Below are 49,688 nucleotides of genomic sequence, written 5' to 3'. Positions count from 1 at the left end.
GCGTCCCGAGCTGCGCGCTTTCGTGACCTACGGCAAATGGAACGATGCGGCCACCGCCTCGGTCAATGCGTCGAACAACGGCGGCCCGATCTACAACAACAATACCAGCGGCACCTCCTACGGCTTCCAGGTAGAAACCTGGTTCTAAACACCGAACCAAACCTGCTGCGCGGCGCGCTTTGCGGCCTGCGATGCTCACCGTGCTCTAGCACGGTTGCGCTTCTTAGCCACAAATCACTGCCGCTCGCGACGGTTTTGTCCGGCGTTTTACTACACAGAAAGCTGCATAAAAAAGGGCGGAACCTCGGTTCCGCCCTTTTACTTTACGGCATCAACAACTTACGGCAGGGCCACCGGCAGTTCCGGATATTCCTGCGTCAAGGCGTACTTGGTGCCGCCCACGGTGACCGTGTAGTTGGCCGGTCCCGAGATCGGCAGGCGGTAGTTCAGGGTCAGCGCCACGGAGCCGCCCGGCGCCAGCGATTGCCAGGCGGGAATCGCGAAGCGGGCCCGGTTGTAGTTCTTCGTGAAGCCGCCGATATTGTTCGGCCCCGTGTAGCCGGCATTGACCACCGTCAAGCCGAAGCCGGACTGGTCGCTCATGTCCGACGGCGCCGAGACGGGATAATCGAACTCCACCACGGTGCCGCCCGGCAGGGTCTACGCCGTGTTGTTCTTCACCGTCATCACCGGATTGATGGGGAAGTTGTTGTCGCCCAGCTTCCAGCCGCCCAGGGTGATGCTGACGTTGGCCGCCGTGCCCGGCATGGCGATTTCGGCGCGCTTGTTGCCGTACACGCCAGCCGTGCGGAAGGCCTGGTACAGCACGTCCGTCAGGGTGGTGCCCATGAAATACTCGCCCTTGCCGCCATTGCGCGTGGCATCCCAGGCATAGTCGCCCGCCATTTCCCAGATCATCACGCCGCCGATATTGTTGTTGACGATGTACTGGGCCTTGGCCGCGATCGACTGCGTGGTTTCCGTGGAAATAAAGACTTTCTTGGTCGCATTCCACAGCCACGGCGCCACCATGGTGCTGCTGTAGTACGGCACATAGGTGCCCACCAGCGCCTTGTCCGTGACTTTATACGCGTCCAGGTAGCTCGGCACGATGCCGTTTTGCAAGTTCAGCGCATGCCAGATGGGATTGCCGCCGCCTGGCGTCGGTTTGCCCTGCGAATCGAGGTCGTACCACACGTTATCGATGCCCGTGGCGCCCATGCCGCAGGTTTTTACGCCAGCGCAGGTGACCGTGGAATTGGTCAGCGCCGTCGTGCCCCACAGGCCGTTGGTGCCGCCCGTCACATCCTTCCAGCCCCGCGTATAGAACGGCACGCCGATATTGATGCGGCCCGCCTGCATGGCGCCCCGGTAGTAGCGGTACGCCCAGTCCGTGTTCAGGTAGCCGATGTTCTGGTACTGATAGGCGTTCCCGGCCCGCAACTCACCATCGTTGCCGTCGTCAAACAGCGCCGCGTTCGGTCCCACATACTGGTTCCACGCGCCGTGCAAGTCGTAAGTCATCAGGCTGGCGTAATCGAGATATTTCAATCCCGACATATTTTCCTCGCCACGCAAGACCCAGCCCGAGGCGGAACCGGCGATGGTGAGCAGATAGTATTTATTGTCCTGCACGGCCGCTTCGTCGAGCTTCTGGCGCAGCACTTTCAGCAGCACGTTGTAGCTCGTCATCAGCCCGGCCAGCCGCGGTTTCGAGACGGCGAAGTCGTTCGGATTGCCCGCTTCATTGTTGGTGGTCGGGTGTTCGTAATCGACATCGACGCCATCGAAGAAATTATATTGGCGCACGAAGGCCACCATCGAGTCGGCCAGGGTGTTGATGCCGGCCGTGTTGATGCTGCCGTCCGCATTCGTCGTGGCCGTGTAGAAGCCGCCGCTGCCGGCCCAGCCGCCCACGGAAATCATCAGTTTCACGCCCGGATACTTCTTCTTGTATTGCGCCAGCAAGTTGAAGTGGCCCTTGTACGGCAGGGACGGGTCCATGGCCGCGGCCGGCACGTTCGGCCAGGTCAGGCCCGTATCGGGATTGGCCGCGCCGCTGCCGATGGCGATCTTCGACGTGGCCGGATCGACGGAAGCGAACGCATAGTTCAGGTGGGTGATCTTGTCCCACGGCAGGTTATTCACCAGGTAAGTCGGGCTGCCATCGACACCCGTGCGCCAGCTGGCGAAATAGCCGACGATGCGCCGGTTCAAGCCATTGCCCAGCACTTCGCGCCCATTCGCGTCATATACCTTGCAATACGGCACATTCGGCACGGCCGAAATCAGGCCGTCGGGACGGCAAGCCGTGGGGGTCGGCGTTGGCGTTGGCGTTGGCGTCGGAGTTGGCGTCGGAGTCGGCGTCGGAGTCGGCGTTGGTGTCGGAGTCGGAGTCGGCGTTGGCGTTGGCGTTGGCGTTGGCGTTGGCGTTGGCGTTGGCGTCGGCGTCGGTGTCGGCGTTGGGGTTGGCGTATCCGTCACGGCCCATGGGCCCCACTGGTCGGCCGCGCTGGGGACATTGCCTTGCGTCCACCATTTGGCCTTGTAGGTGACGCCCTGGTACGTCACGCACTGGCCGCCCGTGTAGACGGTGGCGGCATCCCAGACGGCGCACGCTTCCACGGCGGCGAGCAAGGTGTTCGGGGTGGCGGTCGTGCCTTCCTGGCCCCCGCCGCAAGCGACGAGCACGCCGCTTAGCAGGGCCATCAATAATGCATTCGATTTCATGTGGTGTCTGTCTCCGTTATGGTTATACATCGAGGGCTTGTTGCAGGCCTTTTGAAGGCTCTTGTCAACTGTTATCCCTGGCCGGCTTTCCTGCATAGACTGCTACTGCAACTTCACATTCCAGTTTGCTTCCACGCATTTCACGTAGTTCCCGGCCAGCAAGGCGCTGTACGGGGTTTGATAGCTGACCAGCTGGCATTGGTTCTCGCCACCGGCGCTCCAGTTCTTTTCCCAATAGATGTTGTAGGAAGCGGAACTGGCCGGGGTGAAGCGTTGCATGTTGGCGCACGACAATTGTTCGCCGGAATAATCCCAGCCCATGTCGGCGGCAAACTGCTTGTAGTAATCGATGCGGTTTTGCGCGGCCTGCTTTTCCGTGCCCTGCCCGCATTCGGCATTGATGATCATGATGGTGGTGGCAAAGTTATTGCCGGCCCCGGCTGTCGTATCGGCCGCGTTCGGCACCCAGGTGCCGTCGAGCACATGCAGCATCGATGGCTTCGGCGGTTGCGGATAGACAAAGAAGAACGTGGCCGACGCCAGGTTCAGCCAGGTCGAGGCGACGAGGTCCGGATTCTTCAGCAGCACGGACTGGTCGCCGTCATGCATGGCTTGCGAAAACGGACCGTAGTTGTAGTTATAGGACAGCTGCTTGGCGCCGCGGCCAAAATACTTCTTGAAGCTGCCGTCGGCATTCTTGCCGCAAGTCCACACCTTGTTGAAGACGGGATCGGCGCACTCGATGTTGTAGCCGCAGCCGGCGCCCGTTTCGTCGCAGCCCAGCTCGCGCAAATATTTCAAGCCCTGGCGCCATTGCGGCAGCGGGCTGCTGGCGTTATGGTCGCCCGTTTCCTGCCCGAAATGGGCGAACATGGTGGCCAGACTGTGGCGGCAGATGGCGTCCGCGTTGCGCCCGTCGCTGTAGTCGTCGCATACGGCGGGGAACTTGGCCACGGCTTGCAGGAAGCGCTGATAGGTGTAGCTGGCGTCGCGCGCGGCAAAATAATAATCCCACTTCGCCGCCGGCAGCAGGCGTTCGACGCGCTTGACGTTGAGCGGATTGCTGGCCAGGCCAGGCTGGACGGCCTCGACGGCCACATTGCCCAGGGTGCGGATCGACGCCTTGACCTTGCGGAAGAAATCGTTGTTCGTCAGCGCCGCCTCGTTCGCCTCGGCCTGGGCCTTGGTGGGCACGCCTGGCGTGGGAGTAGGCGTGGGCGTCGGTGTCGGGGTGGGCGTCGGGGTGGGCGTTGGTGTCGGCGTCGGGGTGGGCGTCGGGGTGGGCGTTGGTGTCGGCGTCGGCGTCGGCGTCGGGGTGGTGGCGTCAAGGCTCCACGGTCCCCACTGGTCGTTGCTCGGCGCCGTGCCCTGCACCCACCATTTGGCACGATACACCTTGCCGTCATAGACGGCGCACTGGCCCGCCGTGTAGACGGCGGCGGCGCTCCAGGCCGCGCAATTGTCGCTGGCGGCCGTGGCGGCTAACAGGGTCGATGGGGGTTCGGTGGTGGAATTGCCGCCGCAAGCGAGCAGCGCGCTGCCCAGCAAGCCAGCCATCAAGGGCGAGGCCAGCCGGCTAATTTGCCGTGTCTTCACAATGTCTCCTGAACGTTATACGAAAACTATCGAAGTAGCTTTTTATGTTGTACGTAAAGAAAGCACAGCGAAGCGTCGGCTTTCTGCACAGAGAATGCGACGCCCCAAATTGGTAGTCAAGTGGTTTTATACAACGGTGTTTTTTACAATACCAGTGACTTCGGGCGGTCCGGCTATGGCATGGGAAGCAAAGAATGAGGCGTGGAAAAAAAGCAGAGTTTGCAGCAACTGCCGGCAATACCGCGCCGGCAGCTGTGCGGCAAGTGGTATTAGCACTGCCGCAAGTGTTTTCAGGCCGATGGCGTCGCCGCGCGTTGGTGTTGCGGATAATACAGCTCATAAAACCAGCCATACGCATCTTCGATTTGCGCCTGGATGCGCGGCGATATCGCATGCGGCCTGGGCGCGCTGATGGTCGCTTGCTGGCGGTGCGTGTACTTCATGCGGTAATGGCTGTCGCTTTCCTGGATGCCCACGGCCAGATCGTGCGGGTCGATCTGGAATGGCGCCAGGCCCAGCCATGCGTACAGGTGCGACATGCATTCCACCGGCCGCGCCATCAAGTCTTCGAAGCGCACGAAGTACAGCTTCTGCTGCACTTCGGCAGGCAGGTCCAGCACGGCATGCAGGGAACTCAGGGGAGCGCCGATGGTGCGGTCCTTGGCAAACAGCATGTCGGCACGGCCCAGGCGGTCGAAATCGGCCAGGTGATCGACGAAGTCGAGCAGGATGGTGCGCTGGTGCTGCGCTTCGATGGAGCCGTAGACTTGCCCCAGCTCGCGCACGCAGACGATGATTTTCGCTTCCGGCGCCAGCTGCAGCAACATCTCCACGCAATGCAGCCAGGCGCGGTTCTTGTCGACCACGCCCTGCTTGCCGCAATCCTGATACCAGCCGCGCAGGAAACCCTGCATGGCCGTTTTCAGATGGCCATAACTGGCATCGAAGGTGCTGTCGAGCTGCGACAGGAAAAAGGCGTCGTCGCTGACCATGCGCCGCATACCCAGCAAGGCGTTGCACAGCGGGGAGCTATTGCCTTCGCAATGCAGGTCGGGATGCTGCGCCAGCAACTGGCACAGCAAGGTGGAACCGGCGCGTGGCAAGCCGGCCACGCCGATGAAATTGGATGTCATGCGATTGTACTTTCTGTTCAGCGCTGCTCTTCTGACGGAAATCAAGGATGGTGCAGCAATTATAAGAGCGCGGAGGCAATGCACCGGTAAAAAAAATGCCGCTTCGGAACACGAAGCGGCATCTCCGGCGCCACCAGACGGTGACGCCGCGTGCTTTACTGGCTGTCCTGGCGCGTGCCGACGGAAACTTCGACCGGCAGGCGCAAGCCGCTGTCGACCACGCTCAGGCGCAGCCCCGGAAGGACATTGCTGACGACATTGCCGGCCAGCTGCACCACCGGCGCGCTGCCTGCGCCCCCCTTCTCTTTCTCCGGCGCGGCGGCGGGCTTGCCTGGCGCCGTCTCGCCGCTGACGATCATGTCGGCCTGCACCATATTGCCCTGCGATGGCGCCACGGCGACAGCCGCGATCACGTTCGCGACGGCGCTTTGCAGCGCTTCCGTCGGATTGACTTTCAGCACGCCGTCAACATAGTTCAGGGCGTAGTTGTTCGACGCCTGGCCCGATGCCGATACCAGATAGTTGCCAGCCGCAGAAGCCGTCGTCGCCGGCGTGCTGAACGCCAGGTTGCCGCTCACTTCAGCCGCCACCGTGTCGCCACCAAGCAAGCCGCTGTAGCTGGCGCGGAAATCGGGATTGGCGCGTCCCTGGTCTTTTTCAGCGTTGTCGACTTTCACCGTCAGCGCCGCCTGCGAGATCGTGGCCGTGGTGCTGGCAGTGCTGTTGACCACGTAATTGCCCGCATCCGCGCCGCTCAGGCGTATGCCGGCCACCGTCACCGTCTTGCCCACGCCCGCATTCTTGTCGCTGAAGCTGGCGCCATTGCTGGCAATGCTCAGCTGATCGTTGCCGATACGGTTGTCGCGCAAGGAAACGGCGGCATTCGTGGTGGCGTCATACACCTTGTTGACGCCGCTGGCGCTGACCGTCAGGGCAGCTGGGGTAATGGTGGCCGTGGTGCTGGCCTGGTTGCTGGCCAGCACATAGTTGCCCGCATCGGCACCGGCCAGGCCCAGGCCGCTGATGGTCACGGTCTTGCCGATCGCCGCATTCTTGTCGCTGAACGTGCCAATCACTGGACCGGCGGCCAGGCTCAAGGCGTCGCCGGCCACCATGCCATTGAAGCTGGCGCCGGCCAGGTTCAGGCTGGCCGCCGTGCCGCCGTCATACACCTTGTTCGCGGCCACGATACCGGCAATGGCGCTGATGGACGCCCGCGTGATGCTGGCCGTCAAGCCGGTCGGGTTGCTGACCGTGTAGTTGCTGGCTGAGCCAGTGCCGTCGAGCAAGGTCGTGCCGCTGACCGTCACGGTTTTGGCATTGCCCGCATTCTTGTCGGCAAACGCCGCCGTCTGCCCGCCGATGGCCAGGGTTTCGTCGCCCACCAGGCCGCTCAGGCTGCCGCCGCTCAGCTGCGCCACCGCATTGCCGTCGTAGACCTTGTTGCCTGCTACCTGGCCCGTCACCGTCAGGGCTTTCGGCGTGATGCTGGCCGTCAAGCCGGTCGGATTGCTGACCGTATAATTGCTGGCCGAGCCGGAACCGTCGAGCAAGGTCGTGCCGCTAACCGTCACGGCCTTCGCATTGCCCGCGTTCTTGTCGGCAAACGCCGCCGTCTGCCCGCCGATGGCCAGGGTTTCGTCGCCCACCAGGCCAGCCAGGCTGCCGCCGCTCAGCTGCGCCACCGCATTGCCGTCGTAGACCTTGTTGCCTGCTACCTGGCCCGTCACCGTCAGGGCTTTCGGCGTGATGCTGGCCGTCAAGCCCGTCGGGTTGCTCACCGTGTAGTTGCTGGCCGAGCCGGAACCGTCGAGCAAGGTCGTGCCGCTGACCGTCACGGCCTTCGCATTGCCCGCGTTCTTGTCGGCAAACGCCGCCGTCTGGCCGGCGAAGGCCAGGGTTTCGCTGCCCACCAGGCCGACGAGGCTGCCGCCGATCAGCTGCGCTACCGCATTGCCGTCGTAGACCTTGTTACTTGCCACCTGGCCCGTCACCGTCAGGGCTTTCGGCGTGATGCTGGCCGTCAAGCCGGTCGGGTTGCTGACCGTGTAGTTGCTGGCCGAACCGGAACCGTCGAGCAAGGTCGTACCGCTGACCGTCACGGTTTTGGCATTGCCGGCATTCTTGTCGGCAAACGCCGCCGTCTGGCCGCCGATGGCCAGCGTTTCGCTGCCCACCAGGCCGACGAGGCTGCCGCCGATCAGCTGCGCTACCGCATTGCCGTCGTAGACCTTGTTACTTGCCATCTGGCCCGTCACCGTCAGGGCTTTCGGCGTGATGCTGGCCGTCAAGCCGGTCGGGTTGCTGACCGTGTAGTTGCTGGCCGAGCCGGAACCGTCCAGCAAGGTCGTGCCGCTGACCGTCACGGCCTTCGCATTGCCCGCGTTCTTGTCGGCAAACGCCGCCGTCTGGCCGCCGATGGCCAGCGTTTCGTCGCCAACCAGGCCGGCCAGGCTGCCGCCGATCAGTTGCGCCACCGCATTGCCGTCGTAGACCTTGTTGCCCGCCACCTGGCCCGTCACCGTCAGGGCTTTCGGCGTGATGCTGGCCGTCAAGCCCGTCGGATTGCTGACCGTATAGTTGCTGGCCGAACCGGAACCGTCCAGCAAGGTCGTGCCGCTGACCGTCACGGTTTTGGCATTGCCCGCGTTCTTGTCGGCAAACGCCGCCGTCTGGCCGCCGATGGCCAGCGTTTCGTCGCCCACCAGGCCGGCCAGGCTGCCGCCGCTCAGCTGCGCCACCGCATTGCCGTCGTAGACCTTGTTGCCCGCCACCTGGCCCGTCACCGTCAGGGCTTTCGGCGTGATGCTGGCCACGCCGCTGGAGGTCGTGCCGACCAGAATGTAGTTACCCGCGTCCGCGCCGCCCAGGGTGATGCCGCTGACATCGACGGTCTTGCCCGTGCCCGCATTCTTGTCGCTGAAGACACCGCTGCCGGCCACCGCCAGGCTGTCGCCGTTCACCATGCCGGTGAAGGTCGCCGCGCCATTCAGGGTGGCCGTTCTTTGGCCATCATAGGTCTTGTTGTTGACGCCCACGTCCGACACGCTGCTGATGCTGGCCTTGGCGATGTCGGCCATGCCGCTGGACGTCGCGCTGCCCAGAATGTAGTTGCCTGCGTCCGCGCCACCCAGGGTGATGCCGCTGACGTTGACGGTCTTGCCCGTGCCCGCATTCTTGTCGCTGAAGACACCGCTGCCGGCCACCGTCAGGCTGTCGCCGTTCACCATGCCGGTGAAGGTCGCCGTGCCATTCAAGGTAGCCGTTTTCTGGCCATCATAGATCTTGTTGTTGACGCCCACGTTCGACACGCTGTTGATGGTTGCCTTGAAAATAGCGGCCGTCACCCCGCTGGCGTTGCTCAACGCATAATTGCTGGCCAGGCCCGTGGTGCCATCCGAGATGGTCGCGCCCGTCACGCTGACGACCTTGCCGCCGCCCGCGTTCTTGTCGGCGAAAACGCCGGTCTGGTTCGTCAAGTCCAGGTTCAGCGTCTCGCCGCTGACCAGGCCGCTCAATGCGCCGCCCGACAGCGCGGCATTCCGCGTGCCGTCATAGTCGCGGCTTGCCGCCGTCACGCCCGTCACCGTCAGGGCTTTCGGCGTGATATTGGCCGTCACCCCGCTCGCATTGCTGAAGGCGTAGTTGCTGGCCAGGCCGGTGCCATCCGAGATGGTCGCGCCCGTCACGCTGACGACCTTGTTATTGCCCGCATTCCTGTCGGCGAAAACGCCGGCCTGGTTCGTCAGGTCCAGGGTCAGCGTCTCGCCAGCGACCAGGCCGCTCAATGCGCCGCCCGACAGCGCGGCATTCCAGGTGCCGTCGTAATCGCGGCTTGCCGCCGTCACGCCCGTCACCGTCAGGGCTTTCGGCGTGATATTGGCCGTCACCCCGCTCGCATTGCTGAAGGCGTAGTTGCTGGCCAGGCCGGTGCCATCCGAGATCGTCGCGCCCGTCACGCTGACGACCTTGTTGTTGCCCGCATTCCTGTCGGCGAAAACGCCGGCTTGGTTCGTCAAGTCCAGGGTCAGCGTCTCGCCAGCGACCAGGCCGGTCAATGCGCCGCCCGACAGCGCGGCATCCCGCGTGCCGTCGTAGTCGCGGCTTGCCGCCGTCACGCCTGTCACCGTCAGGGCTTTCGGCGTGATGGCGGCCACGCCGCTGGACGTCGTGCCGAGCAGATTGTAGTTGCCGGCATCCACGCCAGCCAGGGTGATGCCGGTGACATCCACGGTCTTGCCCGTGCCTGCATTCTTGTCGCTGAATTCGCCGCTGCCCGCTACCGTCAGCGTATCGCCGGCGATCTTGCCATTGAAGGTTGCCGTGCCATTCAGCGTGGCAGTAGCCGAGCCGTCATACGTCTTGTTGTTGACACCCACGTTCGACACGCCGCTGATGGTGGCCTTGCTGATGTCGGCAGTCACGTTGCCCGGACTTGTGAAGGTGTAGTTGCTGGCCAGGCCAGTGCCATTTTGCAAGGTCGTGCCGCTGATCGTGACCACCTTGCCCGTGCCGGCATTCTTGTCGCTGAAGGTGCCGACGCCGCCGATGAAGCCCAGCGTTTCACCACTTACCACGCCGGTCAAGGTCCCACCCGACAAGACTGCCGCCGTCGTGCCATCGTAGACTTTATTGCCGGCAGTCACACCGGAGAGCGTGACGGCCTTGGGCGTGATATTGGCCGTGGCAGTGGCCGAATTATTGGTGAAGTTATAATTTCCCAGGTCGCTGCCGGACAAGGAGATATTGGTAATATTGACGGCCTTATTGCTCCCCACGTTTTTATCCGTGAACGCGCCGCTCGCACTGAACAACTGCACATCGTCGCCGGCAATCTTGCCATTGATCACGGCCAAGGCAGGGCTGAGGCTGACGTTGAGGTTGCCGTTATAAATCTTGTCCAGGGCGCTCAAGCCCGTGATGCCGGTAATTGTCGCCTTCGCGATATCGCCAGTCATGCCGCCAGGGGCACTCACCGTGTAGTTGCCGGCCAGGCCGCTGCCATCGCTCAGGGTCACGCCGCCGATCGTAATGGCCTTGCCCGTGCCCGCGTTCTTGTCGCTGTAGCTGGCGCCCTGCACGGTAAAGCCCAGGGTTTCCGCATTGACCAGGCCATTCAAGATGCCGCCGGTCAGGTTCGCACTGGCTGTGCCGTCGTAGACTTTATTGTTGCCGCTCAAGCCCGTCAGCGTCAGTGCCTTGGCAGTGATATTGGCGCTGCCGCTGGCCGTGCTGCTGGTCAGGTTGTAGTTGCTCGCGTCCGTACCGCCCAGCACGATACCGCTGATGTTGACAGTCTTGCCATTGCCCGCATTCTTGTCGGCAAAGCTGCCGCTGGCGGCCGATACGTTCAGGCTGTCGCCACCGACCATGCCCGTAAACGATGCCCCTGCCGTGTTCAGGCTGGCGGTAGCGCTGCCGTCATATACCTTGTTGCCAGCCACGATGCCCGTCACGCCGCTGATGACGGCCTTGCTGATATCGGCGCTGCTGCTGGCCGTGCTGCTGGTCAGGTTGTAGTTGCCCGCGTCCGTGCCGCCCAGAACAATCCCGCTGATGCTGACCGCCTTGCCGTTGGCGGCGTTCTTGTCGGCAAAGCTGCCGCTAGCGGCCGACACGCTCAGGCTGTCGCCACCGACCATGCCCGCAAACGTGGCGCCCGCCGTGTTCAGGCTGGCCGTGGCGTTGCCGTCATACACCTTGTCGCCGGCCACGATGCCCGTCACGCCGCTTATGGTGGCCTTGCTGATATTGCCCGTGCCGGTGCTGGTGCTGCTGTTCAGGTTGTAGTTGCCAGCGTCCGTGCCGCTCAACACAATGCCGCTGATATTGACCGTCTTGCCATTGCCGGCGTTCTTGTCGGCAAAGCTGCCGCTGGCGCCCGACACGCTCAGGCTATCGCCACCGACCATGCCCGTAAACGATGCCCCTGCCGTGTTCAGGCTGGCGGTGGCGCTGCCGTCATATACCTTGTTGCCAGCCACGATGCCCGTCACGCCGCTGATGGCGGCCTTGCTGATATCGGCACTGCCGCTGGCCGTGCTGCTGGTCAGGTTGTAGTTGCCAGCGTCCGTGCCGCCCAGAACAATCCCGCTGATGCTGACCGCCTTGCCGTTGGCGGCGTTCTTGTCGGCAAAGCTGCCGCTGGCGGCCGATACGTTCAGGGTGTCGCCGCCCACCATGCCCGCAAACGTGGCCCCAGCCGTGTTCAGGCTAGCCGTGGTGGTGCCGTCATATACCTTGTTGCCGGCCACGATGCCGGTCACGCCGCTGATGCTGGCCTTGCTGATGTTGCCCGTGCCGGTGCTGGTGCTGCTGCTCAGGTTGTAGTTGCCCGCGTCCGTGCCGCTCAACACAATGCCGCTGATGTTGACGGTCTTGCCGTTAGCAGCGTTCTTGTCGGCAAAGCTGCCGCTGGCGCCCGATACGCTCAGGCTGTCGCCGCCGACCATGCCCGTAAACGTGGCCCCTACGGTGTTCAGGCTGGCAGTGGTGCTGCCGTCGTACACCTTGTTGCCGGCCACGATGCCCGCTACGCCGCTGATGGTGGCCTTGCTGATATCGGCGCTGCTGCTGGCCGTGCTGGTGGTCAGGTTGTAATTGCCCGCGTCCGTGCCGCCCAGAACAATCCCGCTGATGCTGACCGCCTTGCCGTTGGCGGCGTTCTTGTCGGCAAAGCTGCCGCTGGCGGCCGATACATTCAGGCTGTCGCCACCGACCATGCCGGCAAACGTGGCGCCCGCCGTGTTCAGGCTAGCCGTGGCGCTGCCGTCATACACCTTGTTGCCGGCCACGATACCGGTCACGCCACTGATGGTGGCCTTGCTGATGTTGCCCGTCAAGCCAGCGACAGGCACGAGCGCATAGTTGCCGCCGGCGCTGCCGCCCAGGGTGGCATTGGTCGTCACGGCGATGCCGTTGCCCGCATTCTTGCTGGCATACGTGCCATTCACGGTCGAGCTCACATTGGCCAGGTCGCCAGCCAGCACGCCGCTCAGGGTGCCGCTGATGGACGCCACGGTGGTGCCGTCATACACCTTGCCGGCCACCGCCGCACCGCTCAGGGTGACGGACTTGGGCGTGATCACCAGGCCGCCATCGATATAGCTGATCGCATAGCCGGACTGGCCGCCCGAGGAGTACAGGCCGCTGGCCGACACGCCATAGGTGCCCGCATTGACGGCGCCCGTGGCATTGCCCGCATAGACGGGCGTGCCCAGCAGGTTGGCGCCATCCACCGTGTTCGAGTAAGTGACGCTGTTGCTGCCGCCGGCGTAGGCCACGCCGTCATACACCTTGCTGTCGTAAGAAACGCGCACGGCGACCTGCTTCATGAACGAACGCAGGAAAGGCCCGCTCTGGCCATCGTAGACCACCCACATCTGCGCCAGTTCCCAGCCCGCACCCGTGTAATTCGACAGGTTCTTCAGCTGCGCCGTCGTCACTGCCGTGCCGCCCGCGCTGACTGCCTGGCCGCTGGCCACCGTATCCCAGTAGCTGCCCGTGACGCTGCCCGCACCGGCGCCCGCCAGGCCGCCCACATTGCTGGAACCGCTCACGCTGCCGTTCGCATAACTGTTGGCGATGCTGCCGCCATTGCTGCCCACCAGGCCACCGACGGTGGCCGTGCCGCTCACGGCGCCGCTGGCATAGCTGTCCACGACCGTGCCCGTATTGCTGCCCACCAAGCCGCCGCCTGTGGAGGTGCTCGTCACGCCGCTGGTGGCAAAGCTGCCGCTGATCGTGCCCGCATTGCGGCCGGCCAGCGCGCCCACGTTCGTGCCGCCCGCCACGCTGCCGCCGGACAAGCCCACATTCGCCACCACGCCTCCGCTGCCGATGGCGCCGAACAGGCCCACATCGCTCGCGCCCGCCTTGGCGATGTTCAGGCTGGAAATGATATGGCCGGTGCCGTCCAGGCTGCCCGTGAAGGCCGAAGCCGCCGTGCCGACGGGAATGAAACCCGTGGTTCCCCAGATATCCTTGCCATTGGCCGCCGTCGTGGCGGCGCTGAAGCTGCTGCCCAGCGTGTAGCTGGCCGCCTTGTTCATCGCCATCAATTGCAGCTGGTGCGTGGAATTGATGGTATTCGACCACTCCGATGCCAGCATGGGGCGCGTGCCGGCGGTCGCGCCATTGATCGAGCCATCGCCGCTGACGAGGGCCCAGTTGTTGCCCGTCGCGCCGGCCGTGGTCGTGAAATTGAAGCCGACATAATTGCTCGATACCAGCATCTGCGCCGTGCTCAGCCCTTGCGCATTCGAGGTGGCGCCATTGAAGCTTTGGCCGATGCCATTCAGGCCGGAATTAATCGTGCTGTCAAAATAGGCGCGGTTGACGGAGCCCGAATTGTGCTCGCCGACGATGGCGCCGACACTGGCGCCGCCGCCCGTCACCTTGCCCGTCGTATACACATTCGTGATGACGCCGCCCACGTTATAGCCGACGATGCCGCCTGCCAGCCCGGTGGTCTGCACGTCGCCCGTCGCGTAGCTGTTGTTCAAGGTTCCGCGCAACAGCCCTACCAGGCCGCCGACATAGCCGCCGGTGGAAGTCACCTTGCCCGTCGCATAGCTATTGCTGATGGTCGCGCTGGCGCTATTATTGGTCCCTACCAGGCCGCCGGCACTGCCCGTGGCATTCATCGCGCCTGTCGCATAGCTATTGTTGATACTGCCGTTATTAAAACTGACCAGGCCGCCGCCATAGTTGGCTCCTGCGTTCACGGTGCCCGTTGCATAGCTATCGCTGATCGTGCCGGAATTGTTGACAACCAGCCCGGCCGCGACGTAGCGGGTGGAGCTCGTGGTGGCGGAGCTGGAACTGTTCTTGATCAGGCCGCCTACGGCGTTGAGGCCGACAAAGCCGCCTGCCGCGCCATAGCCGCCCGGCCCGGGATCCCCCGCAGAGACCACCGTGCCGGAGACGCGGCTATTGCTGATCGTGCCTGCATTGATGCCGACCAGGCCGCCCAGATTGACATAGCCGGAGCCGCTCACGGCACCGCTGCTGTAAACGTTATCGATTTTGCCATTATTGGCCGCAGCCAGCGCGCCAATGCCGGCGTAGCTGGCGCCATAGGTCGCTGCCGAGCCCGCAATGTTGACATTGCTCAAACTCAAATTGCGCACGGCACCCGCGGTGCCGATACTGCCGAACATGCCGACGGGTACGTCAGAGCGGTTGATCGTCAATCCCACGATTTCATGGCCAAGACCGTCGAGCGTGCCCGTGAAAGGCGTCGCATCGCTGCCGATGGGCGCGAATCCCTTGCCGCCATCCCAGCCGGAGGTGCCGCGCGCATCGATATTACTGCCCAGCACATACTTGCCGGACAAATTGCCCTGCAAGCCCTGCACATCGTTGCCGCTCGTGCTGTTGAAGGCGCCCAGGCTGTTGATGACCTGGTACACGGTCACGCTGCCGTTACTGCCCAGCTTGGTGCTGAAATTATTACCCGATGGCAGGTCGACTTCCGCCTTGACGTTATAGGTCGACAGGTTGCCGGCGGCGAGCCCGCTCTGGCCATATTCGAGGGCCAGGCTGGCCGTGCCCGCGCCGCGCATGGCCTTGTTGATGTTGATATTGTTTTGCGCCGTCAGAGTCAGCTTGTTGGCCGTCCAGTTGATGTTATCGTTGACGTTGATGTTGCCCTGCGTGCCGCTGCCGCCCGACACGCTCTGGATTTGCACATTGCCCGATTTCAAGGAGTTGCTCAGGAAGGTACCCGTCATGTCGCCGCCGGAGACGGCGATATTGAAGTCGGTCGGGTCGATCAGCCAGGTGCCGGACAGGCCCTTGGCCGACGCCGTCGTCACCTTCAGCGCATCGTCGATCTTCACGTGCGCGGCCGAGGTGTCGATGAAGCCGCCATTGCCGCCCGCAGGCGCGCTGGCGTCCAGCGTACCGGCCGCGTTCACCGTGCCGCTTTGCATGTCGCCCAGCAACTTGATCGTGCCGCCGCGCGTGTCGATGCTGTGCGCCTCGATCACGCCCGTGTTGTTGACGACGGTTTTCAGCAGGTCTCCCGCCGCTTGCGCCGTCAGGACCACGCTGCCGCCATCGGCCTTGATCATCCCGCCGTTATGCACCAGCGCACCCACGGCGCCCTGGTCCACCGCCACGTTGAGCAAGCCGTCGCCGGCCACGTCCAGGGTGATGGCGCGGCCCGCCGCCAGGGCCACCGAACCCAGGCGTGCCTGGATCGTGCCTTCGTTCGACACATTGGCGCCCAGCAAGGCCACATAGCCGCCTGGCGCGCTGATGCTGCCCTGGTTCAAGACCTTGCCCGTGCCATTGCCTGAAAACTGGTACTTGCCCGCCATGAAGTCGGCATTGGAAATATCCAGGGTGGACGCCACCAGGCCCGCCGTGTTCACGGAGGCGCCCTGGCCGAACAGCACGCCGTTCGGGTTAACGATGAACACCTTGCCGTTGGCCGACAAGTTGCCGAGGATGGTCGTGCCGTCGCTGCCCAGCACCCGGTTCAGGGCCACCGCATTGCTGTTGGGCTGCTGGAACTGCACCGACTCGCCCTTGCCGATATTGAAACTGGACCAGTTGATGACGGCATTCTGGCTGCCCTGCCTGATCACCGTGGCGCCCGGCGCACCATTGATGGAAGCCTGGCCCGCCACCACCGTGCCGCCCGCCGGCCCCGCCAGGGCCAGCGAGCCGTAACCGAGCATCAGCGCCGCCGCCATGCTCTTCAAGGCGAAATGCGCCCCGCCCCCGCTGCATCCTGGCATCGAGCGCTTGCCGGCGGATTTGACGTTTTCGGAAACGGCGGCGTAAGCGCCGGTGGCCTGGTTCCAGATGGAGCGGTAGATGCGGTTCATGGCAATGTCCTGATGTTTTTATTGATGTAGTAATTTAGAAATATTTGATGGCTTGCAGCCAGAAGCGGCCTGCCGCATCCGGTGCCGAGGTCGCCTTGGCATTGCCCAGCTTGCGCGCGTAATACGCCTTCAGCACGAGCGCATTGGCGCCCGTCCACGTCACGCCCACGCCGGCGCCGCTCAGGGTGCGGCGGTTCTCGCCGGCGCTCCAGGCATCGCGGTTCAGCTTGACGGTGCCCGTGTCGGCAAACGCCAGCACCTGCAGCTGGCCGGGAAAGGCCGTGAACGCCGTCACGTTCTGGCGCAATTCCAGATTCAGCACATAGCCCTGGTCGCCATACGCCTCGCCGCCCGGATAGGCGCGCACGCCGCCCACGCCGCCGATGCCCATCTTTTCAGAGACATCGAGGTTTTTCGACGCCGCCTGGCCGCTGATCACGCCGAACAAGCTCGTCTCGCCGCCCAGGCTTTGCACGCGCGCCGCGTTGAAGGCGAGCTTGTTGAAGTGGCCGTTGCTCTTCACCGTCAGCTGGTCGATCAGCAAGGCTACCGGCGTCTCGATATCGATCTTGCCCGTGGTGTAGGTCAGCGAATAGGTGCTGACGCCACCGCCGCCCCAGCCATCCTTGCCGTCGCCGTTCAGGTTCAGCATCCACACCTTGGCCTTCTTGTCGTTGACGGTGCCCGTCGATTCCGTGCGGTCCTGGAAGGTCTTGTCGTCATAGCTCACTTGCGCATACAGATTGTTGCTGCGCGAGCGGATCAGCGGATAACTGCCGTAGGCGCTGGCGATCTTCGCCGTCCCCTTGGCGTCGAGCACGGCAAATTCCTTGCCCAGCTTGTAATCCATGTAAGTGTAGGCACCGCCCAGGCGCAGCAGGCCGGCCTGCCCCTGATAGGCCAGGCGGCCATAGTTCAAGCCGTCGGCCGACGTGAACGCGCGCACGGTGGCCACGTCGCCGATGCCGGCCAGTTCATTGATGTTCAGGGTGGCGCCGATGCGGTTGCGGCCCGTGTAGCGGTTGCCCTGGTTATCCAGGTCGATGCTGCCGTTGAAACGCGAGCCCGGCTGCACGTCGACGATCAGGTCGGACGCGCCCAGCGAGGCACCGGGCGCCAGGGTCGAGCTGACCTGCACGCCGGGCAAGTCCGACAGCAGCAGCAAGCGCCGCTCGAGCGGCGGCGTGGAAATCACTTGCCCGTCCAGGCCCGCCAGTATCGTGCCGGCCAGGCCGTCGGACAGATTGCTCTGGTTGCGCAGCTGCACCTGGCCATATTGGCCCGGCAGCACGTTGATGGCGACGATGCCATCGTGGATGTCTTGCGCGGGCAGATACGCCTGCGCAAGGAAATAGCCGCGGTTCTGGTAATAGCTGGCGATTTTGGACGCCATGGCGCGCAGTTCGCCCAGGGTCAGCTCGCTGCCCGGGGTAAATCCCGTAGCGGCGACCAATTCGCTTTCGGTGAAGACGGGCGGCGCCGTGATCTGCAGGCGCTGCACGGCGATGCGCGTGGTATCGCCCACCGTGGTGGCCGGCACATTGCCCTGCTGCACGCGGATGGCGGGCGGCGCTTTCGGCAACTGGGGCGCGGCGGGAATCTGCTGCAGCTGGCTGCCTGCGTTCGGCGGATCGACGGCCCAGGCGGCCTGGATCAGCGCCAGCAAGGTCAGTGGAAGTAATTTGGTGTTCAAGGTCATCCTTTCAGGCGGCGCGCCCGCGCCAGGCATGCCGCTTCCGGCTGCACCGACGGGGAATACAAGAGCTGGAAGAACAATATTTATTTGACATCAATGTTAAATATAATGCCAACTCAAAATAAAATTCTCACCAGCAACATTTATTCATTTTAGCGCGTCGTGAGACGAGAGAATACCCATCTGGAAGGCTAATTCACTACATTGGTGCAACCGAAACACGGGCGTCCGTAACATCTGCAAAGTCGTTTGAAAATGCATCTTTCCGCCCAAAAATTCGTTGTCTTCATGCAACAAAACTCCCGCCACTTCACTATCAACATGCTACTTTGAGCAGCACAAATATTTGTTTCAGGGGCAACCTATTGATATTGCCGCAATATAAAACAATGTTATGATTTACATACAATGAGTCTCTGTTTAGGACACAATTTTTTGCGCCATGAGAACATGTAACATTCTTGCAAAAATGAATTGCCAATGAATTAATTCAGCAGTGAATGTGAAGGGAAGCGGCGTGACTGTCAGCCGGCATGTCGAACGCAAGGCTGACATGCCGGCTGGCCGTGGAGAGGAAGGGAGTTGAAGTGTGCCAGCGCGCCGGTCTGGCCAGGCGCTACCTGGACAGCACGTATTTCGCCAGGGCCGCCGCATCGGCTTCGCTGAGCTGGCTGAATGGCGGCATGGGCACGGGGCCCCATTTGCCGGCGCCGCCACTGCGGATGTTGGCCGCAACGGCGGCGACACCCTCCTTGCCCTTGTACCTGGCGGCCACTTCCGCAAAGCCGGGGCCGACCACTTTCTGGTCGAGGGCGTGGCATGCCATGCAGCCATTCGCCGCCAGCAAGGTTTTGACATCCTTGCCGCTGGCGGCCGGGACAGCGGCGGCCACGGGTTTGGCGACGGTCGCGCCCGTCGCTGCGGCGCCCCGCTCCGCGCCATAGGTTTTCACCAGGTAGTCGACCATGGCCGGCATGTCCGCGTCGTCAAACTGGGCGCCGAACGGCTTTTTCATCTTCTTGACGGTCGCTTCCCAGTAGGCGCGCGGCGAGGCAGGCGGCTGGCTCGATGCATACTGGGCCGCATGGCACGTCATGCAGTTGCGCTGCACCAGCTGGTAGCCGGGCAATTCGCTGGGTTTATACGTCGCTGTTTCCGGCGGCAAATGGATTTCCAGCGCGCCGGCGCTGCCGGCAAGCATCAGGGCCACGGCGGCGGCGAGTGTTCTTATCAGCATTGGATTCTCCTCACACTGCCTGGATGCGCGTGGTTTCCACCACATTGCGCATATAACCCATGGGATTCCACAGGGCTTTCATCGGCTGGCTCTGGCCGATGCGGTTGACGGCGCGCACCATCAGCACGTACTTGCCCTTGCGCGGCGCCTTCATGACCATCGTCCACTCGCGGAACGAGAAGCGGCCCAGGTCCTTGCCCAGCGTTGCTTCCTGCCACGTCTGGCCGCCGTCTGTCGACACCGTCACCTCGCTGATGCCGTGACCGCTGTCGAAGGCGATGCCGCGCATGGCCAGGTCGCGGCCCGCCTTCACTTGCGCGCCATCTTGCACGCTGGTGATGAAGGAGCGCACGTTCAGGCGGCTGATGGGCGTCGTCTTGCCCACCGGCGCGCCCGGCTCGATGAAGCCGGAACCATTGTCGGGAATGCGATAGCCCGTGCTCATCCAGAAGCCGTCGAATGGCTTGTCCAGCACGGTGATGTCGCTCAGGTGCTTGACCCAGTAGGTACCATAGAACCCCGGCACGATCAGGCGCAGCGGGTAGCCGTTCAGGAAAGGAATGTCCTCGCCATTCATGGCCCAGGCCAGCAGGACGTCGCCGGCCATGATGTGCTCGACGGACAGGGCTTTCTGGAAGTCTGGACCATCGCCCACGGGCGGCGTTTCCAGGCCATTGAAGGCCACTTGCACGGCATTGGCCGCGATGCCGGCCTTTTCCAGCACGGTTTTCAGGGGGATGCCTGTCCAGCGGGCATTGCCCATGGCGCCATTGCCCAGCTGCCCGCCATTCGCGCGCGGGGCGAAGAAGCCGCGGCTGTTGCCTGAGCATTGCGTCACGGCCACCACGTCGACAGGCTCTGCCAGCTGTTTCAGCTCGGCCAGCGACAGCTCCAGCGGCGTCTTGACGAGGCCGGCGATGCGCAGCCGGTAGCTGTCGCCGTCTATGCTGGTCGGCAAACCGCTCCAGTGGTAGCGCACGAAAAACGCATCGTTGGGGGTAATCGCGCCCTCATTGAACACGCTGAACGGCGTTTCCAGCTGGGGCGGGCGGCTGGTCAGCAGGATCAGCGGGCGCTTTTGCGGGAAAGCCACCAGTTCGCGCTCGCCATTTTCAAACGGCAAGGTAACGGAAGCGGCCAGGGAGGGGCCCGCCACGGCGGCGGCGCCCAGGGCCGCCGTCGTGCGCAGGAAACGGCGCCGGCCGGCCGGCAACAAGGTCGTATCAGACATGTTTGAGCTCCACTTTGGTGTCGGCCGCTTCGCCGCCGTTACGGTCATCGTTGACCAGTTTCTTGATGTAGTACATGACGCTCATGATGACCACGCTCAACAGGCCGAACCAGAACGACACGCGCTGCTCCGTATCGGACGACACGCTCATGGCTCCCAGGATCACCAGCATGGCGAAGATAGTGAAATACGTCAGGTAGGGAAACAGCCACATGCGCACCTTGATGCGTTCCGGGCATTCGCGTTCCAGGCGACGGCGCAAACGCAATTGAGATATCGCAATGAGCAGGTAGACGAACAGGATCAGGATGCCGTAGGAATTGACGATGAAGGGGAATACGAGGTCGGCCGACACGTACGAGACGGCAATGGCGAAGTAGGCGAACAAGGTGCTGAACAGGATGGCGCGAATGGGCACGCCATTCTTGCTCAGCTTGACCAGGCCCGTGGGGGCGTCGCCGCGGCGCGTCAGCGCAAAGATCATGCGCGACGAAGCGTACAGGCTGGAATTCAGCGCCGACAGCACGGCCGTCAAAATGATGGCGTTCATGATGTGGGCCGCGTACGGGATGTTCATGACGGTCAGCGCGCTGACGAACGGCGTGGCGATGGCCGGCGAATCCCAGGGCACGATGCAGACGACGACGAACATGGAACCGACATAAAACATCAGCACGCGGGTGACGACGGAATTGGTGGCGCGGGCGATGGCCTTGGCCGGGTCCGACGTTTCGGCGGCGGCGATGGTGACGATCTCGGCGCCCGAATAAAAGGCCGTGGCGGCAACGGCGCCACTGAGCACGGGGCCCCAGCCGTGGGGCATGAAGCCGCCATGGCTGGTCAAAAAGCCCAGAGTCGGGATGCTGTTGGGCAAACTGCCCGTGATGAACAGGGCGCCGACGAACAGGAAGACGACGATGGCGACGACCTTGATCGAAGCGAACCAGAACTCGAATTCACCGAACGCCTTCACCGAAAACAGGTTGAGCACCGTCATCGACACGAGCAAGACCAGGCTGATGGCCCACGAGGGCACGTCGGGCAGCCAGAAATTGACCAGCTTGGCGCCGGCGATGGCTTCCAGGGCCACGACGACGACCCAGAAATACCAGTACATCCAGCCGCTCATGAAGCCGAGGAATTTCGAGACCTTCGGCTTGTCGTCGAAGGCCAGGCGCGCATATTCGTAAAAGGAGCCGACCACGGGCAGGGACGAGGCCAGCTCGCCCAGCATGCGCATGATCAGGACGACCAGGCCGCCCGTGAGCAGGAAGGAAAGGATGGCGGCCGGGCCGGCGGCCTTGGCGATGACGCCGCTGCCGACAAAGAGGCCGGCGCCGATCACGCCGCCGATGGCGATCATGCTCATGTGGCGTTGCTTCAGCGAATGCTGCAAGCCCGTATTGTTGTGGTTGTCGCTAATCATGTGTGTCTCCTAGTAATATCTGAAGCTCGGTGCGCCCTGGCCTGCTGCGGCTTGTTCCTGCCGCGCGGCTTTGTTTTATTTGGGCAACACCGTCAAGCAGCATCGATACATCATCAAATCAGTCTGGTTGGCTGCATGCCATAAGTCAATCTGGAAATGCAGCGGCCCGGCGCGGCGCCCAAGGGGCAAGCGCGCTGGAGGATACGTACGGGGTATGGCTCAGTTATTGCTGGTTAAAAAATGGGAGCGGCGGCAACACTTGTGGCATTAGCGCCACTCCCGGGAACGTCTTACACCTTGCCCTTCCATGGCACGAGGGTACGTTCGAGGTAGCGCATCATCAAATCAAACAGGAAAGCGAAGAAGCCGATCACGATGATGCCCATGATCACCACATCGCTGGCGAGGAACTCGGAAGCGCTGAGCACCATGTAGCCCAGGCCACGCGTGGCCGCCACCATTTCTCCCGCCACCAGGGTGGTCCAGCCCACGCCGATGCCGATGCGCATGCCGGTAAGGATTTCCGGAATCGCGGCGCGCAGGATCACGTGCACGATCACCTGGAAACGCGTGGCGCCCATCGAATAGGCAGCGTGGATTTGCTCCAATGAAACAGAGCTGACGCCGGCGCGGGCCGCGATGGCCATCGGCGCAAAGATGGCCAGGAAGATCAGGTAGACCTTCGAAAACTCGCCGATGCCGAACCAGATGATAACCAGTGGCAAGTAAGCAAGTGGCGGCAGCGGCCGGTAGAACTCGATCAAGGGGTCGAAGATGCCGCGTGCCACGCGGTTGACGCCCATCATCACGCCGACGGGGATGGCAAACAGGCAAGCCAGGCCAAACGCGCCGAACACGCGCACCAGACTGGCGACGGTGTGTTCCCACAAGGTGGCGCCGCCGAAACCGGTGGTGGCCGCCATGATGAATTTTTCATAGACAGCTTGCGGCGACGGCAGGAACAGCGGTTTCACGAGGCCGCTGGCCGTCACGCCAAACCACAGCAAGAGCACGGCGATGACGGTGACGGTGGCGATGCGGCTGGAATTGCCCTGCCCCGGCGCGCCGAACGCTTCGCCGGGCATGGCGCAGCGGGGAGCGAACAGGCGGCCAAAAAAGCCGGCGCGCTTGGCGGTAGTGGGAGGAAATCCCACGACGGATGGGCTATGCATGGGACACCTCCAGCTCTTTATTGACGGCGCGCTCGTCGCCATAAATGATGTTGAGCACGGTTTCGCGCATCTTGATGAAGTCCGGGCTCGATTTCACGGCGCGCGCATCGCGGCATTCGAGGAAGCGCTTGTTGAAATCGAGTTCATACGTGTGCGTGATGCGGCCCGGACGGGGCGACATGACGATCAGCCGGTTCGCCAGGAACAGCGCCTCGTCGACGCTGTGGGTAATGAAGAAGAACATGGTGCTGGACTTGGCCCAGATATCGAGCAGCAATTCCTGGATGGTTTCGCGGGTCAGCGCATCGAGCGCCGCCATCGGTTCATCCATCAGCAGCATGGCGGGATTGCTGGTCAGGGCGCGGGCGATGCCCACCCTTTGCTGCATGCCGCCCGACAATTGATAAATCATATTGTCGTGAAAGTCCTTCAAGCCGACCAGCGCCAGGTTCTTGGCCGCCTGTTCGCGCCGCACGGCTTTCGGCACGCCTTGCAGCTTGAGGCCGAATTCCACGTTTTCCATCACGTTCAGCCATGGCAGCAGGGCGTGTTTCTGGAACACCACGCCGCGGTCGGCGCCCGGCCCTTCCACTTTATTGTCGCCGAGCATGATTTCGCCCTTGGACGGGGCGATAAAGCCCGCCATCAGGCTCAGCAAGGTTGTCTTGCCGCAACCGGAAGCACCGAGCGCGACGACGAAGTCGCCGCTATTGATGGTGAGATTGATATTATTTAAGGCATGTACGCGTTCACCGGCCGTCTTGCCCGGATAAATCACGCTGACATCCTTGACGTACAGATTTTCCATCGTGTCCCCACAGTTCTGTTCAACGCACTCTGTTCAGTCAGCGCGCCCGCAGGCGCGCCATCGCACAACGTTTACTTCAGCAGGCCGGCAGCCTGTGCATACTTGGGTGTCACATATTTGGCGTAATCGGGAGCCAGGCTGTCGATCTTGCCCTCAGCTTTCAAAAATTGCGCCGTGGCCAGCAAGGCTTGCGCCACGCCGCCCTTCGCGCCGCCACCGAGCCAGGCCGGCGAGGCCTGTTCCTGCAGCGATGGATAGGCGTACAGGGCCACGGAAGCGGCCACATCCTTGGCAGCAGCGCCCGAATGCTTGACGTTGGCTTTCACTTGCGGGGAATCGATGGTCCACGCCTTCGGATTGGCGCGGTAATCGGCGTCGGCAGCAGCCATCACCTTGACGAACTTGGCCATGAAGTCGGCGTTCGCTTCGCCCCAGGCGCGCTCGACGGCCATGCCGTCGAACGTGGCCTTGCCCTTCTTGCTCAGTTCGCCGGAAGTGACGAGCACCTTGCCGTTTTGCTTGAGCTTGCTCAAGGCCGGGTCCCACACGAAGGCGGCATCGATGTCGCCCCGTTCCCAGGCGGCGGCGATCTGATTCGGCTGCATGTTGAGCAATTTCACTTCCGTGGGCTTGATGCCCCATGTTTCCAGCGCGAACATGGTGTGGAAGTGTGTAGTGGAAACAAACGGCACGGCGATCTTCTTGCCGCGCAAGTCGGTCGGTTTGCTGATGCCGGCGCCATTGCGGGCCACCATCGCTTCGGCTTCATTGATGTCGTCGATGATCCAGAACAGCTGGAGGTCGACGCCGCGGCTGACGGCCGCCGTCAACGGGCTGGAACCGATGACGCCGATCTGCACGTCGCCGGACGCCATGCCGGTGGCTACCTTGGCGCCCGAGTCGAACTTGCGCCAGTTGATTTTATAGCCGGTGGTCTTTTCCACTTCGCCGCTGGCGATCGCCACCAGGAAGGGACCGTTGATTTCCTGGTAGGCAATCGTCACTTCCTTGCCTTGTGCGAAGGCCGTGCCGCTTGATGCGACCGCCACGCCCAGCACCAGGGTGCCGAGGACGGCGCGGCGCATCGTTGAAAAAACCGTGTTTTTGCTCGTATTAGTGTTCATGTCTCACTCCAAGATTTATTGTTATGTGTGAACGTTCGGGCAATCTCATCCCTTGCGGGAGGCGCCGCTGGTTGCTCTTTGTCAACCATGCGACGGCTTAGTACGGCTACTGCGATTACTATTTAAAACACTTCATCCTTCAAGTGATACCAGCGGTACAGGAAGCGCTGGCCCAGGCGGCGGAACGGAGCGAACGCTTGCGACTCGACCAGTTCCATCATGTTCGGGTACGGCAGTTTCGAATTGAAGATCGGCAAGCCCGTGTCGCTGGCCTTGCCCGCGATGCGTTCGGCCATGCGCCGGCCCGCCTGCGCCGAGTACATGACGCCGTTGCCGCCGTAACCGAGCGAATAGAAGATCGATTGCCTGGGGTCCGGTTGCACGATGCGCGGCATCATGTCGTGGCTGACGTCGACCCAGCCCCACCACGAGTAATCGATGCCGATTCCGGTCAGCGCGGGGAACTTGCGGTGCAGGTCATTGATCAAAAACTGTTTGTACTTGTCGTCCGGCGCGTCGGCGCCCGTGATGGCGCTGCGGCTGCCGATCTGCACGCGGTTGTCCGGCATTAAACGGTAGTAGTGGCGCAGGATGCGCGTATCCGTGATCACCTGGTGGGTGCGGAAGTTGCACGCCTCGATTTCCGCCGGGGTCAGTGGCCGCGTGACGAGCGAATTCGACAAAATCGGCAGCAAGCGGTTTTTCACTTGCGGATGCAGATGGGGCGAGGTGTAGCCGCCCGTGGCCACGGCCACGGATCGGGCACGCACCACCCCGCCCGGCGTTTGCAGATAATGCACGCCGTTGCGCGTTTCCCAGCCCATCACGGGGCTGGACGGGTGCACCTTGGCGCCCAGCGCGCGCGCCTTGCGCAGGTAGCCGAAGGCCAGCTTGCCCGCGTGGATACCGATGCCTTCCGGCTCGTGCAGCGCGCCGGCCGCTTCCTTGTCGTCGACGAATTCCCGCTTGACGGTGTCGGCGTCGAGGATGCGCGCGTCGTACTTGAAGATCTCGCGCATGACCTTGGCTTCCTTTTCCAGCGCGGGCATGGCTTTCGCCTTGTGGGCGATGTACAGGTGGCCACCCGGTTGCGGGTCGCAATCGATGTCGGCCGTGATCTTCTTGAATGTCTGCATCGCGTCGCACACTTCCGCGTGCAATTTGAGGGCCGTGTCCATGCCGTAACGGGCGATCCACTGCGAGCGCTTCAGGCGGCCCGTCGTGCATTGCGCCTGGCCGCCATTGCGCGTGCTGCAGCCCCAGCTGACCCGATTCGCTTCCAGCACGGTGGCCTTGATGCCGTGTTCCTGGGCCAGGAAGATGGCGCAGGACAAGCCCGTGAAGCCGGAACCGATGATGGCCACGTCGACGTCGATGTCATGCGTGATGGGGCCGTCGTCGGCGGGCGGCTCGCCGGCCGTGCCGATCCAGTAGGTGGGCGCGTAGGCATTGCCGTGGCCGGGGCGCTGGGCCACCAGCGGATCGAAGGCGGGATCGTAGGGCGTGCGGGCGGCGGTGCTGTTGCCCAGTACGTCAGATGGGGTGTCGACAGGTTTGTTCATGATCATTCCTGGTGAACGTACTGGCTTAAGCTTTGACGACGGGTGGACGATCCTTGCGGAAGGCATTCTTCACGGCGATCTTGCCGTCGCGGAAAGTGAAGATGTCGACCATGCGCGCTTCGATGCGCGTGCCGTCCGCCTTGGTGCCGGCAAAGGTCGATTCCGTCACGCCGCGCTGGCCGCTGACGAAGTGCTCCGGGTTGAGCCAGGCGGCGTCGGGAAAGGTTTGCCAGGCCAGTTCGAAACCGGCGCGCACGGCGTCGCGGCCGACAAAACTCTTGCCCAGCAAGTCTGGGCCGGCCACGGCGTGGAATTCGCAGTCGTCGGCCATGGCGGCCATCAGGGCCTCGATATCGTGACGGTTCCAGGCATCGCCGAAGGCTTGCAGGAAGTCGATGGTGACGGCGTCGGTGTGCGGTACAGGGTGGTTCATGGTGGTCTCCGTAAATCGTTTTTGATACGCTACGTTCCGTTTTTTGTCTTTTATTGAATTTAAGCCTTAAGCATGGCCTTGTCAAATCAAATAATCCAAAAAACGGGACGCCTTGTATTCTTTAATGAAATTATGATGTTTCCGTGACAATCTGTGAGAATTTGGTCACAACGCTTTGTCGGATGACGCCGGGCTTTCGCCCGGCTAATCCGACCTACGCCAGCGCCACGCGTACATTGGGTAGGTTGGATTAGCCTGAAAGGCGTAATCCAACAACACCCGTTACATCAAACGTAGTCTTTATATTTATCCAGGTGACGAATTGGTTTACTCAGCGCATCGCGGCGGAACGGGTCGCCCAGCTCGCGCGTGCACATGATTTCGATGATGGTCGTCTTGCCTTCATTCATCTGCATGTCGATCGCCTTCTTCAGGGCCGGACCCACGTCTTCCAGCTTGTCGACGGTGATGCCTTCGGCGCCCATGGCCCGCGCGATCTCGGCAAAGCTCTGGTTGTCGAGCTCGCCGGCCACGAAGCGGCGGTTGTAGAAATCGACCTGGTTCTTCTTTTCCGCGCCCCACTGGCGGTTGTGGAAGACCACGGCGGTGACGGGAATGTTGTGGCGCACGCAAGTCATCGTTTCCATCAGGCTCATGCCCCAGGCGCCGTCGCCCGCATACGACACGGCCGGACGGTGCGGCGCGGCAACCTTGGCGCCGATGATGGTCGGGAACGCGTAGCCGCAGTTGCCAAAGCTCATTGCCGCAAAGAAGCTGCGCGGCTTTTCAAAGCGCAGATAGCTGTTCGCCACCGAGTTGATGTTGCCGATGTCGGTCGACACCATCACGTCTTCCGGCATGGCTTTTTCCAGCTCGCGCAGCACCTGGCGCGGGTGCAGATAATTGCCCGGCTCTTTCTTCTGCTCTTCGATCATGTCCAGGCTATACGCATCTTTCTCGTGCGTCCAGTTCGTCAATTCCTCTTCCCACGCGGCCTTCTCCGCTTGCACGGTGGCATAGCGCTCGTCGCGCGTGGCGTCGCAGTCCAGCGTCTTGCCGTCCAGGCGGGCAATAATCGCTTTCGCGGCCGCCTTGGCGTCGCCGCAGATACCGACCGAAATCTTTTTGACCAGGCCCAGCATCTTGTTGTCGGCATCGATCTGGATGATCTTGGCATTTTTCGGCCAGTAATCCATGCCGTGCTGCGGCAAGGTGCCGAACGGTCCCAGGCGCGAACCGAGGGCGACGACGACGTCGGCCTTGGCGATCAGTTTCATGGCAGCCTTCGAACCCTGGTAGCCGAGCGGGCCGCACCACAGCGGGTGGCTGGCGGGAAACGAGTCGTTATGCAGGTAGCTGTTCACGACGGGCGCACCGAGGCGCTCGGCCAGGGCCTTGCACTCGTCGATCGCTTCGCCCATGACGACGCCGCCGCCGGAAATAATCACGGGGAACTTGGCCTTGGCCAGCAGTTCCGCCGCATCGTTGAGGCTTTGCTCGCCGCCGGCGCCGCGGTCCAGGCGGTTCGGCTTTGGAATCTCGGCCTTGATTTCGCCATAAAAATAGTCGCGCGGGATGTTCAGCTGCGTCGGGCCCATTTCCGACATGGCGCGGTCAAAGCAGCGGCCCGTGAATTCCGCCATGCGGGCGGGATTCGTCACGTGACCCTGGTATTTCGTGAATTCCTCGAACATCGGTAATTGGTTCGCTTCCTGGAAACCGCCCAGGCCCATGCTCATCGTGCCCGTTTCCGGCGTGATGATCACGACCGGGGTATGCGCCCAGTAGGCGGCGGCGATGGCCGTGACGCAATTGCTGATGCCGGGGCCGTTCTGGCCGATGACGACGCCGTGGCGGCCCGAAACGCGGGCATAGCCGTCGGCCATGTGGCCGGCGCCCTGCTCGTGCACGACGGGGATCAGCCGGATGCCGGCGGGGGCGAAGATATCCATCGGGTCCATGAAGGCCGAGCCCATGATGCCGAACATGTCGGTCACGCCATTGGCGGCCAGGGTTTCCACGAACGCTTCGGAAGGCGTCATCTTTTGCGGCCCGGTGGGGGTGGCCGCTGCGGCGGCGGCTTTTTGCTCGGTCATGTCATTCATGGGTGTCTCCTGGTCTGTGGTAATGAACTGCAACGTATTTATCAACTTATTTATCAAAAAACGGTATATTTTGTTCCGAAATTTGATATACAATTCAATTTAAGCGTTCGGCAATCAAAAGTCAAACAGAATTTCGAGGAAACGGTACAATTTGAGTTCGAAAATGAAATAAGCTGATGTAACACTCAGATACCCAACCGAGGCCACCATGGACATGATTTCATCCCCAAAACTTGAGCCGGAAAAACTGGAAGGCGACACGCCCACGATGCGTTTGTTTGCCTTGCTGGAAGTGATTGCCGAAAAAGACCAGTTGCTGTCGCTGCAAGCGCTGGTGGAAGAAACGGGACTGCCGAAGCCCACCCTGCACCGCATGCTGCAACAGCTGGAAAGCGTGGGCGTGCTGCAGCGCGAAAGCGACGGCCGCCACTACAGCACGGGCGTGCGCCTGCGCCGCCTGGCGTCGAACCTCTTGATTAACAACACCTTCCATGGCGCCCGCCGCATGGTCTTGCGCCAACTGGTCGAGGAAGTGGGCGAAAGCTGCAACCTGACGGCCTTCAGCGGCAGCGAAGTGGTGTACCTGGACCGGGTGGAAACGGCGGCGCCGCTGCGCTTCTACCTGCATCCGGGTTCGCGGGTGCCCGCGCACTGCTCGTCGAGCGGCAAGCTGTTCCTGGCGCAAATGACGCCCGTGCAACGGCGCCGCCTGCTGGGCCACATGGAATTGACGCGCTTTACGGACAAGACGGAAACGGACCCCGTCAAGCTCGAGCGCGAACTGGAACTGGTGCGCCGCAACGGCTATGCGCTGGACGACGAGGAATTCCTGCCCGGCCTGCTGTGCGTGGCCGTGCTGGTGCCGAACCCGAACGGCCGCTCGAACCTGGCCGTGGCCATCCAGGCGCCCATCATCCGTTTGACGCACGACAAGGCTTTACATTTCTTGCCAGCATTGCAACGCGCCGCGCAAGCCCTGGCCGCCATCGAATCGGAAACCATGCCGACGACGGGCGGGGACGACGACGCATTGCAGGCAGGTAATTCATAACCCCGTAGCGCCCCCGCTGCGGTTTCACAGGAGAACAAGGTGCCAGATTCACGCCAACATCCCCCCGCCGCCGCAGCGCAATCCTTGCAGTCCGTGCGCAGCCTGTTCCATATCGACAGCGACCTGCTCGTGCCCGTCTTCACGGAACGCGATCCGCACGTGCCCGACATTGATCCCGCCTACCGCTTCAACAAGGACGTGACCCTGGCGATACTCGCCGGCTTCACCCACAACCGCCGCGTGATGGTGCAAGGCTTGCACGGCACGGGCAAGTCCACGCATATCGAGCAAGTGGCGGCGCGCCTGAACTGGCCTTGCGTGCGCGTCAACCTCGATGGCCATATCAGCCGCCTGGACCTGGTCGGCAAGGACGCCATCGTGCTGCGCGAACAGCAGCAGGTGACGGAATTTCAGGAAGGCATCGTGCCCTGGTCCTTGCAGCGCCCCGTGGCACTGATCTTCGACGAGTACGACGCGGGCCGCCCCGACGTGATGTTCGTCATCCAGCGCATCCTCGAGCGCGACGGCAAGTTCACCCTGCTCGACCAGAACCGGGTCATCACGCCCCATCCCCATTTCCGCCTGTTCGCCACCTCGAACACGGTGGGCCTGGGCAACCTGAACGGCATGTACCACGGCACGCAAGTGCTCAACCACGCGCAGATCGACCGCTGGAACATCGTTGCCACGTTGAACTATTTGCCGCAGGACGAAGAAACGGACATCGTGCTGGCGCGTGTCCCCGCCATGAATGACGCGGCGGGCCGCCAGCTGGCAAGCCGCATGGTGGCCGTGGCCAGCCTCACGCGCCACGGCTATGCGGCGGGCGACCTCGCGTGCCTGATGTCGCCGCGCACGGTGATCACCTGGGCCGAGAATTGCCAGATCTTCCGCGACCCGGCCCTGGCCTTCCGCCTGTCCTTCCTCAACAAATGCGACGAGGCCGAGCGGCCCATGGTGGCCGAGTACTACCAGCGCTGTTTCAATGAGGAATTGCTGGCGAGCCAGGCATGAGCACGGAAACGACCGCGCCTGCCGCCTACACGCGCGAGCAGCAGGAAACGGACGAGTTGTGCGCGGGCGCCATCCGCGCGCTGAGCGGCGTTGCCTCCATCCGCTACCGGGGCCGGCGCCTGCACGACGGCCACCGCCCCCTGCCCATCCACGCCGCCCACCTGCAGCCCGATGTGGCGCTACAGGATTTACCCTCGCTGCGCGGCGCGGCCGACAGCGTGGCACTGCGGCTGTTGCATACGGACGCTGCCCTGCACAGGTCGCTGTGCCCGCTTGACCCCGTGGCGCGGCTCGTCTTCGAGCTGCTGGAGCAACTGCGCGTGGAAACCCTGGCGCCAGAGCAGCATGCGGGCGTCATCGCCAACCTGCGCCACCGTTTTACGGCATGGTCGCACGCGTTCTACGATTCCGGCCTGGCCGAGGGCGCATCGGGCTTGCTCTTGTATACAGTGTTCCAGATGTGCTGGTCGCGCCTGACGGCCCGGCCCGTGCTGGAAAAGACGGAAGATTTTATTGAAGCGACGCGCTGGTCCCTATCCTCGCAACTGAGCGGCGACCTGGCGGGCTTGCGCCGCCACCGCGCCGACCAGGCGGCCTTTGCGCGCCACGCGCTGGCCATCGCTCACGCCGTCGACGCCATGCTGAAAGAGGCGCAGGCGGCGCGCGACGGCAGCCAGGACGACGCGGGCGACGCCAAGGCGCAGGCAGCCTTCAAGCTGCTGCTCGATTTCGACAGCGACAACGACCACCTTCCCGATGCCGCCCCGCTGGGCGACAGCCGCGCCTTCAGCGATGGCGATGGCGGCTACAAGGCGTACTGCACGGCCTACGACCGTGAAGACAAGGCGGGCGAGCTCGTGCGCCGCGCCCTGCTGCTCGAATACCGCGAACGCATGGACGCGCGCATCGCCAGCCTGGGCATCAACACGGCCCGCCTGGCGCGGCGTTTCACGCAACTGCTGGCCGTACCCCAGCGCGACGGCTGGTCGTTCGGCGAGGAAGAGGGATACATCGACGGCCGCCGCCTGGCCCAGCTGATCAGCTCGCCGTCCGAGCGTAGGCTGTTTCGCAAGGAACAATTCCTGCCGCAGGCCGATTGCCTCGTCACTTTTCTTGTCGATTGCTCCGGTTCCATGAAGACGCACGCGGAATCCGTGGCCGTGCTGCTCGACATATTGCTGCGCGCGCTGGACCAGGCGGGCATCACGACGGAATTGCTGGGCTTTACGACGGGCGCGTGGAACGGGGGAAGAGTCAAACGCGACTGGATGCGCGCCCGCTCGCCCGCCAATCCGGGCCGATTGAACGAGCTCGTGCACATGGTGTTCAAGGATGGCGAGACGAGCTGGCGCCGCGCGCGGCCCGATATCGCCGCCCTGCTGAAGGCGGACCTGTACCGCGAAGGCGTCGATGGCGAAGCCCTGGATTGGGCGTGCACGCGCATGCTGGCGCGGCCCGAGCGGCGGCGTATCCTGCTCGTCGTATCAGATGGTTGCCCGATGGATACGGCCACGAATCTGGCGAACGACGAGTTTTACCTGGCGCAGCACCTGAAACAGGTGGTGGTGCGCCGCGAAGCGCAGGGCGCCGTGGAAATCTGCGGGCTGGGACTGGGCCTGGACCTGGGCGCCTACTACAGCCGCAGCCTGGCTACCACCCTGCCCGCCTCGCTGAACAATGAGTTGTTCAGCGAGATCGCGCAATTGCTCGCCGGGCGCAGCCGACGCTGATCAAGCGCGGGGCTTGCGGCGGCGCGCCATCACGCCGGCCAACGCCAGGCCCGTCAGCAGCATCACATAGGTTTCCGGTTCCGGCACGGCACTGATGTATTCATACGTCACTTCCACGCGGCCGGAGGCGGCCGTCTGGAACTGCGTCAGCAAATTACCGGAACCGCTGCCTGTCGAGGAACCGAGGGCATTCAAACCCAGGTAGATCAAACCGCCGCCCACCGAAGAAAACAGGGCGAAGTCGCTGGCGCTGCCGCTCGTGTAGCTGTTCGACCCCGTGCTCGAACGGGGGCCCGTGCTGGCGCCCGACGTCCCCGCGAAGTCGATGCTGCCATCGAAGGCGCTCAGCGCGAACGTTTGCGTGAACAGCGGATTGGCCACCAGCAAGGTGGAGTTGTCGGGACGGTACAAGGTCAGCAGCGAGGCCAGGCTCAGGGTCACGTCGGACGCCCCGGCATCCAGACTTTCCGCCTTGCCGCTGCCCTGCACGCCCCCTTCCAGATGGAACTTGATCGACGTCAAGGTACCCAGGTTGCTGTCGAACTTGCCCAGTCCCAGGGTATCTGACCAATTGGTGGCACCCAGGGCGCGGTCGGCGCTGAAGCTGATGGTCTGGGTGGCCGCCTGGGCGGAAGATGCGGCGCCAAGGCCTAACGCGGCGGCGGCGGCCAATGCGATGAGAGATTTGTGCATCGATGACTCCTGTTCATTCAATGAGGGGACGTGGATCATGCAGTGATTCACACGGGGAACGCGAGGGTATCCCCTCGCGCCGCAGCCCGGCAATGCGGCTATCCAGGCAATTCATTGTAATAAATGAAAGAGTCGCAATATACTCAGTTTGTTGCAATTTTAAAAATAAGTATTGTTATTTTTATTTCCCAGGAAACGATCAAACAAGAGGACGAATGAAGCGCAGCACCTTTGCTGGCGCCTCAATCGACGCAGTAACGCACGGCATGCGCTTCCATCGGCAGCGGGATTTCCCAGTTCCACAGCATCGATTGCAGCTTCTTGTTGCTGAGCGACGTGTCGCGCTGGCCGTTGCGCCGCAGTAATTCCTTGCGCGGCTGCTCCAGATACACGAGCTCCACCTGTGCATGGTATTTGTACAGCAAGTTGAGCGTCTTTTCGCGCATCAGCTTGGACAGGTGCGTGGCGTTCCACACGAACGGTTCGCCCTTGCGCAACAGCTCGCGCGCCCGCTCTTCCGCGTAATCCCCCACCTGTCCTTCGTTCTTGCCGTGCTTCAAGCCCAAGGCCGTCCGCGCATCGTCGAAGGACACGACGGGCAGGCGCGGGTGGTGCTTGTCCACCCACGTATTCTTGCCCGACGCGGGCAAGCCCGACATCACGATCACGTGCGAGCCCGGCTCCTGGAACAGGGGGTAGTCGGGATGCGCCTCGGCGCCGCGAAAGTATTTGACGCGCGTATGGTCGTCGACGAAGGCCCTGCGCTGGCCATAGCAGCCTTCCTCGCGCGCCAGCTCGCGGAACAGCTCGATGGCGTCGAGAATGCGCTGCGGGTCGGGACAGATGCGGCCGCGGATATCGGCTTCGGCCAGCATGGCCAGCAGCCGGATATCGACCTGCCACGACAGTTCGCGCACGGTGAACTCCGGCGTGACGCCGCGCCGCGATTGTTCCAGCGCAAAGAACGGCACTTGATGGACGTTAATAAGGCGGCAGATTTCCTCGCGCACGGCAAACGGCACGTCAACATCCCACAGGGCGATGCGCGCATCGAGGGCGCCCTTGCGCGAGTGACCGGGCTGGCCGATGGCGCCCGTCACCGGGTCGATCACTGTGGTGCTGCACTTGGCCACGTCGTGCAGCAAGGCGGCCAGGAACACGATTTCCTGCTGCGCCCGCGTCGCTTGCTGGTAGTCGGGCATGGCCAGCAGAGATTCCACCACCATCATGGTATGCGTCCACACGTCGCCTTCCGCGTGATACACGGGGTTTTGCGGCGTCGTCTTCGCCAGCTCCAGCTGCGGGAAGGCGGCCAGGCAGGCACTGAAATCGGGCGACTGGCCCGCCGTCGGCACCAGTTGTTGTAACTGTTTCCAGTTCATCTTGTACTCCTTGAAAATATTGCCAGTTCGTCCAGCGACTGGCAGGTATGCAAGCCCAGGCTCTCCCACGTGACGAGCGGCTGCGGCGCGTACAGGTCGACGCCGTCGGCCAGCTGGTTCGGGATCAAGGGCCGCGTGCTGTGATGCGAGCCGCTGTCGAGGATGGTTTGCGTAAAGTCATGCCGGACCAGCTTGTAGCGGGCCAGCACTTGCTCGTCGTCTTCCACTTTCAGGTACAGGCCTTCCGCGTGATCGGACTTGTCCGTCTGTTTCCAGCACAGGTCCAGCGGCAGGCGTTCGCGCGCCACCACGTTTTCAAAGGCGTCGCGCCACAGCAGGGACTTGGCCAGCGAATGGCGCAGCAGCTGCCACAGCTGTTTCGGCGACGCGGGCATCAGCCCAGCGTACAGCACGGGCACGGACAGCACGGGCGAGCCGGCCAGCATGGCGTGGCGGCGCGCCGTCGACAAAAACATCTGGCTGCGGCGGCAATACACGTCGAACTCGTTGAAGTAATGGGGCAAGCGGTCGTAAAACACGGAATGCTTGCTGTAAGACCATTCGCCAAACAGCACAAACTGGTCTTCCAGCAAGCCCAGCAAGGCGTGTTCATGCGCGTGCGCCCACGGTTTCAACAGGTTGAACTGGCGTTCGCTGCCGCCGCCCGCCAGGTAATGGCCGCGCGACTGCAGCAGCACCTCGCCCGCATCGCTGAATGACACGGCGGAGTTGGCGCCATCGATTTTTTCCTCGATGACGACGTACCGGCCGGCCAGCTTTTTCAGCGGCATCTGGTCGGAACCATCGTCGCCGTCCTGCAGGCGCGAGCCTTCCAGGTGCGGCGTGCGCGGGTATTTGAATAAAGGCAAAGATTGTAAAAACATAGCGTCCCACGCCGCGTTCACCGGGGCGTGTCCATACAGGGTCAGGGGTGCTGACGACGTGTTCGGGCGTGGACGATCAAGACCTGGGTCTCGGATACGTGTGCGGAAAGAGCAAAAACAGTGCCGCAGCAATCGGGGGCGTCAACGCGCCGAACGATGCTGCAGAGAGCATTTCGTCAGCGTTAGCAGGTGATGGCGAAGTAGCGAGGCACTTTTGGCTCCAATAAGGAAGAGGTTCGAGAAAGAACCGCGAATATAAAGCCTGTTTGATTATTTTGCAAGTACCGCACGATTAGTGCAGCAATTGCGGCACGGCCGCCGCCATCAGCGACAGGCCGATCAGGGTCAGCACGGCAAACGCGATGCGGCGCATGCCGCGCTGCGCGATCGGCGGCGGGTAGCGCTTGCCAGCCATCGTGGCCAGCACGCCCACGGGCAAGGCCAGCGCGCACAGCAGCAACACTTTCCCATCGAGCTGGCCCTGGCTGCCCGCCATCAGCGAACGTCCGCCCGCGCTGATGGCGAACAGAAAGATCAGGCTGTAGCGGATGGTGGTTAAACTCATTTCCTGGCGATAAAACTGATACACGAGCGGCGGGCCGGCCAGCGAAAACAGGCCCGAGAACAGGCCGCCGCACACGCCGCTGATGAAAAAGCTGCGTTTATCCGCCGCGCCCGGTCCCGGCGGCGCCTGCAGCAGGATGCTGACGCCGCCATACACGATGGCCGCGCCCAGCAACAGTTTCAGCACGGGCGCATACGCCTGGTCCAAATATCCCAACAGCAACACGCCGGCCGCCATGGCCGGCAGCAAGCCGATGCTGGCCGCGCGGATGGCGCGCCAGTCCAGGTGGTGCAAGGCGCCCGGCAAGGCCACGAGGCAATTGGCCAGGGACAACAAACTGACGAGGGCCGCCAGCGCGGGCACGGGCGCCAGGCCGAGGCCGCTGGCCACGCCCATGACGATCATGCCCAGGCCAAAGCCCGTGACGGTCTGGAAATACGTGCCGGCCGCCACCACGCCCAGCAGCGCCAGCACGGGCAAGCTGAACAACTCAGCGCCCACCCTGGGCCTGCACGGACGTGACGGCAATCACGTTATACACGTCGTCGGCGCTGCAACCGCGCGACAGGTCGTTGGCGGGTTTCTTCAAGCCTTGCAGCAAGGGGCCGATGGCGACGGCGCCGCCCATGCGCTCGGCCAATTTATAGCCGATATTGCCCGCGTCGAGGTTCGGGAACACCAGCACGTTCGCGCGGCCGTTGACCACGGAATCCTTCACTTTTCTCTGCGAAATCTCGGCCACGATGGCCGCGTCGAGCTGCACGTCGCCATCGATGGCCAACAGCGGACGCTGGGCCTTGACCCGGTCCGTGGCCGCATGCACCTTGTCGACGGCCGCGTGGTGGGCGCTGCCGCTGGTGGAAAACGACAGCATGGCCACGCGCGGTTCTTCCATCAGCAAGGCTTGCGCGCTGTCGGCGGCGGCCATGGCGATGTCGGCCAGTTCCTCGGCCTTCGGGTCCACGACCAGGGCGCAGTCGGAAAAGATGAAGCCGCCCTTGAGGCTGTGAAACGGTTCGCACAGCATCATCAGGAAAAAGCTGGACACGAGCTTGAAGGCCGGGTCGACGCCGATGATCTGGATGGCGCTGCGCACCACGTCGGCCGTCGTGTGCACGGCGCCCGCCACGCAACCGTCGGCGTCGCCCAGGCGCACCATCAGGTTGGCGTAGCACAGCGGATCCTGCACGGCGATGCGCGCCTGCTCCACCGTCATGCCCTTGGCCTGGCGCAGCACGAACAATTGCTGGGCATAGTGTTCCGACTCGTCGGACGTTGCCGGGTCGACCAGGCGCACGGCATCGAGGTTCAGCCCGTGCTCGTGCGCCAGGGCCAGGATGGCGGCCGGCTTGCCGACGAGGGTGATGTGCGCCAGGCCTTCGGCAGCCGCACGCGCGGCCGCCCGCAGCACGCGCGCATCGCCGCCCTCGCACAACACGATGTTTTTCGGCACGGCACGGGCTTGTTCGATGATGCGGTGCAGGGCTTTCATGGCGACTCCAATTCAGTAAAAAAAGTGCCGGAACCATGGAAGCATAAAGATGGTTCCGGCACATAAAACCCGGCAAGCCGGGGTCATACAAGGATCGGTCAGGGTAGTGTCGGATGACGCCGGGCTTTGCCCGGCTAATCCGACCTACGCCAGCACCACGCGTCAATTGCGTAGGTTGCGTAGGTTGGATTAGCCTGAAAGGCGTAATCCAACAACACCCGTTACATCAAACGTAGTCTTTATACTTATCCAGATGACGCACCGGCTTGCTCAGCGCATCGCGGCGGAACGGGTCGCCCAGCTCGCGCGTGCACATGATTTCGATGATGGTCGTCTTGCCTTCATTCATCTGCATGTCGATCGCCTTCTTCAAGGCCGGCCCCACGTCTTCCAGCTTGTCGACGGTGATGCCTTCGGCGCCCATGGCGCGCGCAATTTCCGCGAAGCTCTGGTTATCGAGCTCGCCGGCCACGAAGCGGCGGTTGTAGAAATCGACCTGGTTCTTCTTTTCCGCGCCCCACTGGCGGTTGTGGAAGACCACGGCGGTGACGGGAATGTTGTGGCGCACGCAGGTCATCGTTTCCATCAGGCTCATGCCCCAGGCGCCGTCGCCCGCATACGACACGGCCGGACGGTGCGGCGCGGCAACTTTCGCGCCGATGATGGTCGGGAACGCGTAACCGCAGTTGCCAAAGCTCATCGCCGCAAAGAAGCTGCGCGGCTTTTCAAAGCGCAGATAGCTGTTGGCCACCGAGTTGATGTTGCCGATGTCGGTCGACACCATCACGTCTTCCGGCATGGCTTTTTCCAGCTCGCGCAGCACCTGGCGCGGGTGCAGATAATTGCCCTGCTCTTTCTTCTGCTCTTCGATCATGTCCAGGCTGTACGCATCCTTTTCATGGGTCCAGTTCGTTAATTCCTCTTCCCACGCGGCCTTCTCCGCTTGCACCGTGGCGTAGCGCTCGTCGCGCGTCGCGTCGCAGTCCAGCGTCTTGCCATCGAGGCGGGCAAGAATCGCCTTGGCGGCCGCCTTGGCGTCGCCGCAGATGCCCACGGAGATTTTCTTGACCAGGCCCAGCATCTTGTTGTCCGCGTCGATCTGGATAATTTTCGCGTTCTTCGGCCAGTAATCCATGCCGTGCTGCGGCAAGGTGCCGAACGGTCCCAGGCGCGAACCCAAAGCGACGACGACGTCGGCCTGGGCGATCAGTTTCATCGCCGCTTTCGATCCTTGATAACCGAGCGGGCCGCACCACAGCGGGTGGCTGGCGGGAAACGAGTCGTTGTGCAGGTAGCTGTTGACGACGGGGGCGCCCAGGCGCTCGGCCAGGGCCTTGCACTCCTCGATCGCTTCGCCCATGACGACGCCGCCGCCCGAGATAATCACGGGGAACTTGGCCTTGGCCAGCAATTCGGCCGCATCGTTGAGGCTTTGCTCGCCGCCGGCGCCGCGGTCCAGGCGGTTCGGCTTTGGAATCTCGGCCTTGATTTCGCCATAAAAATAGTCGCGCGGGATGTTCAGCTGCGTCGGCCCCATTTCCGACATGGCGCGATCAAAACAACGGCCCGTGAATTCCGCCATGCGGGCGGGATTGGTCACGTGACCCTGGTATTTCGTGAATTCCTCGAACATCGGCAACTGGTTCGCTTCCTGGAAGCCGCCCAGGCCCATGCTCATGGTGCCCGTTTCCGGCGTGATGATGACGACCGGGGTGTGCGCCCAGTAGGCGGCGGCGATGGCTGTCACGCAATTGCTGATGCCGGGGCCGTTCTGGCCGATGACGACGCCATGGCGGCCCGAAACGCGGGCATAGCCGTCGGCCATGTGGCCGGCGCCCTGCTCGTGCACGACGGGAATCAGCCGGATGCCGGCGGGGGCGAAGATATCCATCGGGTCCATGAAGGCCGAGCCCATGATGCCGAACATGTCGGTCACGCCATTGGCGGCCAGGGTTTCCACGAACGCTTCGGAAGGCGTCATCTTTTGCGGGCCTACTGGAACGGCAGCGGCGGCGGCTTTTTGGTCGGACAAATCGGTCATGGCTCAGTCTCCTTACGGTTTTATAAAAAATCGGTATATTTTGTTCCGATATTTGAAATACGTGTTCAATTTAACGGTTGCGAAATGCGCTGTCAATGAAAATTCATGAAAAATCGGACTGTTTCATTCCTGAATCCGGAATCCGTGACTTAGGTCCACTCCTGAAACAACGATGGCGGCTTATCCGCAACAGACAAGCCGCCATCGTTTTTCTACGCCGCCGCGCTTAGAACTTCAGGCGCATGCCGGCCGTGAAGGCGCTCGAGTTATGGCCCGGCAAGGGCACGCTGCCGCCGCTCGATGCGTCGCCGACAAAGTTGGTGCCTGCGCCATCGTTGCTGATGCGCCCGTACGAGGTGTACAGGTTGGTGCGTTTCGACAAGGCGTAGGTGTAGCCGATGGCCAGCTGGCGCCCGCCGCGGTGCGCATTCGTGCGGTCATCCTTGCGGATGTACGAGGCCATCACGCTGCCCGCCGCGCCCACGGGGGCCGACACGCCCAGCATGTAGTCGCGGAAATCCGTGCCCGCATCGTCCTTGTCCGTTTCATACGCGGCGTGCAATTTGGCAGGGCCGAAGTCGTAGGTACCGCCCAGCAAGGTGACTTTCGCCGTGTTCAGCGGCGTATCCTTGCGGTTGTCGTGCGCCAGGGTCAGCACCAGCGGGCCGTTGGCATAGTCGATGGAAAAGTCGATGGTGCGGCCCAGGGTATTGCTGTCCGGCTTTTCGCCCAGGCCATACATGACGGCGGCCGACAAGCCGTTCACCTTTGGCGTCTCGTACATGATGGAGTTTTTCGTACGCAGGCTGGCCACGCTCATCAGGTTGATCGAGGCGCCCGTCATACCCGTCTCGAAGGGGTCGATATTGTCGAGCGCGGTGAACAGCGGGTTGTGCTGCAAGCCCAGGTTCACGGCACCGAAGCCGCCCGACAGGCCCACATAGGCCTTGCGCCCGAACAAGGCGCCCTGGCGGTAGGCGCCCGTGTCGAGATCGAGGCCATTTTCCAGCAAAAAGTTGGCCTTTAAATTGTTGCCCAGGTCTTCCGTGCCCTTGAAGCCGATGCGGCTGCCCGACTGCACGCCGGTGGCCAGCTTGGTGACGGAACCGTCCGCGCCGCCGTGCTCGGACGTGAGGCCCGCGTCGAGCAAGCCGTACACGGTGACGGACGACTGGGCGCCGGCGCTGCCGGCGGCGAAGGAAGCCAGGATGGCTGCCGCTACGAGTGTGTGTTTCATGTCATCTCCAGGTATTGTGGTTTTTATGGGTGCTTCAAACAGAATCAACAACGGTGCTGCAGACTGCGGTAAATGCGGCAACTCAGGCGATCAGCCCGGCCATCGGCGACGAGGGCGAGGCGCTCATGACGCCTGCTCTCCGGGGCATGCGTCCGGCCAGATAGGCCTCGCGTCCACCCTGCACTGCCAGTTTCATGGCGCGCGCCATGCGTATCGGTTCGCGCGCCGCCGCGATGGCGGTATTCATCAAGATGCCGTCGCAGCCGAGTTCCATGGCGATGGCCGCATCCGACGCCGTGCCCACGCCTGCGTCCACCAGCACGGGCACACGGGCTTGCTCGATGATCAGGGACAGATTCCATGGATTGAGAATGCCCATGCCCGAGCCGATCAGGGATGCCAGCGGCATGACGGCGATGCAGCCGATGTCTTCCAGCATGCGCGCCTGGATGGGGTCGTCGCTGCAATACACCATCACCTGGAAGCCGTCGCGCACCAGCTGCTCCGCCGCCTTTAACGTTTCCGGCATATTCGGGAACAGGGTCTTTTCGTCGCCGAGCACTTCCAGCTTGCACAACTGGTGGCCGCCCAGCAGCTCGCGCGCCAGCTGCAGGGTGTAGACGGCGTCGCGCGCGTTGTAGCAGCCGCCCGTGTTGGGCAGGATCGTGTATTTCGACGGCGGGATGAAGTCGAGCAGATTCGGCTCGCCCTTTGCCTGGCCGATATTCACCCTGCGGATGGTCACGGTAACGATCTCGGCGCCGCTTTCCTCGATGGCGAGGCGCGTCTCCTCGAAATCCTTGTACTTGCCGGTGCCCACCAGCAGGCGCGACTGGTAGGTGGTGCCGGCCAGGGTCAGGCCGACGGGGGGTTGGCTGGGGGTGGCGTCGTCTCTCATCGTGGTGCTCTCCTAAGTTGAACCAAAGCGGCTTCTTGCCGGGGTGGCTCGCCGCAAAACGCAAAATCGACTTCCGGCCGCCGTCCCGACACGAGGTCGGCGATCGCCCTGCCCGCGCCGCAGCCCATGGTCCAGCCCAGGGTGCCGTGGCCCGTGTTGAGATAGAGCTGGCGGTAGCGCGTGGCGCCGATGTAGGGCACGTTCGAGGGCGTGAGCGGACGCAAGCCGGCCCAGTAGACGGGGTCGCTGTAATCGCAGGCATGGGGAAACAGCGTTTGCACGCGGCGCGTGATGGCGGCGCAGCGCACGGGATTGAGTTCGCGCGTGTAGCCGTTCAGCTCGCACGTGCCCGCCACGCGCAGGCGCTCGCCCAGGCGCGAAAACACCAGCTTGTGGCCATCGTCCGTCAGCGACACGCTCGGTGCGCTGACGGGGTCGATGATCGGATAGGTGGCGGAATAACCTTTGCCCGGATACAGCATCAATCGGATGCCCAGCGGCTGCAGCAGCGGTGCGGAAAAGCTGCCCATGGCCACCACGACGGCATCCGCATGTTCGAGGCGATGACGCCCCTGCGCATCGATGCATTCCACGCCCGTGATGCGTGCGCCATCAGCCAGCAGCCGCGTCACCGTCGTGCAGTACTGAAAATCCACGCCGGCCGCCGCCGCACGGGCAGCCAAGGCCGTGGTAAACAGATGCACGTCGCCCGATTCGTCGCTGGCAGTAAAATCACCGCCCACGATGTGGCTGCGCGCATGGCGCAGGGCCGGTTCCAGCCGGATCACTTCATCGGCGCTGACGGTATTGCGCGGACAGCCCAGCTCGCGCAAGAGCGCGGCGCCCGCTTGCGATTTATCAAACTCCTGCTGGTCCGTATAGAAATGCAGGATGCCCCGCTCGAGATGGTCATAGGCGATGCCCGTCTCGCGGCGCAGGGCTTGCAGGCTCTGGCGGCTGTACTCGGCCAGGGCGACGATCTGGCGCATATTGCGTGACACCCTGGACGGCAGGCATTCGCGCAGATAATGCAGCGCCCACTGCCATTGCAGCGGGTCCAGGCGGGGACGGAACAGCAGCGGCGCATCGTCCTTGCCCAGCCAGCTCACGACCTTGCGCAGGGTGGCGGGATTGGCCCACGGTTCCGCGTGCGAGACGGAAATCTGCCCGCCGTTGCCGAAACTGGTTTCCTGCGCGGCGCCCGCCTGGCGCTCGAACACGCGCACGTCGTGGCCCGCCTGACGCAAGTACCAGGCCGATGCCGTGCCGACCACGCCGGCGCCGAGAACGAGGATCTTCATGGCGGGGCCGTTCCGTTTAACGCGTCAGCAGGACGGCGATGGCGACGAAGGCGGCGATCCACACGGTCTCCATCACGAGCATGATGACGGGACGCCAGCCCAGCGAGGCCAGCGACTGGAACGAGGTTTTCACGCCCAGGGCGGCGATGGCGATGACGAGGCAGGCGCGCGAGGCATTGTTGATCCAGCCATTCACTTCCTGCGGAATCAGGCCCAGGCTGTTGGTGATGACGAGCCAGACAAAGCCGATCAGGAAAAACGGCACCAGCGGCGGCGCATCGACTTCGCTCTTGCCGTCCTTGCGCTTGAACATGATCGACAGGCCCAGCACGACGGGTACGAGGCAGGCGACGCGCGTCAGTTTCACGAAGGTGGCGACGTCGCCCGTATGGTTGCTCACCAGATAGCCGGCACCGACCACTTGCGCCACGTCGTGGATGGTGCCGCCGATGAACACGCCCGCTTCCGTCGGGTCAAAACCCAGCAGCTTGACCAGCAGCGGGTAGACGATCATGGCCAGGGTGGACAGCGAGGTCACGCCCACCACCGTCAGCAGGGTGAATTTCTCGTTTTCCTTGGTTTGTGGCAGCACGGCCGAGATGGCCAACGCAGCCGAGGCGCCACAGATGGCCACGGAGCCGCCCGACAAAATGCCTTCCGTGATGGGGCGTTTCAGCCATTTGGCCAGCAGGTAGCCGAAGCCCAGCGTGGCGATCAGGCCGCCGACGACGATCAATAACGGCGTCACGCCCACGGAAGCGATCTGGTTGAAGGTGATGCGCGCGCCCAGCAAGGCCACGCCCGTACGCAGCAGCACCTTGCTGCAAAACTCGATGCCGGGCTTGCAGGTGGGGTCGGACGCGAGGAAGTGGAAGGCCAGGCCGAAGAACAGCGCGTACAGGAGCTGGGGGCCGCCGTAATTGCTGGAAATAAAGGTGGCCGACAGGGCGATCACCAGCGCGATGGCCACGCCGGGCCAGCTGCGCAGCACGGCCCGGGGCCGCCAGATGGCGATGGCGGAAGACAGGTAGGGGATGTTCTTGTCGACAACGCGTGTTATCGCTGAGGAGTTAGTTTTCATGCTGGTCCGCTCATAATGTTTTAAAAATTGGGACATTTCATCTCGTTTTTTAATAATACACGATGAGCTAGCGAAGTCCATGCTTTTCCATGAAAATCGAAACCAGATGTTCCGGAAACTGACGTTTTAATGATGTCAGCGCCGTAAACGACAAGCGGCGCGGCCCTTGGCAGGGACGCGCCGCTCTTTACTTAAGAGTTAAAAAGTTACTTTTTGTTCAAGCGCGTGATCAGGCTGGAGGTGTCATAACGGTTGCCGCCCGCCTGCTGCACTTCGCCATAGAACTGGTCCGTCAAGGTCGTCACGGGCAAGTCGCTGCCGTTGCGCTTGGCTTCGGCGAGGCAGATGCCGAGGTCCTTGCGCATCAGGTCGACGGCAAAACCGAAGTCGAACTTGCGCTCGATCATGGTCTTGCCCCGGTTTTCCAGCTGCCACGACTGTGCCGCGCCCTTGGAAATCACGTCCACGACCAGGGCCGCATCGAGGCCCGCGTTTTCCGCAAAGGCAATGCCCTCGCTCAAGGCTTGCACCAGGCCCGCGATGCAGATCTGGTTGACCATTTTTGTGAGCTGGCCGGAACCGGAGGCGCCCATGTAGGTGACGGCGCGCGAGAACAGGGCGATGACGGGCTCGGCACGTGCATACGCTTCCGCATCGCCGCCCACCATCACGGTCAGCTTGCCGTTTTCCGCACCGGCCTGGCCGCCGGATACGGGCGCGTCGAGGAAGAACACGCCCTTCTCTTTCGCCGCCGCGTGGATGGTGCGCGCCGCTTCGGCCGAGGCCGTCGTATGGTCGATCAGGATGCTGCCCGGCGCCATGGCGGACAGCAAGCCACCCTCTTCCAGGATGACTTGATACAGATCGTTATCGTTGCCGATGCAGGTGAAGACGAACTCGGCACCGGCAGCGGCGGCGGCCGGCGTGGCGGCGCTGCTGCCCTTGTGCTGCTCCAGCCAGGCGGCCGCGCGGGCCGGGTTGCGGTTGTACACGGTGACGTCGTGCCCGCCCGCCGCCAGGTGACCTGCCATGGGGAAACCCATGACGCCCAAACCGATGAATGCCACTTTTGCCATATTGTCCGTCCTGTCGATGAATGAATCCGATTATTGTTGCACAAACAGTCGCCGCCGGCAGCATCAAGGCGCGGGAGCGCGCCGATAATACATGTCGAACTCTTCCTCGCCATCGGGCACGAAGCCGTGACGCACATAGAAGCGGTTCGCCTCGCTGCCGCGCAAGGCGCCCACGCGCACGCTCTTGCGGGCCGCATCGGCCTCGGCAAACACGCGCGCCAGCACGGCCGCGCCCATGCCTTGCCGCTGGCATTCCGGCGCCAGGTAGAGGTGGTCGAGCAGCAAATAATCCGCTTGCGGGCGCAACACATAAAAGCCGGCCAGCGCGCCGCCAAGGCGCAACTGCCAGGTGCAATCGGGGTCGTAGGTGGACAGGAAACGCTGGCGCGCACGCTGCGGATCATAGCGGCCGATGCGCTCCAGGCTGTCGCGCATGGCGGCCACGCGCAGGCTGGCCAGCGCCTCGCCATCGGCGATGCTGGCAGGTACGAAGGTCAGCATGGCGTCACAGCAGGTCGCACAATGCCGCCATCAACGCCGCGCACTCAGCCGGATTACCGATGCTGATGCGCAAATACTGGCTGATGCGCGGTGCATTGAAATGGCGCACGATCACGGAGCGGGCGCGCAAGCCGGCCGCCAGTTGCGCCGCGTCATGCTGCGGATGGCGGGCGAAGACAAAGTTGGCCACGGACGGCAGTACCTCGAAGCCCAGCGCAGTCAAATCCGCCGTCAGCTGTTCGCGGCTGGCGATCACGGCCTGGCGCGTCTGCTGGAAATACGCTTCGTCGTGCAGCGAGGCCACGGCGCCAGCCAAGGCCAGCCGATCCAGCGGATACGAGTTGAAACTGTTCTTCACGCGCTCCAGCGCCTCGATCAGGTCCGCATGACCGAAGGCGCAGCCGACGCGCAAGCCGGCCAGCGAACGCGACTTCGAGAACGTCTGCACCACCAGCAAGTTCGGATACCGGTCGACCAGGGCCACGGCGCTCTCGCCACCGAAATCCACATACGCTTCATCGACCACCACCACGGCGTCGGGATGGTCGCGCAGCAAGGTTTCCACGCCGGCCAGCGGCAAGTCCACGCCCGTCGGCGCGTTGGGATTCGGAAAGATGATGGCGCCGCACGGCCCCCGATAGTCTTCTGGGCGGATGCGCATGGTGTCGTCGAGCGCGACCGTGCGGTAATCGATGCCGTACAGCTTGCAATACACGGGATAGAAGCTGTAGCTGATGTCGGGGAACAGCAGGGGCGCGTCGTGTTTGAGCAAGGCCATGAAGGCCAGCGCCAGCACTTCGTCGGAACCGTTGCCCACAAACACTTGGTCGCTGCTGAGGCCATGGTAGGCGGCCAGGGTTTGCTTCAGTTCGCTGGCCGCGGGATCGGGGTAGAGGCGCAGGCTGTCGTTGGCCGCTTCGCGCAGCGCGGCCAGCACCTGGGGCGACGGACCGTAGGGGTTTTCGTTGGTGTTGAGTTTCACCAGGTCGGGCAGTTTCGGCTGCTCGCCCGGGACGTAGGGGGTCAGCTCGCTGACGATGTTGCTCCAGAATCGGCTCATTGCTTGGGTTCGCGGGATGGGGGATCGGGTAGATTAACATAGGCTGAGCAGGGTCAAGGCGGGCGCCATCGGCGAGAGGTAGCGTGGACAGCATCGGCATCGGCCCCAAGCGAAGAGGACGTGGCATGAACAGCATGCACAAGCTGAGCGTACGCAGGTGCGGCAAGGCGCACTGACGCAACAGGCGCGCCAGCGCAAGATCGAGGCATGGATGCGGGTTGCTACCAGCCTCGGCGAACAGATCGCCGTCGAATTGCAGACTGCCACGGGTCAGCTACAGGGCGAAGGAGTGGCCGACTTGCAGCGCGTGACGGGGCTGGCGCAACGCTTGGCAAGCAATAGCAAAGCCATGCGCGATACCCTCGGGACACTGTTTGACAGCGGTGAAAAAAGCGAGGAGCATGCAGTGACAAGCACGGAGGATTGCGCCATGGACGAGCAAGTCAACGCACTGGGAAAAGACATGGCTGGTGTGAAGCTGGACGTTGCTGATTTGAAGGTTGATGTGGCTGGCATCAAGGTGGATGTGGCCGGTCTGAAAACGGATGTCACTGGCCTCAAGGTGGATGTTGCTGGTCTGAAAACGGATGTCGCTGCTCTCAAGACCGATGTCGGCGTTCTCAAGACGGATGTCAGTGGCTTGAAACTGGACCTCGCTGTGGTGCGCTCCAATTATGCGACCAAGTCAGATGTGGCTGAGGCGAAATCGGCTGTCATCCTGTCGTGCGTGGGGACGATCATTGCCATGTCGGGCGTCGCGTTTGCGGTGGCCAAGCTCGTGCACTAGCTTGCGGTAGTGGGGACGCTGGCTTTCAAAGTCTGAATGGAGGAAAAAACGCCTTGCGCTGCGCGCTTTGGGCGGTTTTTTCTACCTGCATTGATACGTTGGTGGTTTTTTGGCGTTGCGGGTATAAAAAAAGCTCCCTTGCGGGAGCTTCTCTTATGTATTCTGGCGGAGAGGGTGGGATTCGAACCCACGGTACGATTTAACGTACGCTTGATTTCGAGTCAAGTACATTCGACCACTCTGCCACCTCTCCGTTTACTGCGGTCTATTCATTCAAACTGGCATGCCTGTTTGAACGAGGCGCTATTTTAGCATGGGTGTTGTTGGGTTGGGTAGAGGTTTATTGGTGATTTGCAACTGATTGCTGGCAAACCAAAACCTATCTGGGCGATTCGGGGAGCCTCGCGCGAGTACGCGCTCGTCTTCGAATCCCACGCGTACGCCCCGCAGGGGGCGTACTCCTCTTCGCCGCCACAAATAAAAAAAGCTCCCTTGCGGGAGCTTTCTCTATTTGTTCTGGCGGAGAGGGTGGGATTCGAACCCACGGTACGATTTAACGTACGCTTGATTTCGAGTCAAGTACATTCGACCACTCTGCCACCTCTCCATTTGCTGCGGTCTTTCCTCGCATTGCTGCGAGAAGGCAAGATTATAGCAGCCGCTTGAAAAAATGGAAGGACTATTTTGCGCCTTCCATTCATCCGGCTGCCCTAAGCTTTTAAGCCTTCAGATGCGTCAGGCCGCCCATGTATGGGCGCAGCACTGGCGGGATCTCGACACTGCCGTCCGCTTGCTGGTAGTTTTCCAGCACGGCGACCAGGGTGCGGCCCACCGCCAGGCCGGAGCCGTTCAGGGTGTGGGCCAGTTCCGGTTTGCCTGCGGCATTGCGGAAACGTGCCTGCATGCGGCGGGCCTGGAAGGCTTCCGTGTTCGACAGGGACGAGATTTCACGGTAGGTGTTCTGCGCCGGCAGCCACACTTCCAGGTCGAAGGTCTTGCTGGCCGTAAAACCCATGTCGCCCGTGCACAGCGACATCACGCGGTATGGCAGGCCCAGGCGTTGCAAGATCGTTTCCGCGTGGCCCACCATCTCTTCCAGCACCTGGTACGAGGTGTCCGGGTGCACCACTTGCACCATTTCCACCTTGTCGAACTGATGCTGGCGAATCATGCCGCGCGTGTCGCGGCCGTAGCTGCCCGCTTCCGAACGGAAGCATGGCGTGTGGGCAGTCATCTTCAGGGGCAATTGATCGAGCGCCAGGATTTCATCGCGCGCGATGTTGGTCAGCGACACTTCCGACGTCGGGATCAGGTAGAAGGTCTCGCCCTCGCCTTCCACGCCGCCTTTTTTCACCGAGAACAGATCGGCTTCGAATTTCGGCAGCTGGCCCGTGCCGCGCAGCGAATCGGCGTTGACCATGTATGGCGTATAGCATTCCGTGTAGCCGTGCTCGTCAACATGGGTGTTGAGCATGAATTGCGCCAGTGCGCGGTGCAGGCGGGCGATGCCGCCCTTCATGACGGAGAAGCGCGAACCGGTCAGCTTGGTGGCCACTTCGAAATCGAGGCCCAGCGGGGCGCCCACGTCGACGTGATCCTTGACTTCGAAATCGAACGTGCGCGGCGTGCCGACCTTGCGCACTTCCACGTTGCCCGACTCGTCCGTGCCTACCGGCGCCGATTCGTGCGGCAGGTTCGGCACGGCCATGATGAATTCGCTCAGCTTGGCTTGCACCAGGGTCAGGGCCGCTTCATCGGCTTTCAGTTCATCGCCCAGGCCAGCCACTTGCGCCATCACGGCCGA

At 62.8% G+C, this 49,688-nt stretch carries 32 protein-coding genes, 2 tRNA genes and 1 pseudogene (1 of these 35 cut by a window edge); 5 read left to right on the top strand and 30 right to left on the bottom strand.

The window, feature by feature from the left end:
- The first annotated feature begins 10 nt into the window (after positions 1–10).
- Positions 11–148, top strand: coding sequence for a carbohydrate porin (locus tag ACQ4WQ_RS24900; RefSeq protein WP_258001197.1), 138 nt, complete (start codon positions 11–13; stop codon positions 146–148).
- A 191-nt stretch (positions 149–339) separates the two neighbouring features.
- Here the strand turns inward: ACQ4WQ_RS24900 and ACQ4WQ_RS24895 are convergent.
- The 14 genes and pseudogenes from ACQ4WQ_RS24895 to xsc (ACQ4WQ_RS24830) all read right to left on the bottom strand — a co-directional run bounded on the left by ACQ4WQ_RS24895 (position 340) and on the right by xsc (ACQ4WQ_RS24830) (position 29,082).
- Positions 340–2,709, bottom strand: a pseudogene (locus tag ACQ4WQ_RS24895) (chitinase C-terminal domain-containing protein).
- A 123-nt stretch (positions 2,710–2,832) separates the two neighbouring features.
- Positions 2,833–4,326 (bottom strand): glycoside hydrolase family 19 protein, encoded by a 1,494-nt coding sequence (locus tag ACQ4WQ_RS24890; RefSeq protein ID WP_436500752.1) that lies wholly within the window; start codon positions 4,324–4,326, stop codon positions 2,833–2,835.
- A 290-nt stretch (positions 4,327–4,616) separates the two neighbouring features.
- Positions 4,617–5,459, bottom strand: a complete 843-nt coding sequence (locus tag ACQ4WQ_RS24885; protein WP_436500750.1) for a sulfotransferase family protein — start codon at positions 5,457–5,459, stop codon at positions 4,617–4,619.
- Between the two features lie 155 nt (positions 5,460–5,614).
- Positions 5,615–16,297 carry a YDG domain-containing protein gene (locus ACQ4WQ_RS24880; RefSeq protein ID WP_436500748.1) on the bottom strand — a complete coding sequence of 3,561 codons (10,683 nt, stop codon included), beginning with the start codon at positions 16,295–16,297 and terminating at the stop codon, positions 5,615–5,617.
- Positions 16,298–16,331: 34 nt separating this feature from the next.
- Entirely contained in the window at positions 16,332–17,990 is a 1,659-nt protein-coding gene (locus ACQ4WQ_RS24875; protein WP_436500746.1) for a ShlB/FhaC/HecB family hemolysin secretion/activation protein, read from the bottom strand.
- 619 nt (positions 17,991–18,609) lie between these two features.
- A complete protein-coding gene (gene sorB, locus ACQ4WQ_RS24870; protein WP_436500744.1) occupies positions 18,610–19,230 on the bottom strand; it encodes a SorB family sulfite dehydrogenase c-type cytochrome subunit in 621 nt (206 codons plus the stop codon).
- Positions 19,231–19,240: 10 nt separating this feature from the next.
- Positions 19,241–20,461, bottom strand: coding sequence for a SorA family sulfite dehydrogenase catalytic subunit (gene sorA / locus ACQ4WQ_RS24865; protein WP_436500742.1), 1,221 nt, complete (start codon positions 20,459–20,461; stop codon positions 19,241–19,243).
- Positions 20,454–21,887 (bottom strand): amino acid permease, encoded by a 1,434-nt coding sequence (locus tag ACQ4WQ_RS24860; RefSeq protein ID WP_436500740.1) that lies wholly within the window; start codon positions 21,885–21,887, stop codon positions 20,454–20,456. Before ACQ4WQ_RS24860 ends, sorA begins: the two co-directional genes overlap by 8 nt.
- A gap of 290 nt (positions 21,888–22,177) precedes the next feature.
- Positions 22,178–22,972: an ABC transporter permease subunit gene (locus tag ACQ4WQ_RS24855; RefSeq protein WP_070219225.1), complete on the bottom strand. Its 795-nt coding sequence runs from the start codon at positions 22,970–22,972 to the stop codon at positions 22,178–22,180.
- A 79-nt stretch (positions 22,973–23,051) separates the two neighbouring features.
- Positions 23,052–23,867: a taurine ABC transporter ATP-binding protein gene (locus ACQ4WQ_RS24850; RefSeq protein ID WP_070219220.1), complete on the bottom strand. Its 816-nt coding sequence runs from the start codon at positions 23,865–23,867 to the stop codon at positions 23,052–23,054.
- Positions 23,868–23,938: 71 nt separating this feature from the next.
- Positions 23,939–24,991 (bottom strand): taurine ABC transporter substrate-binding protein, encoded by a 1,053-nt coding sequence (gene tauA / locus ACQ4WQ_RS24845; protein ID WP_436500737.1) that lies wholly within the window; start codon positions 24,989–24,991, stop codon positions 23,939–23,941.
- Positions 24,992–25,113: 122 nt separating this feature from the next.
- Positions 25,114–26,553, bottom strand: a complete 1,440-nt coding sequence (locus ACQ4WQ_RS24840) for an NAD(P)/FAD-dependent oxidoreductase (protein WP_436500735.1) — start codon at positions 26,551–26,553, stop codon at positions 25,114–25,116.
- 25 nt (positions 26,554–26,578) lie between these two features.
- Entirely contained in the window at positions 26,579–26,986 is a 408-nt protein-coding gene (locus tag ACQ4WQ_RS24835; protein WP_070290384.1) for a nuclear transport factor 2 family protein, read from the bottom strand.
- Between the two features lie 287 nt (positions 26,987–27,273).
- Positions 27,274–29,082, bottom strand: coding sequence for a sulfoacetaldehyde acetyltransferase (gene xsc / locus ACQ4WQ_RS24830; RefSeq protein WP_436500774.1), 1,809 nt, complete (start codon positions 29,080–29,082; stop codon positions 27,274–27,276).
- Between the two features lie 223 nt (positions 29,083–29,305).
- Here xsc (ACQ4WQ_RS24830) and ACQ4WQ_RS24825 point away from each other — a divergent pair, with 223 nt between their 5' ends.
- From ACQ4WQ_RS24825 to ACQ4WQ_RS24815, 3 genes are read left to right on the top strand one after another with little or no spacing between them, the layout of a single operon-like run.
- Positions 29,306–30,142, top strand: a complete 837-nt coding sequence (locus ACQ4WQ_RS24825) for an IclR family transcriptional regulator (RefSeq protein ID WP_369811606.1) — start codon at positions 29,306–29,308, stop codon at positions 30,140–30,142.
- A gap of 39 nt (positions 30,143–30,181) precedes the next feature.
- Positions 30,182–31,156, top strand: a complete 975-nt coding sequence (locus ACQ4WQ_RS24820) for an AAA family ATPase (RefSeq protein ID WP_436500732.1) — start codon at positions 30,182–30,184, stop codon at positions 31,154–31,156.
- Positions 31,153–32,886 (top strand): cobaltochelatase CobT-related protein, encoded by a 1,734-nt coding sequence (locus ACQ4WQ_RS24815; RefSeq protein ID WP_436500730.1) that lies wholly within the window; start codon positions 31,153–31,155, stop codon positions 32,884–32,886. The genes ACQ4WQ_RS24820 and ACQ4WQ_RS24815 overlap by 4 nt, the downstream gene beginning before the upstream one ends.
- On the opposite strand, the gene ACQ4WQ_RS24810 is transcribed toward ACQ4WQ_RS24815, so the two are convergent.
- The 13 genes from ACQ4WQ_RS24810 to hisC form a co-directional block, all read right to left on the bottom strand.
- Complete coding sequence (locus tag ACQ4WQ_RS24810) at positions 32,887–33,579, bottom strand: choice-of-anchor E domain-containing protein (RefSeq protein ID WP_436500728.1); 693 nt, start codon at positions 33,577–33,579, stop codon at positions 32,887–32,889.
- 242 nt (positions 33,580–33,821) lie between these two features.
- Positions 33,822–34,961 (bottom strand): AAA family ATPase, encoded by a 1,140-nt coding sequence (locus tag ACQ4WQ_RS24805; protein WP_436500726.1) that lies wholly within the window; start codon positions 34,959–34,961, stop codon positions 33,822–33,824.
- Entirely contained in the window at positions 34,958–35,845 is an 888-nt protein-coding gene (locus tag ACQ4WQ_RS24800; protein ID WP_436500724.1) for an RNA ligase family protein, read from the bottom strand. Before ACQ4WQ_RS24800 ends, ACQ4WQ_RS24805 begins: the two co-directional genes overlap by 4 nt.
- A 292-nt stretch (positions 35,846–36,137) precedes the next feature.
- Positions 36,138–36,899, bottom strand: coding sequence for a sulfite exporter TauE/SafE family protein (locus tag ACQ4WQ_RS24795; RefSeq protein WP_326457062.1), 762 nt, complete (start codon positions 36,897–36,899; stop codon positions 36,138–36,140).
- A 1-nt stretch (position 36,900) separates the two neighbouring features.
- Positions 36,901–37,902, bottom strand: coding sequence for a phosphate acetyltransferase (gene pta, locus ACQ4WQ_RS24790; protein ID WP_436500722.1), 1,002 nt, complete (start codon positions 37,900–37,902; stop codon positions 36,901–36,903).
- A gap of 226 nt (positions 37,903–38,128) precedes the next feature.
- On the bottom strand, positions 38,129–39,943 hold the full coding sequence (xsc, locus tag ACQ4WQ_RS24785) for a sulfoacetaldehyde acetyltransferase (protein WP_436500720.1): 1,815 nt from the start codon (positions 39,941–39,943) through the stop codon (positions 38,129–38,131).
- A gap of 226 nt (positions 39,944–40,169) precedes the next feature.
- Positions 40,170–41,180 (bottom strand): porin, encoded by a 1,011-nt coding sequence (locus tag ACQ4WQ_RS24780; RefSeq protein ID WP_436500718.1) that lies wholly within the window; start codon positions 41,178–41,180, stop codon positions 40,170–40,172.
- Positions 41,181–41,262: 82 nt separating this feature from the next.
- Positions 41,263–42,078, bottom strand: coding sequence for a thiazole synthase (locus ACQ4WQ_RS24775; protein WP_436500716.1), 816 nt, complete (start codon positions 42,076–42,078; stop codon positions 41,263–41,265).
- The gene (locus tag ACQ4WQ_RS24770) at positions 42,075–43,379 is read right to left on the bottom strand and encodes a D-amino acid dehydrogenase (RefSeq protein ID WP_436500714.1); all 1,305 of its coding nucleotides are present in this window, start codon (positions 43,377–43,379) and stop codon (positions 42,075–42,077) included. The genes ACQ4WQ_RS24775 and ACQ4WQ_RS24770 overlap by 4 nt, the downstream gene beginning before the upstream one ends.
- Before the next feature lie 16 nt (positions 43,380–43,395).
- Entirely contained in the window at positions 43,396–44,460 is a 1,065-nt protein-coding gene (locus tag ACQ4WQ_RS24765) for a YeiH family protein (protein WP_083287284.1), read from the bottom strand.
- A 206-nt stretch (positions 44,461–44,666) separates the two neighbouring features.
- The gene (locus ACQ4WQ_RS24760) at positions 44,667–45,536 is read right to left on the bottom strand and encodes an NAD(P)-dependent oxidoreductase (protein ID WP_128139945.1); all 870 of its coding nucleotides are present in this window, start codon (positions 45,534–45,536) and stop codon (positions 44,667–44,669) included.
- A gap of 63 nt (positions 45,537–45,599) precedes the next feature.
- Entirely contained in the window at positions 45,600–46,037 is a 438-nt protein-coding gene (locus tag ACQ4WQ_RS24755) for a GNAT family N-acetyltransferase (RefSeq protein WP_436500711.1), read from the bottom strand.
- Between the two features lie 4 nt (positions 46,038–46,041).
- Entirely contained in the window at positions 46,042–47,097 is a 1,056-nt protein-coding gene (gene hisC / locus ACQ4WQ_RS24750; RefSeq protein ID WP_436500709.1) for a histidinol-phosphate transaminase, read from the bottom strand.
- 157 nt (positions 47,098–47,254) lie between these two features.
- On the opposite strand from hisC, the gene ACQ4WQ_RS24745 reads away from it, so the two are divergent.
- Positions 47,255–47,884, top strand: coding sequence for a hypothetical protein (locus tag ACQ4WQ_RS24745; protein WP_436500707.1), 630 nt, complete (start codon positions 47,255–47,257; stop codon positions 47,882–47,884).
- A gap of 163 nt (positions 47,885–48,047) precedes the next feature.
- Here the strand turns inward: ACQ4WQ_RS24745 and ACQ4WQ_RS24740 are convergent.
- The 3 genes from ACQ4WQ_RS24740 to serS all read right to left on the bottom strand — a co-directional run.
- Positions 48,048–48,137, bottom strand: a tRNA-Ser gene (locus tag ACQ4WQ_RS24740).
- Positions 48,138–48,401: 264 nt separating this feature from the next.
- Positions 48,402–48,491: transfer RNA gene (locus ACQ4WQ_RS24735), tRNA-Ser, on the bottom strand.
- 111 nt (positions 48,492–48,602) lie between these two features.
- On the bottom strand, positions 48,603–49,688 hold the 3' portion of the coding sequence (gene serS, locus ACQ4WQ_RS24730; RefSeq protein WP_070225012.1) for a serine--tRNA ligase. The gene runs 204 nt beyond the window's last position; only the last 1,086 of its 1,290 coding nucleotides appear in the window; the start codon falls outside the window, past its right edge — the gene reads right to left on this strand; the stop codon is at positions 48,603–48,605.

Source organism: Janthinobacterium goodfellowi (assembly GCF_051380695.1).
Classification (GTDB): domain Bacteria; phylum Pseudomonadota; class Gammaproteobacteria; order Burkholderiales; family Burkholderiaceae_D; genus Janthinobacterium.
This window is presented reverse-complemented; position numbering and strand designations above follow the sequence as displayed.

What these genes read in the sequence shown, in the direction of transcription:
- ACQ4WQ_RS24885 (WP_436500750.1), bottom strand. Translation starts at nt 5,459, where the DNA reads ATGACATCCAATTTCATCGGCGTGGCCGGCTTGCCACGCGCCGGTTCC.
- ACQ4WQ_RS24880 (WP_436500748.1), bottom strand. Translation starts at nt 16,297, where the DNA reads ATGAACCGCATCTACCGCTCCATCTGGAACCAGGCCACCGGCGCTTAC.
- sorB (WP_436500744.1), bottom strand. Translation starts at nt 19,230, where the DNA reads ATGCTGATAAGAACACTCGCCGCCGCCGTGGCCCTGATGCTTGCCGGC.
- sorA (WP_436500742.1), bottom strand. Translation starts at nt 20,461, where the DNA reads ATGTCTGATACGACCTTGTTGCCGGCCGGCCGGCGCCGTTTCCTGCGC.
- ACQ4WQ_RS24860 (WP_436500740.1), bottom strand. Translation starts at nt 21,887, where the DNA reads ATGATTAGCGACAACCACAACAATACGGGCTTGCAGCATTCGCTGAAG.
- ACQ4WQ_RS24855 (WP_070219225.1), bottom strand. Translation starts at nt 22,972, where the DNA reads ATGCCCGGCGAAGCGTTCGGCGCGCCGGGGCAGGGCAATTCCAGCCGC.
- ACQ4WQ_RS24850 (WP_070219220.1), bottom strand. Translation starts at nt 23,867, where the DNA reads ATGGAAAATCTGTACGTCAAGGATGTCAGCGTGATTTATCCGGGCAAG.
- tauA (WP_436500737.1), bottom strand. Translation starts at nt 24,991, where the DNA reads ATGAACACTAATACGAGCAAAAACACGGTTTTTTCAACGATGCGCCGC.
- ACQ4WQ_RS24840 (WP_436500735.1), bottom strand. Translation starts at nt 26,553, where the DNA reads ATGAACAAACCTGTCGACACCCCATCTGACGTACTGGGCAACAGCACC.
- ACQ4WQ_RS24835 (WP_070290384.1), bottom strand. Translation starts at nt 26,986, where the DNA reads ATGAACCACCCTGTACCGCACACCGACGCCGTCACCATCGACTTCCTG.
- xsc (WP_436500774.1), bottom strand. Translation starts at nt 29,082, where the DNA reads ATGACCGAGCAAAAAGCCGCCGCCGCAGCGGCCACCCCCACCGGGCCG.
- ACQ4WQ_RS24825 (WP_369811606.1), top strand. Translation starts at nt 29,306, where the DNA reads ATGATTTCATCCCCAAAACTTGAGCCGGAAAAACTGGAAGGCGACACG.
- ACQ4WQ_RS24815 (WP_436500730.1), top strand. Translation starts at nt 31,153, where the DNA reads ATGAGCACGGAAACGACCGCGCCTGCCGCCTACACGCGCGAGCAGCAG.
- ACQ4WQ_RS24810 (WP_436500728.1), bottom strand. Translation starts at nt 33,579, where the DNA reads ATGCACAAATCTCTCATCGCATTGGCCGCCGCCGCCGCGTTAGGCCTT.
- ACQ4WQ_RS24805 (WP_436500726.1), bottom strand. Translation starts at nt 34,961, where the DNA reads ATGAACTGGAAACAGTTACAACAACTGGTGCCGACGGCGGGCCAGTCG.
- ACQ4WQ_RS24800 (WP_436500724.1), bottom strand. Translation starts at nt 35,845, where the DNA reads ATGTTTTTACAATCTTTGCCTTTATTCAAATACCCGCGCACGCCGCAC.
- pta (WP_436500722.1), bottom strand. Translation starts at nt 37,902, where the DNA reads ATGAAAGCCCTGCACCGCATCATCGAACAAGCCCGTGCCGTGCCGAAA.
- xsc (WP_436500720.1), bottom strand. Translation starts at nt 39,943, where the DNA reads ATGACCGATTTGTCCGACCAAAAAGCCGCCGCCGCTGCCGTTCCAGTA.
- ACQ4WQ_RS24780 (WP_436500718.1), bottom strand. Translation starts at nt 41,180, where the DNA reads ATGAAACACACACTCGTAGCGGCAGCCATCCTGGCTTCCTTCGCCGCC.
- ACQ4WQ_RS24775 (WP_436500716.1), bottom strand. Translation starts at nt 42,078, where the DNA reads ATGAGAGACGACGCCACCCCCAGCCAACCCCCCGTCGGCCTGACCCTG.
- ACQ4WQ_RS24770 (WP_436500714.1), bottom strand. Translation starts at nt 43,379, where the DNA reads ATGAAGATCCTCGTTCTCGGCGCCGGCGTGGTCGGCACGGCATCGGCC.
- ACQ4WQ_RS24765 (WP_083287284.1), bottom strand. Translation starts at nt 44,460, where the DNA reads ATGAAAACTAACTCCTCAGCGATAACACGCGTTGTCGACAAGAACATC.
- ACQ4WQ_RS24760 (WP_128139945.1), bottom strand. Translation starts at nt 45,536, where the DNA reads ATGGCAAAAGTGGCATTCATCGGTTTGGGCGTCATGGGTTTCCCCATG.
- ACQ4WQ_RS24755 (WP_436500711.1), bottom strand. Translation starts at nt 46,037, where the DNA reads ATGCTGACCTTCGTACCTGCCAGCATCGCCGATGGCGAGGCGCTGGCC.
- hisC (WP_436500709.1), bottom strand. Translation starts at nt 47,097, where the DNA reads ATGAGCCGATTCTGGAGCAACATCGTCAGCGAGCTGACCCCCTACGTC.